This window comes from Paraburkholderia sp. BL21I4N1 (genome assembly GCF_002973525.1).
Lineage (GTDB): Bacteria > Pseudomonadota > Gammaproteobacteria > Burkholderiales > Burkholderiaceae > Paraburkholderia.
The window spans coordinates 171,375-212,654 of record NZ_PVEN01000013.1 but is presented as its reverse complement, the minus strand read 5'-3'; the positions used below and the strand labels follow the sequence as shown (position 1 = coordinate 212,654).

The following is a 41,280-nucleotide window of genomic DNA, read 5'->3' as shown; positions in this document are numbered from 1 at the left end:
CTTTCGCTTTGCGGCAGATCCCGAAAGATCCGCCTCGCGTCTCGCATCAAGCGCCCACACTTATCGGCTGTTAATTTTTAAAGATCGATTACGCACTCACTACCGGAGCCGCACCCGCGTCGTCAACCTCACAACTACCGGCACTGCTTCGTTCTGCGTCGCTGCATCTGCAGCAGAGAAACGAGATTATGAAGAACGACTGACGTGTCGTCAACCCCCTTGCGTGAATTTTCTTTTGACGATGCCCACATCGACGCCAGAAACATCCTCCCTCCATATAGAGCAGAGGGAACCGATCGCGTCGTGTGCGGACGAACAGGTTCCTCTATAGTGAGGAGCTTGTAATCGACCAATCCGCACATACCTTGGTGTATCGACCTCAACACGCCCCACCGCGTGTGACCGGCGGGCTGCGAACGGACCTGTTGACACCGTGCATGACAATTTCCTGTGCACACAATGAGCGCGAACGCGCAAGCTCAGCTATAATGCGAGCCGCGCGAATTTCGCACATTTCTATCGGCCCGCTTCGAGCGGGCTCATCTTTTTTGCTCCCCAGAGCAACAGCCAAACAACCGCGTTGAGTCACTCAGGTGATGTTGAGCCATGCTCGAAACGCCTGACGGTCGCGTCTTGCGTCTCATAGCGAAGCCTCTAGAGGAGAATACGTGAACCCTTTTGATCGCGAAGATTCGCAACACGAAAACGCCAGCTACACCCCCAAAGCCCCTTCGGGCCGTACGGCCAAGGGCAAGGGCGCCGGCAAAGCGATCCCCGTGGCGGCGGCCGAACTGCCGCCGCAGCAGGCAGAAGAACGTCAGCGCCAGATGCGCGCGCTGATCCAGCTGGGTAAGGAGCAAGGCTACCTGACCCACGCCCAGATCAACGACCACCTGCCCGACAACTTCGCGCAGACGGCGGCGATCGACAGCATCGTCAGCGCGTTCAACGACATGGGCGTGCAGGTCTACGAGCAGGCTCCAGACGCCGAAACACTGCTGCTTAACTCGAACGCGCCCGCCGTGGTGTCGGACGATCAGGCGGACGAGGAAACTGAAGTCGCCCTGTCGACCGTCGACTCCGAGTTCGGCCGTACGACCGACCCGGTGCGTATGTACATGCGCGAAATGGGTGCAACCGAGCTGCTGACCCGCGCCGGCGAAATCGCCATCGCCAAGCGTATCGAAGACGGCCTGCACGAAATGGTGCAGGCGATCGCCGCTTGCCCGCTGGCGATCTCCGCCATTCTCGCGAGCGCCCAGCAGGTCGCGGACGGCGAACTGCGCATCGACGAAATGGTCGACGGTCTGAATGAAGAGACGGTCGCCGCCGAAGAAGAAGCCCCCAGCGCCGAGGCCGCAGCCGACGTCGACACGGACGCGGAAAGCGACGAAGAAGACGACAGCGACGACGTTAGCCCGGCCGATTCGTCCGCAGCGGACGAAGCACGCTTGAAGCAACTCACCAGCGACTGCCTCGAAATCTTCGCCCAGGTCGGCATGCTGTCCGACCAGATGAACGCTTCGCACACGCGCGGCGACGTCAGCTCGAAGGCCTATCTGCGCGCACGCGAAGAGATCCAGCAGCACCTCGCGAAGATCCGCTTCACGGCACGCACCATCGACCGTCTGTGCGGCGACGTGCAGCACCAGGTCGCACAGGTTCGCGCGATCGAACGCAACATACTGCAAATCGTCGTCGCGAAGAGCGGCATGCCGCGCGAGAAGTTCATCGAGTCGTTCGGCGGTCATGAAGCCGATCTCGGCTGGACGGAACGCGCAGCGCGCGGCACCACGTCGTACGGCGCGGCGCTGGAGCGCAATCTGCCGGCCATTCAGTCCGAGCAGCAAAAACTGATCGAAATCGAAGCCACCGTTTCGCTGCCGCTCAAGCATCTGAAAGAAATCAATCGTCAGATGGTTGCGGCCGAGTCGAAGATGCGCAAGGCCAAGAGTGAAATGATCGAGGCGAATCTGCGTCTCGTGATCTCGATCGCGAAGAAGTACGTGAACCGCGGCATGCTGTTCCTCGACCTGATCCAGGAAGGCAACATCGGCCTGATGAAGGCGGTGGACAAGTTCGAATACCGTCGCGGCTGGAAGTTTTCCACGTACGCAACGTGGTGGGTTCGCCAGGCCGTGACGCGTTCGCTCGCCGACCAGGCCCGTACGATTCGCGTGCCGGTGCACATGATCGAAACGATCAACAAGCTCAACCGCATTTCGCGCGAGATCCTGCAGCAGACCGGTCAGGAAGCGCATCCGTCGGTGCTGGCGGAACGCATGGAACTGTCTGAAGAAAAGGTCCGCGGCATTCTGAAGATCGCCAAGCAGCCGGTCTCGATGGAAACGCCGGTCGGCGACGACGGCGATGCCACGCTCGGCGACATGATCGAAGATTCGGCGGCTTCGTCACCGGCCGACGCCGCGATGCAAGCCGACTTGCGCGCCGCCATCGACGACGCGCTCGACTCGCTGTCGCCGCGTGAAGCGAAGGTGCTGCGCATGCGCTACGGCATCAACACGAAGTCGGACCACACCCTCGAAGAAGTCGGCAAGCAGTTCGACGTCACGCGCGAGCGGATTCGTCAGATCGAAAGCAAGGCAATGCGCAAGCTGATGCATCCGAGCCGCGCTGATCGTCTGAAGTCGTTCCTCGACCGTTAAGCTGTCTGTTTTACGCTTGCCGTGCGCCTTGCACGGCAAGCGGCCTCGCCTGCAAGACCCTCTCGCAAGACCCTTCTGCAAGTCCCTGCCGCAAGCCGCTCCTGCATCACCTCCGCAGCACTCTCCGCCTCACAGCTGCAACCTCGCCCCTCCCACCGCCATCCCGCCGCATACCAGCAACACTCGGCCCATCATCACCCGCCACACCGTCGCACCTCACCACCACTCCCGCCCCCAACAGGCACGTGCATTGCGCACCCGCTACACAAGCGTTTCCATAAGGGAGCCATCATGGCCTCGCTCACCCCTCAAAACCCGGCAGTCGCGGGCACCGCCAACACCTCCGCTACCACCCAAGGCGCCGCCATCGTCGGCCTTGGCGTCGGCGACGGTCCCGGTCCGGAAGTCATGGCCGCCTCGACGCTCGACGGCAACAAGGTCATCTCTTCCGACGGCGAACACGTCGGCAAAATCGCGGCCATCATGCTCGACGTACGCGGCGGACGAATCGCTTACGCGGTGTTATCGAGCGGCGGTTTTCTCGGCATGGGCGACACGTTACACGCAATACCGTGGAGCACGCTCACGCTCGACACCGACGACAAATGCTTCGTGCTCGACGCCCCTGCCGAGCGGATCAAAAGCGCGCCGGGTTTCGATAAGGATCACTGGCCGTCGATGGCGGACATGCAATGGGGTGCGACGGTGCACGCCTACTACGACCGCCAACCGTATTGGACGGCGACGCGAGATGTCGTGGAAAACAGGGAAGCGGACTCGAACTTCTGAAGAGGGAAGCACCGGCAACGTCAGCGCGCCGAGCCAACGTCAACCGATCGAAGCGGTCAAAGCAGTCCGAACGGCTCGCGGCAAGGCAAGGCAAAGCAAAGCAAAGCAAAGCAGCCACGACGGCCACCGCTCCATTTGTCCACAGAAATTGTTCGCAAGCCTGTGGACAACCTGAGCATGACTCACGTAACGCATTGATCGCATTGACTTGCACGACCGCGCTCGCAATGGCGCAACAACGCAAAACCAACGAGCCCCGCAATGTCACGGTTTCGCGCACATGTCCCGAACCGCCGCCCATTGCTGCGCCGTCAACGCACTTTCGCCGAGCGGCGAACCTTGGCTGCGTTTCTCACGATCAGCCGTCCGCGGATGATCCGACAGAAACTCAATCGCCGCGCTAGCGCTGCCCTCGCGCTTTTCGGTCAACGCGAAAAAACCTGCCAGCCCGTCGCTGCGCAATCCGCTCGCTTGCAGATAGGCGACGCCGTTCGCATCGGCGAGGCGCTCCATATCGCGGCTATACGACAAGTTGACCAATCGCCCGGCCAGCGACGACACATCCACGAATCCAGGATTGATGCCCAGCGTGGCGCTGATCAACCCGATTCCCGCGCCGCGAAACAGCGCGACCACGGGATCGCGTCGCGCGATATGTCCGGTTTCATGCGCCATCACGCCCGCCAGCTGATCGGCACTGCCAACCCGCTGAATCAGCCCCTGCATGATGACCATGCGCCCGCCGGGCAACGTCAGCGCATTCGCCGTTTTGCTGTCGATCACCACCAGCCGCACCGGTTGCGCGATGCCCGCCGCGCGCGCCAGCCGCGCTTCGAGCTGCTCGAGCACGCGTTGTCCCTCAGCGCCGACGCACACCCGATGCTTGCCGACCACGACCGTTTCCACCATCTCGCCGAGCTGGTTTTCGGCACTACGCGGCATCAGTGCCGCGCCGACCGCCGGCAATGTCGTAACCAGCGCAAACGCCACCGCCAGTGTCGCTACGCCGACCATCGCCCAGCCCAAATACTGCCGACGCCGCTTACGCGGCGTCGTGACCTGTGCGGCAATCTGAGGCGGCAAAGCGTCGATGCCGGTCGACACGCGACCCAACTCACCCTTGCACGACAACGCGACTCTGCCGTCCGGATCCGGCTCGCCGACGATCAGCCGCGCACGCGGCCAGACCGCCAGCTCACCAGCGACACCGTCGATCGACAGAAACGTGCCGCTCCAACGCAGCGTCGCGCTATACGCCGCCGCGCTGCGCCCATCGAAATAGCGCGTCTCAACGGAGCGCGCCGCGTCGGAGCCCGTCGCCATCATTCCGCGCTCAGAACGCGCCGCCATGGTCGAGCAGGTTCAACATGCCTTCGCCGGTACGCGGCGGCGCCTGATCGTTTTGACCGAGTGTCTGCGGGTCGAGTTGGCCCGAGACCTGAACCGTATCCGCCACCAGGCGCATCACGCGATGCAGCACGATAGGCAGCCCCAACCCAAGCGTAAAGACGACGATCGCCAGATTGCCCAGCATCATGCCGAGCAAACGCTTCCCGGTCATGGTGCTGCCGAAACGCAGTTGCGAGCCGAGCGTGGTATTGCCCATCACATGGCGTGTCACGAGCGCCAGATAGGCGCACTGAATCAATAGCGCGCCGACGATGAACAACACATAAAACAGAAACACCGAGCCGAACGCCGCGGCCGCGCCGGGGTCGCCCGCCTTCAGCGGCGCATGACCGAACGGCAGCAGCAACATGAAGCTCTTGAAGAAAATCATGACGAGCACGGCAAACAGCGCGACCACGCCTACGAACGTCCCGACGAACGCGCCATACAGCGCGCCGGCGCGACCCTGGAAATGGAATTGCTGACTGCCGAAGCTGCTCGCGTTAATGCGGCGCTCGGCGAGTCGCATGGACACCCAAGGCAACAACTGCCACAGCGTGACGATGCACAGCAGACCGTACAGCAGCGCATAGCCACCGTAGACCAGCGACGAACCCGTCATGCCGCCGCGAATCCCGCACCACTGCGTGCGACTCAGACGGTAACGCTGCGCGCTGAAATAGGCACCCGCCGCGACCACCGCGATCAGGATGTAGAAGGCGATCATCGGCAACGCGGCCAGCAAGGCACTGCCGGTCAATACGTGCAAAATCGCGCTGAGAACGCCCGCGCCGACAACCGCGCCGATCAGAATCGCGATCGCCAGCAGAAAACCTTTGAACAGCTCACCACCGGTTCCGGTGTATTCAAACCGTTCGCCTTGAAACTGCATTCTCGACCAGATATACCGGCGGGTATTAGTGGTCGCCCAAAAACGATAAATCCCCAAGGTGATGATCTGCAGCAGCAGATTTTTGATGAAAATGCCGTACAGCTCCCCAATCTTGCCGTCGTAGGTCAATAGCGGCTGCTTCTGGTCGAGTGAATTCATTTCTGCTTCCCCCTTCTGATTTATTGACGTTTTGATGACCCGCGAACGCACGGATCTGGCGGACTTACGCTCCTGGTTAACTCCCCCGGCAATGTAAAACCGGCGGAGTCTTAAAGACAATCACACGACACACTTCACGGCAGTACAAACGTCTTCACAAGCGTCAACTCACCGGGTTTGCGCATCGGCACCCGAATCGTTTCGCTCTTTTCGTCGGGCGTATTTTCGTTGGTGATGATGGTGATCTGCGCGACCGTGATATCCGCGCCGCTATTGCCATTGCCGTAGTAATTCACATAAACCAGATAGGTGCCCTTCAACGGCGCGGCCGACGAGTAAATCTCCGGTCCATAGCCGGTCGTCACATCCACGTCGAGCGAGCCGCCGTTCGGCGCCACGCGGTCGCCGTACCAGGTATGCACGCCATCGGGCGATACGATGTGCAGGTCCAGATCGGTGCCGTCGGTGTCCCACGCGAGCAGCACGCGCAGCTTCGGCTGGGTCTTGCCGCTGTATGCGTCGTAGAACTGCACGCGCTTACGGGTGCCGTCCGGCGCACGCAGCTCGATGCCGTTGCTGCCGGAAGGAAACGCGTAAGGGCGCGAGAACTTGCCGTCCTCTTCCACGCGCTGCGGTAGCGGCGTGCCGTTCACCACCAGCGTGCCGACCGAGGTGCCCTTCTTCTTGGGCGTGTTGCGGATCTGCCCTTCGATCAGCGCGAACTTCGATTGGCCTTCCGGCGTCTGCACCGACACGGCCGGGTAATGCACGTCCTGCGTGTAACGCTCGGTGTCGCCGCTGGTGTTGCGCCAGCCGTTCAACGGCGCGGCAAAGTCGATATCACTCGCACGCGCCACGCTTGCCGCCTGCAAGCCAGCGACGACCAGCACACCACAAGCCGCCTTCATCCACCGCGTCGTTCTGGACGTCATCTTCACCGCTCCCATCCCGCTGTCAAAGTCGCTCGCTTTTCACGAGCATCAGATCGCCGATTTTGCGCAGCGGCACGATCATCGTTTCACGCCGTTCGTTCGGCGTATTTTCATTGAATACCAGTGTCAGCGTCGCCGTGATCACGTCGCGATCGTGCGCGGCGGCGTCGAAGTTATAGCCGGTCGAATCGAAGTTGCCCCAGTAATTCAAGAAGAACAGCCACGTGCCGTGTTCCGGCGCCGCCGACGAAAAAATCCCCGGCCCCGCGCCGTCCACCGAATCGACGTCGAAGCCGCTGCCGTCGTCGAGTGTCGGGTTGGCGAAGAACGCGTGCAGACCATCGGGCGTGATCACGTGCAGATCGACCTGGGCATGCGGATCGTCCCACGTGACGATCGCGCGCAATTTCGCCTGCGGCTTGCTGTGGTCGGCTTCGTAAAACTGCATGCGCTGGTGCTGTTTGCCGTCGGCGGAAATCAGCTCGATGCTGTTCGAGCCCGCGCCGAACGCCCACGGACGCGCGAACGCGCCCTCGTCGTCGGTATAGAGCGGCGTCGGGTTGCCGTTGACGACCAGCGTAGGCGGTTTGCGCGCGTGCTTGTCGATGTGCTTCAGGCGCCCTTCGATCAGCGTGCGGTAGCGCTGCGCGCCACGATCGACCGGCGGCCGCGGATACGCGGCGACGAAATGCTCGCCTTCGTTCGTCAGCCCGCTATGCCGCCAGCCGCCGAAAGCGCCGGTGAGATCGGCGATGGCGCCACCGGTATCGGCTGCACGCGCCTCAGTCATCGTGGCAGCCAGCACCACGGCCGAAGCCGACGCGAACGAAACCGCAAACGAAACCGCGAGCGCCAGCGCGGCGCGTATCCGAACGCGACTCGGCGGAACCGGCCGGCCGCACAAACATGAAAGCGAACGTGAAGCGAAGTTCATTGGATCGGATTGTCGGTACGAATCAGCATGCGCGCGGTGCGTTCGACGAACTCTTCGTCGACGCCGCGCGGATGATGCTGAAACGCGAGGTGAATATATTCATGCGTCAGCGCGATGCGATCTTCTTCGGTCTGTAGCCGATAGATGTAGATGCGATTGCGCTGCGCATCCTCATAGGGCCGCCCTTCGCGCACCTCGCACACAGCCGGCAGATCGGGCGTCTCGTAGCCGGCCGCGCCGTCCAGACGCCGCGCCCACAGTTGCGCGTTGCGTCGCAGCCAGTCCTGCGCGCCGGCCACCGCGACGCAGTCGCCGGACAACGGGCTCAGGAACGACGTCAGCGTCGCTTGCGGCCAGGTGCGAGCGAGAATCGCGTCGAACGTCTGGCCGCTTTGCGCGGACGCCTTCGCCGCGAGCCAGCTCATCTGCCCCGGTGCGGCTTTGTCGTGGTGATACTGCACCGGCACACCGGTCAGCACCAGCGCGTCGGTCAGATCCGCGGCGCGGCGCGCGGCGGCGGTCGGTGCACGCGGCAGGACGCGCTGCGTACTGCTGCTGTCGTCGATCCGGTAACAGCCGTGATCGTGATTGCCGTGCTGCACGGCGTAGGTGCGCGCCGCCACCGCCAGCGCCTTGGCCGCCTCCGGCTGGCTCGTGTCGCCTTCCCGCTCGACCACACGCGCCACGTAGTCGTTCATACCGAAACGACCGACTATTTGCGGCGCGCCGCCCGCATCGCGATCGAGCCGCAACTCGCCGCGGCTCGTCACCCGCACCCAATTGCCGTTGACGAAACCGACGCGGAAATCGCCGCGCAAAGGCCCATCCGGCGCCGCAGCCGGGCCACTGTCGCCGAGTACTTCGCGAATCGGATAGCGGCTGAAAAAATCGACCAGCACGCACGCGCCGTCGTCGGGAATGGCGACTTGCGTCAGCAGCGGCGCGATGCGCGGCGCGGCGGCCGCGAGCACGCGCGGACTACCGCCCTGGCCGCCGAGCCACACCGGCGTGCCGTCGGCCAGCCAGCCCGCTGCCCCGCCGATCGACGCACCCGGCCGCGCCGGATCCGGCATGGTCCATGTTTTGGCGCGCAGCACGCTGCCGTAAAGCGCCACCGTGCCTTCGCCGCGTCCGCTGGTTAGCACCGACACCAGCGTGCTCGACGCCGCCTCACGCGGCCGGGCGGGCACCGCTTGCAACGCGACGAGCAGATCGCCTACCGGCACGCGGCGAGCCGGCGTCATTGCGTGAAGATCGCGCAGCCAGGCGGGTGCGTGAGCGGCGCTCCAATACTTGCGCCAGTCGGCGGAATCGAGTTGCAGGCGCGCCGGCTCGAAGAACAGTCCGCACGATTGCATCAGAGCATGTTCACGGTCGATATGACCGCCCGTCATGCAGCAATACACTTCCTCGCGATCGCCACCGTTGCAGGTGTAATCCGGCGTGGCGATGTTGCGATCGACCAGATACGCGTAGACGAACAACTTCCACACGCTGCCGAGCGGCGTTTCCAGCGTGGCCGGCAGCGCTTGCGCGGCTTGCGGCGCAAGACCGGTTGCCGGGCCGTCGGTGCTGGCCTGCCAGAGTTGGCTCCGGCCGTCGCGCAGCCAGGCGAAGCGCAGCAACGGCGCCTGAGACGCCACCTGAGATGCCACTGACATCGCAGCGGCCGACGCCGGCGCAGCGGCATACGTCACCGCGCCGACGACGAGCGCAACCCGCAGCGCAGTCACCAGACGATCACGGGTAGGCCGAAGCGTGCGGAGCATGATGGACTCGCTTACTCGATGCGCAGCGTATTCACGCGATCGCTCTTGCCGCCTTCGAACGCCTTCGCGTCCGGCTGATACATGCGGAAGTAGCGCGCGGGGGGCAACGTGAACGTACCCGGCAACGCGAAACGCACCAGTTGCCGCAACGTAACCGGACGGTCGAGCAAGGGCACCGGCTGGTGATACGCCAGTTCGCCCATCTCGTACGACGCGGCGCGCGCAAACGGCTGCGGACCGCTCACGCCTTCCTTCTCGCCCGGCAGACCGTCGATCGACACGCCCCAGCTAGTCGCTTCGACATCGCCACCCGGCGGCAGCGGCACGTCCAGCAAACCATAGTGGTAAGCATTGCCCGAGCGCGGCGTGAGCGTGACTTCGTCGACATACAGCGCGTTGCTGTCGATCGCGTCGCCCGACTTGACGCGCTTCGCGGTGAACGTCGCGCGGCCCAACTGGCTCTCGGCGCTTTCGCCCTTCTTCGGATCGGTCTTCACGTCCAGCGGTTCGAGCTTGTAGAAATGACGCTCGATCGTGATGTTCAGACGGCTGTCCTCGCTTGTGTGACTGCGGAACGAGACCAGCGCGTTGACGTCGGTTCGCGGCGCGCCAGCGTCGAGCGTGGTCGGCAGACTCGCGCCGCTCCACTTCCACAGCGGCGTGCCGGTCGGCGTGGTGGCCCGTGTCCAGCCCGCTCCTTGCAGCGACGGCAGCGTACCCACCGGCGCGTCGGCGCCGAGCCCCTTGCGCAACCACAACAACGTCAGCGCACGGTCGAGCGTCGGGTAATCGGCGCTGCTCTTCGCGAGCAAGGCCGACGTGTCCACCGCCGCACCGCTATCGCCACCGGTCATTACCAGCAGGCTTTGCACTAGCGGCGCCGGATCGTTCGTCAACGCGGTACGCGCGGCGTTCGCGGCGGTGTCGAAACCGTCCGGCAGTTGCGCGTTCGTGCCGCGCGCCATCGTGGCGATCAGCAGCATCGCCATTTGCTTGCCGCGCGGCGAATCGGCTTGCGCGAAGACGATCGAGTCCGATGCGCCATACGCCGGGTCTTTGTCTGCCGCAGCCGGCGCATTGGCGCTCGCCGCGGCATCGCTCAACAAATCAGACGCGACGCCCGAAACCGGCGTAGCGACCGGCAAGCCCATCTGCTGCATGAACCACAACGCCAGCGCGCGGTGCAACAGCGGTTCTTTCGCGCCGGCATCGCGATACACGTCCATGGCGTGCTGCCAGTTGTCGGCGGGCAAGCTGATGCCGAGGCTGCGGCTCGCGAGCCAGTCCGCGTAATACGCGTAGGCCGTGATCAGCGCGCTGCCGCCGGTGGTATCGCCCCACCAGCCGAACGTGCCACCGACACCCGCCAGCATCGCCAGACGCTGCCGCTGATTGCGCAGCAGCGCTTCGAGCCCTTGCGTGGAACTCGCGTTATCGCCGTGGCCGATCGCATCATGCGCGAGCGCTAGCGGAATCAAGCGGCTTGACGTCTGTTCGGCGCATCCGTACGGATAGTTGATCAGATCGTCGGCGACGCGCATGAACTGGCTGGCCGCGCTGCCGATAAAACGCACGCTAACGTCCTGCGCGTCTTGCGGCAAATTGAGCGGCTTGTTCGAGCCGTCCAGCGCGACCGTGTTCTGATGCAGATCGAGCCAGCCGCTGGCGTCGAGATGAATCGTGGTCTGCAAGCGGTCCACGTCTTTCCCGTCACGGCGCAAGCTCGCGTTGATCACGCCGGCCTTCAGCGCGCCGCTCGGCAAGCGCAGATAGTTCGCGCCGCGTTTGAGCGTGACCTTCTGATTCAGCGAGAGACCGCCGCCGTCCACCAGCCACTGCGCATCCATGTCCGCGTCGGTCTGGTTGAAGGCGATCATGTCGACGGTCGGCTGATCGTTCAGGCGGAAATGCGACGGCCCGCTCCACTTCAGATACAGCGCCTTGTCCGAACGCACGTACGCGGTGCGCTGCCCGACCATGCCGTCCGGCGCCGCCGCGCGCACCGTGATGCGCCAGCGCGCGAGCGAGTCCGGCATCTTGAAGGTCATCGTGGCGTGACCGTTCGCGTCGGTTTTCAGGTTGCCTTCCCACGCGGCCGTGTCCTGATCGTCGCGACGCGGCCGTTCGAGCACCTTCACGCCGCGCTCGTTGTAGTTCGCGCGTTGCGGGCCGCCCGGCGCGCCCTTCAGCGGCGCACGCGCGAGGTCGTACGTAATGAACGACAGACTCGACGAGGTTCGCCCGTTATTGCGGCGCGGGTGATAGAAAAAGTCGACGATATTCGGCGCGATTTCCGGCTGCAACACGTAGACCATTTCATCGACCACGCTCACCGTCAGGTTCGCCGCCTCCGGCTTGCTGCTCAACGTGCTGTCGAAATTCAGCGTGACCGTGTCGCCCGGGCCATACACCGGCTTGTCGCTCTTCACGTTCAGCTCGATCTGCGGCTGCGCGACGACAATGCCCGCGTTCTGGAACACGTACTCGCCTGCATGGACGTACAGCACGGAAAACGTCATGTTCGGCGCGAACTCCGCGCCGACCTTGATGCGCGCCTTCCATTGCGACGGCGCGACACGTTGCAGTTGCAACCAGTCGCCGCCCGCCGACAGCAGCGCGCGATGTTCGACGTTGTCGCGTTCGAGCGTCAGCAGCGCGTCGTCGACCGGCATCGGGAACGTGATGAGCGCTTCGGCGGTGTCGCCGATCTTGTACCGGTCGCGGTCGAACACGATTTCGACGCTGCCCGGAATCGCTTTCAAGCCGTCGCCCGCGACCCAATGGCTGGCGGCGGCGAGCAGATTGCCCTGGTCGTCTTTGACGGACAGCATGTACGAACCCGGTTCGTCGAACTGCACCGGGAACGACAATTTGCCGCCCGCGGCGGTGCCCTTCAGCGCACCTTCGCCATGCGTCTGCGATTCGAGGCGCGTCCATTCCCATTTGGCCGGCGCATGCGACGCGGGGTCGAGCGCTCCGAGCGCCTGCAGGTCGAAGTTGACGGCTTCCTTAGGCTGCGAGAACGACTTCACGGTCGTCAACCGATACGGCGTCGCGCCGCGCGCGATCAGCACTTCGCGCGTTACGCGCACCTTGTAGGCTGCGCCGTCCTGAGCGAACAGCGTCAACGCGTAGCGGCTCGGTTCCTTCGCCGCCGGCAGCGTGAGACTCGCGTTGCCGTCGCTATCCGTCGTCAACTCCTGCTGTTCGAGCTTGACCGGAAAGAGGCCCGCGTACCGCAGTTCGCCGTCGACGATCGTGACCTTCTGCGCGCGCAACGTAACCGATATCTTGCTGTCGCGCACCGGCTTGCCGTCCGGATAGCGCAACTGGATCTTGCCCTTCAATGGCTCGCCGGTCGCGTAGTCGGCCTTGTCCATCGATAGGTTGACGTCGAAATGCGGCTTCACATATTCGGCGACACGGAACGCGCTGCCGTAGACGTCGCCGTTGTAATCGAAGCGCAGCGTGTAGCCGCCGGCGGTGGCGTCGGCGGGCAGCGTGAAGGCGGTGTCCGCGCCGGTGTCGGACGCGAAATGCACCTTGCTGGTCGCGACCGGCGCACCGTTCGGATCGAGCACGTCGAGCTTGATGTCGGCTTCGGCGGGCGCGGTGGATTGCGTCGCGTTCTGGAACGTGCGGCCGATAAACTTCACATGTACCGGATCGCCGGGTCGGTACATCGGCCGGTCGGTCACGGCGTAGATCTTCGTGTTGTAGATCTCGCTGTCGTAATAGAAATTCTCGGAGACGAACACGCCGCCCTGCGGATCGGCGCCGAGCACGTAACTGCGCTCGGGGCTCACGTGTTGCAACATCAGCGCGCCGTCGTTGCCGGTCGTACCGCTTTGCAAAACGCCCACGCCATCGGTCCAGCTCACGTCCGTATTCGCGACCGGCTTGCCGTTGTCGCGCCGCGTGGTCCACACCAGCATGCCGCTCGACGCCGCTTTAACGACCGCCACCGTGTCCGACACGAACAGCAGCGTATGTGCGCGATAGTTGCCGATCACGGCCTCGACGATATACAGCCCCGGCGGCAGCTTGCCGACCGGAATCATCACGTTGCCCGAACTGGCTTCGATAAAGTTGCTGCTACTGCCCTCCAGATTCACGCCCTTGGGCGACTCGATCACTTTCGCGTCCCAGATCGGATAACGGAAACGCGCGACGATGTCATAGCCCTTCAGCGGCGCGAATTGCGCGTTCGGCTCGAACTGCGTTGCCTTGCCGGTCTGCTCGCCGAGCTTGAATTGCGGTGCCGCTTCGGTCGCCTTGCTGCGCGTCGCGAACGACAACACCCGCTGCCATGCGCGGCGCGCTTCGGTGAACCAGCGGTCCCACAGATACGCGAGCGTATTCGCGAGCCCTTCGCCCTGATAATTCGGCGCGACATTCACACGATGCAGATTCTTTTGCGCCTTCAGAAAGTCCAGCGGCTTCGCGACGCGATACACGACGATGTCCGCGCCGCCGTATGCCTGCAGCGCGTCCTTGTACTCGCGGCCGGGCGCTTCCAGGCGCACCTGCGCCAGTTGATCGCTGCCGAAGCTCGCGTCCGAGAGCAGGAAGAACGGCTGGCCGTCGACTTTCTGCGAACTGAAGTTGCTGGTCGGCGCGGCACGCAGGGTTGGATTCGCGGCGATGTTGTTATCGGCGGCGCCGGCTGCCGACGCGCTGTCGTCGGCATAAGCGGACGGTGCGAGCGCCAAGGTCATGGCGGCAAGCAGTGCGGCCAGCGTGACGGCCGCGCGATTGCGCGCACGATTCAACCAACCAGTCGATGGCATGACGGAGTTCATTCGGTTCATGGTGTCAAAAAGTCCAAACGAAACACGCCAACGAAATTCGGATTGCCGTCGAGCGGCTGCCAGCGGGAATCTTTCCATTGCATCAGGTCGGAAACGGCGACGGCGCGCAAACCGGGATCGGTCGGCGTGACGGTGCCTGTGTGATAAGCGATGTAGCGATCCAGCCATATCATCAGATGCTGGTCGTCGCCCTGGTCGAAGAACAACAGATCGCCGGGCAGCGCCTGGTTGACGTCCTTCGAGACAAAACGGCTGTTGCGTTGAATCAGTGCGATCGCCGACGCGTACGCGCCGGTCGAACCGTCGAGTTGCGTCCAGCGATTCGCGAGCGTGCGCTGCGACGCGGAGAGTTGCAGCTCGGGCGGCATGCTGCCGGTGTCCGCCAGACTGGTCATGCCGTTGGCGCGCAGCCAGCGGGTGTCGTGCGATTTAAGCGTCTCGCCGACCGCGAAGCGCACAAGGCCCGCGCAGTCGCGTTGCGTCCAGCGTGGCGTCGGGCCGCGCCGCATCTGCTGATCGACGATCCGCACGAACCACGCGCGAAATGCAGCGGATTGTTGCGGCGAGAGCGCGTCGGGATCGGGCGAGGCGGTGGTACCGGTGAGCGCGTGCGCGTAGGGCGCGAGGCTCGCCAGCACGAATGTGGCAGCCGCGCGCGCCAGCCACGCGCGACGCGGCACCGAGCACGCCGCGGGCGCCACGAAGGCGCGCGACGTTGCGCAATCAGGCGCGTGGTTGGCCAACGCCGCGCCAAGGGCACGAACTGAGCGCACTTAATCGCCCTCGGTGCCAGGCTGGTCCGCCGGCGCATCCGTTGCGCTCGTGTCCGTCCCTGCGCCGCCCTTCGCTCGATCGAACCACCATTCGACCGGCACCCAGCCTGTCGAACCCGGCAGATTTTGCGGCAGGCTCAAAGAAACCGGCGGGTAATGCGCGAGCGCATGCAGCTTCGGCACGAGATGTGTCCGCGACGCATTGCGGAACACCGCTTCCTGATCGGCCGGCAACGCGGCGCCGGCTTCGCGCTCGATCAAAGCCGCGGCGGACGAAGGCGTCAGCGTCAGAATCGTGCGCGGCAAGCGCTGCGGCGCGAGCGTGTCGGCGAGCGCCGGATAGCGCTTGTCGAGCACCGCGAGCGTGTCGTCGACGAGACGGCTGTCAGGCGAGAAGATCAGATAGCCATGCGCGAGCGCGAGCGTCACCGGGAAATAGCGTTCCGCCGACAACTGCGCCGCGAACGACGCCTTGCTCGTCAACGCCGTCCCCGCGTTCGCGCTCACCGGACGTTGCCACACGGTGACGTCGGCGCCCTGGTCGTGCGTGGTGACCGGCAGGCGGCGATAGCCCGAATCGCTGCTGGCCGCTTGGGCCGCCTTCGCTTCATACGCGCCGATCACGTTGCCGAAGGTCTTGCCGAGCGCGGTCTTCAACGCGGCGATGCTGGCCGCGTCCTGCGTCTTCACACGCGCGACGAACACCGGGGCCACCAACGTCGACTTCGCGTACCAGCACACCGCCGCCGGGCCGGCAAGTTGATCGCCGATCGCGGCCGCGTTGTCCTCGCCGCCGTCCGCGACCTTGCCCAACAGACCCGACGCTTCCTTCCAGTCCGCCGGCAAACTGGTACACGCCGCGGCATTGGCCGGCAGCGCGCGCCACAAGTCGGTGCTGTTCCACTGCTGCGGCAGTTTGCCCGGCTCGATCAGCGCCGAGGTTTGCCAGCTCGCGGCCGCATTGCCGTTCGGTGAGAAATCGAAACGCAGCGCGTCGATGCCCGAGAAAAACGCCTGATAACCGAACGACAGATAATTCGCCGACACCACCAGCCGGTGGCCCTTCGGCGCGTCGCCCGGGGCGTCGAGGCGGTACGCGCTCGCCGCGTCGTCGCGGCCCGACGACAGCATCTCCGACACCGCGTCGCCGCGCTCGCCGAGCACGCCGCCCTTCTGATCGAGCAGCACGCCGGGCGCGGACATCACCACGAGGCGATCGTCTTTGGTCGCGAACAGCAGCGTGCGGCCCAAGGCCAGTTTCAATGCGTAGACCGGCACGTCGCCGGAGAGCTTGGCGACCTGGCTCAACTGCGCGTCGCTCGCGGCGACGTTCGCGTAGCCTTGCAGCAGCTTGGCGAGCCCGTTGCGATGCATCGACATCATCCAGTAGCCGAGGCGGCCGTCGGGCGAGCGCCACAACAGCACGTGCGCGGGCTCGTCGAACACGCGGCGGATCAGTTCGTCGCGCCAATCCAGTTGATGCTCGAACGCGAGACGCCGCAGCGCGCCTTCGGCGGACAGCCGCGTGTTATTCGATTCGTAATAGTCGACGAAGTCTTGTGTCAGCACGTCATGCAACAACGGCACCCGCAGCATGTCGCGCGGCAAGCGTGACAATGCTTCGCTGTCGATCACCGCGTCGGGATGGTGAATGTCGAGAACGACTTCGCTATTTTCGGCCCCAGTGGTTTTGCGATGCCCGAATGGACGCCACACCGCCTGAATGATCACGCCGGCCACGACCAGAAGACCGACCACCAGGATTGCAATTTTTTTGCGCGACATCTTCATCTGATTTCTTCTGGTTCGATGCGACGGTATTAACTTGGATGTCCGGCGAATTAAGCCAACCGAATCAATCGCCGAAGGCAGCGATCATAACCGATATTTTTTACAGAAAACCAGTGATGCTTTGTGCATCTTTCTTTTTAACAGTTTGCCACGTTTCCGTAGTTTGACGGAAAGGCACGTGCAATTCATTTTGATATTCGAAGGCGCATAGATGCGCGGTGAAGGAATCGGTTTTCATCCTATATCGCAGAGATTTAGGTCCCACATAAAAAAAACCCGGCTTCGCATACGCTGCTCGCCGGGTTATTTCAAGTATTGACCTTACCGCTTATCTGTGAATACCGCGTTCGCCGCTGTCAAACACGATCGAGCGCCTGCTTCATTCTTTGCACACCGGTTTCGACATCGGAAACGCCGGGCGCGGCAAATGACAGGCGCAGCGCGGCCTGATCGATATTGTCTTTATAGAACGCGACGCCCGGCACGAACATCACGTTCCGTTCGATACAGGCATGCAGATAATCCGTCGCATTCTGGCCGCTCTTTAATCGCGCCCACACGAACATGCCGCCGGCGGGACGATGAAAGGCGATGTGTTCCGCCAGATGCGTGTCCAGCGCATGGCAGAGTGCGCGGCATTTGCCGGCATAAGCCTCGACGATTCGCGGCAGATGACGTTCCAGCGCGCCCTGCGCCAGATAATCCGCGGCAATGGCCTGGGTCCACGGCGAGCTGCATAGATCGACGGTTTGTTTGGCCACCACGCAGCGTCGCAAAATCTCCGCGTGCGCGATCATCCAACCCACGCGCAAACCCGGCGCGACGATTTTCGACAGGCTGGAAAAATGGACCACCCAGTCGCGTGAGCCCGGCACCTGAGCACTCAAGGCCAGCAGCGAAGGCAAGGCGGCGCCGCTGAAACGCAGATCGCCATAGGGGTCGTCCTCGACGATCAGGAAGCGATAGCGCGCCGCGAGTTTCAGCAGTGCCGTGCGGCGCTCGAGCGATAAGGTCGCGCCGGTCGGATTGGCGAAGGTCGGCACCGTGTATAGCAGCTTCGGCGCGCGGCGCAGCGTGCCGGCTTCGAGTAGCGTGGCGAGTGCGGCGACGTCGAGGCCGTCGTGATCGACGGGCACCGTCACCACATCGGCCTCTTGCAGCTTCAACGCCTGCAAGGTCGCCGGATAGGCGGGCTGTTCGACCAGCACGACGTCGCCCGGCGCGACCATCACGCGCAGCAACAGATCGAAGCCTTGCTGCGAACCGGTCGTGACGAGCAGGTCTTGCGGCGCGCACGGCGTGCCGCGACGCGTCATCAAGCGGGCAAGTTCTTCCTTGAGAACCGGCAGGCCGTCGGTCGGGCCGTATTGCAGACACAGCGTCGGCTGTTGCGACGCGCGCGCCGCTGCGGCGTCGAGCCCTTCACGATCGAACAGATCAGCGGCCGGATAGCCGCCGGCAAACGAGATCATGCCGGGCTGCGCCAGATACTTGAACAGCTCGCGGATCGGCGAACCGCTGGGTGCTTCGAATGCGGGAGTGAATGCGAACATGGTGACGGGCCGTTGGTGGGCTGGCTAATTTGCCGGCTCGTTTGCCGACGCAGCCGCAGAGAAAGGAACGGCGTCGATTGTGGCCGCCGTCAGAATGCGCGGCAAACGAGTTCTACGCACCATGTGTTGCGGTTTTTGCATCAACTCGCCGCCGCATTACCCTGCGTCGCTGATGCATGGCGTTACACCACGTTCTTTTCCACAATCGGCCGGTTTTCCAGCACCCGCGTGAAGCTCAGCGAACCTAGATCGAGCGACGTATAACGACCATGCAAAATCAGTTCGCTAATGCCGCGCCCCGTGGCCGGACCTTGTTGCAAGCCGTGACCGCTGAATCCATTGGCGAAAATGCAGTTATCGACGTCGGGGTGATAGCCAATAATCGCGTTCTGATCGAGCACGTTGTATTCGTAGTAACCGGACCAGCAATTCTGCACACGCAGGGCTTCGAATTGCGGCACGCGGTGCGCGAGCGTCGGCCAGATGACTTCGTCGAATAGTGCGTGATCGACTTCGTCGAGCGGCAAATCGTCCGGATCGTTTTCCGGCGAAGGCGACGTACCGCAAATAAACGATTTGCCTTCGGGCCGAAAATACACGCCGCTCGGATCGATCAGCAGCGGACACCGCTCCAGTCGTCGCGGCGACGTAACGTTGAAAATACTGCGCCGGCGCGCGTACACCGGAATGTCGATACCGACCATCTCCGCCACGCGCCGCGACCATGCACCTGCGGCGTTCACGACCACGTCGCACGGATACGTTTCGCCGTTTGCGGTTTGCACTTGCGTGACACGTTTGCCATCACGATGAATCGCGGTGACGTCGGCGGCTACGTAGCGCGCGCCGAGCGCCTGGGCTTTTTTGCGCAGCGCCTGCACGAGACCGTAACCGTCGAACCAGCCCTCGCCGCTTTCGCCATAGGCACCGGCCACGAGGTCTTCCGTATTGAGCCACGGAAAGCGCGCTTGCAATTCGATCCGGTCGAGCAGACTGATGTCGGCGCCGAGACTTTTTTGCAGCGCGTGGTTTTCACGCAGCGTCGTCTCGCCGGCCGGCGTCGCGAGAAAAAGATAACCGCCTTCGTGGAGATCAATAGACGGTTTCGCGCCGTCGATCTCGAGCCGCTCGCCGATAGAGCGCAGAAACTCGATGCCGAACAGCGACATCTGAATGGAAAGCGGTGTGGAGAATTGCTGACGGATCGACGCCGCGGATAATGCCGACGAAGAGCGCGCGTAAGTCGGATCGCGTTCGATCACCGTCACGCTGACTGTCGGATCGGACAGTCGCAAGAAATACGCAATCGAGCTGCCGATTACCCCACCGCCGACGATGACGACTTTGGAACTCACGCCTTACTCCACGAGTAACGTGGCCGCTCTGCAACGCCGGGCGGCGCAAACGGATTGCTGAAGAGGTAGTACGAAAACAAAGCGGCAGCGGCGCGCGAATGCGCCGCTGCTTTCACCGACTGCGCTCGGTATTAACGAATCGGAATCAGTCGATATTGAAATCGATGCCCTGCGCGAGCGGCAATGCCGACGAGTAGTTCACCGTGTTGGTCGCGCGGCGCATATAGGCCTTCCACGAGTCCGAACCCGATTCGCGGCCGCCGCCGGTTTCCTTCTCGCCGCCGAACGCGCCGCCGATTTCCGCGCCGCTCGGTCCGATATTGACGTTGGCGATGCCGCAGTCGCTGCCCGCGTCGGACAGGAAACGTTCCGCTTCGCGCAGGTCGGTCGTGAACACGCACGACGACAAGCCATGCACGGCCGCGTTATTCGCTTCGACCGCATCCGCGAAATCGGAGTAGCGCAGCACGTACAAAATTGGCGCGAAGGTTTCCTTCAGCACCACCGACGTTTGCGACGGCATCTCGACGATCGCCGGACGCACGTAGTAGCCGCCTTCGTAACCCTTCACCTCGACGCGCTCGCCGCCGAACACCTTGCCGCCTTCAGCCGTGGCCTGCTGCAACGCTTCCTGCATGCGCGCGAACGACTGCTTGTCGATCAGCGGCCCCATCAGCGTGCCCTTTTCGAGCGGATTGCCGAGCGGCACCTTGCTGTATAGCTGCTTCAACCGTTCGATGGTTTTGTCGTACACGCTGTCGTGCACAAACAGACGGCGCAGCGACGTGCAACGCTGCCCTGCCGTGCCCACCGCCGAGAACAGAATGCCCCGCATGGCGAGTTCGTGATCCGCCGTTTGCGTGACGATGCCCGCGTTGTTGCCGCCGAGTTCGAGCAGCGAGCGGCCGAAGCGCTTGGCCACTTCCACGCCGACCGTGCGGCCCATCTCCGTGCTGCCCGTCGCGCTCACGATCGACGCACGCGGATCGGCCACCAGCTTCGCGCCGACGTCGCGGCCGCCGTTGATCAAGGCTGTCAGGCCGGCCGGCGCGTCGCCGAATTCCTGCAGCGCTTCGAGCAGAATCTGATTGACGGCGAGTGCCGTGAGCGGCGTCTTTTCCGACGGCTTCCAGATCACCGCGTTGCCGCAGACCAGCGCGAGCGCCGCATTCCACGACCACACGGCGGCCGGGAAATTGAACGCCGAGATCACCACGCAGGTGCCCATGGGATGCCACGTTTCCGCCATGCGATGCCCCGGACGCTCCGACGCAATCGTCAGGCCGTACAACTGACGCGACAGACCGACCGCGAAATCGCAGATGTCGATCATTTCCTGCACTTCGCCCATGCCCTCTTGCAGGATCTTGCCGGTTTCGAGCGTGATGATGCTGCCGAGCGCCTGCTTCTTTTCGCGCAGACGGTTGCCGAGCAAACGCACCAGTTCGCCGCGACGCGGCGCCGGCACGTTGCGCCAGGCGGTGTAGGCCACTTGCGCCTGGGCGAGGGCCGTGTCGACTTCCGCCACCGTGTTGCTGGCCACGCGGCCAATGAGCTCGCCGGTAATCGGCGAATGAACCGCGATGTCGCCGGCTTGCGCCGCTTGGGCAATGCCGAGGTCGGCGAGGATGGTGGAAGCGTCCATGAGAATCCCTTTAATTTCCGATGCGAAACAAGAGTAAGTTCGGAAACTATACACGCGGGTTTTTATGGCGGCAAGCGGATTTGCCCGGCGCGGATCGTGGGAAACCCCGGCCGGGCTTGCCAGATATGAATGACGCGCATAATTCGCGGACCGCTTGCTGGGCGGGCGGTGAGCGCGCGGACGGGGGCGCCTGCGCTTTGGACAAGCACTGGCGCCGTCACATTCGTTTCTTATTGGAAATGTGCGTGTGGCTCAGGCGAGCGCGGCCATTGCGCGCATGAGCAGGTAGCCTTCGTGGTCTTTGGCCCACAGTTCGACCGTCTTGCCGTCGGCGGCAAGCTTGCCGCATACCGTCAAGGGCTGGCCGGAGAAAGCCGGGCGCAGCGCCTTGAAAGCGAAGCTTTGCAACGCCGAGTCCGCGTCCGGCAGTTCGCGGCGCACCAGATCGACCAGCAAAGTCGCAATCAAAGGCCCATGCACGATCAGGCCGGGATAAGCTTCCGCCCCCGTCACATACGGATAGTCGTAGTGAATGCGGTGGCCGTTGAAGGTCAGCGCCGAGTAGCGGAACAGCAGGACCGCGTCGGCGTCGATCGTGCGGCTCCATGTTTCGCCTTCCGGCGCGCGCGCCGCTTGCGGCGGACGCGCGCCCGCCTCGGGCGCGTCGCGATAGACGATGTCGTGTTCCTCCTCCAGCTTCAGTTCGCCACCGGCTTCGATTGTGTGCTGCACCGTGACGAACACGAGCCGGCCCGAACGGCCCGTCTTGTCTTCGATATTGGCGATGGTCGACGTGCGCGTGGCGCGCTCCCCTACTTTGAGCGGCGCATGAAAAGTCAGACGCCCGCCGGCCCACATGCGACGCTGTAACGGCACCGGCGGCAGAAATCCGCCGCGCTCGGGGTGACCGTCCGGTCCGACCTTTGAAATCGGCGCGGCTTCCAGAAAGTAGAGCCAATGCCACAGCGGCGGCACGGCGATGCCGCTCTCCTCGCGATCGAGCGTGGCAGCCATCGCCTTGAGCGGAAACGCGGTGATGTCGTCTTTGACGACGATTTCCTTGAACAGCCAGTCGTCGAGTTTCTGTGAGGAGTCGGGCATGCGATGAGTCTCCGTGTTGCCGCTTTGGCGCTGAACGAGGGTCCTACTATGAACGATGCGAGCGGGTCGGGCAAAGCCGGGCGGGAAATGAAAGAGCAAGAGCCGGGATGTGTGGCCGATGGTGCGTGCTTACACTGCGTCACCGTCACCGCTCGAAAATTGCGGATGGAGATAGCTGATGAATACGATTGTGAGAGAGGCGCGCTCGTCTGATCTGACATTGCAGTTGGAATCGGATCGCGCCGAGACGCTGGCGCAGCGCGTCGACGCGGTCGACTGGTTCGGAGTGGAAGAAGAACTGAACGGCCACGGCTGCGCGATGTTGCGCAATCTGCTCAGCGCGGACGAATGCAATGCGCTGAGCGCACTTTATTCGCACGACAAGTTGTATCGCAGCCGTGTCGTGATGGCTCGGCACGGTTTCGGCCGGGGTGAATACAAGTACTTTGCGTATCCGTTGCCGTCGCTGATCGCCGATCTGCGCGGCGAGCTTTATCCGCGTCTCGCGCCGGTGGCGAATCGCTGGAACGAGGCGATGGGGATCGACGTCCGCTATCCGGCCGGGCACGCGGCGTTTATCGAGCGCTGCCACGCTGCCGGCCAGACGCGTCCGACGCCGTTGATTCTTCAGTACGCGCCGGACGACTACAACTGCCTGCATCAGGATCTCTACGGCGAGCACGTCTTTCCGCTCCAGGCGGCGATTCTGCTGTCCGAGCCGGGCATGGACTTTACCGGCGGCGAATTCGTGATGACGGAGCAGCGTCCGCGGATGCAGTCGCGCGCGGAAGTCGTACCGCTGCGTAAGGGCGATGCGGTGGTTTTTGCGGTACATCACCGGCCGGTGCAGGGCACACGTGGGCCGTACCGGGTGAATCTGCGGCATGGCGTGAGCCGCTTGCGCTCGGGCCAACGGCATACGCTCGGCGTCATTTTCCACGACGCCACCTGACGCGACGCGGTGCTGCGCTGCCGCAAAAATTCGACAAGCGTCATTTTGTCCAGGTATCATCCGGGAAAACCCGAACCCACCGGATGCGCCGCGCTACCCTTTGCAGCGTGTTTCGGTGTGCCTGTTCGAGTGTTATCGCCCGTCGTCGGACGGGACTGTTGGCCGGTGATCCCGGCATGACAGCCTGGTTCGGCGATACGTAGGTGGCGGGCTCCGTGCCCGCCCTGTCGCAATCGGCCACAAGCCGAAGGCGGCCATTTAGCCTGGATATCATCGATCATGATTGCTGCCGCGTTTTCGCGCGTCGCCGACCGTCTGCTAGCCGCGGACCCGGGACTCGTCCGCCTCCATAACGCGCTGCGCGTTGCGCTTGCCTGCCTGCTGACCGGCGTGGCAAGCATCGCGTGGACCGTGTCTCATCAGCAACCCATCACCCTCGCCGCGCCCGGCATCCTCTTCGCGATGGTCGCGCCGCTGTTCGTGCGCGACGCGCGACGGTCCGCGTGGTTTGGCACGCTCTTCTGTCTCTATCTATGCTCGTGCGTGTGTTTCGCCGCGGCGAGCGTATTGAGCCGCTATCCGCTCGCCGGCGATGCGGGTTTTCTCGTCGTGATGTTCGTCGGCATGCTGTGCCAGGCGTGCGGTCCGCGCGCGCTGGGTTGCGCGATGCTGGGCGTCGTGTGCTTTTACCTGGGGTTGTATCTGCATCCTTCGATGCAGCACCTCGTGGTGTCACTGTTGTTGTCAGCGTTCGGTCCGGTGATGGTGACGGTGGTTGGCCGTGTGCTGGTGCCGACGCGAGTCTCGGCAAGTTTCCGATTGGCCGTGCATACGGTCACGTTGCGTGCGACGCGTTTGCTGCATGCGCCGGGAGCGGCGAATCTTTCGTCGTTGAATGAAGCGGCGCTGTCGCTCGAAGAGCAACTGGCGCTGCTGAATCCGCCGGATGCCGAGACGATCCGCGAACGGATCGTCGAAGTAGAAGTCGCGGCGGGGCAGCATGCGTTTGCTGCGGGGCCGGCTTCGGGTTCGGTTGTAACGCTGGCGAGGGTGGAGGCTTTACGGCATGCGATTGGGCGGCTAAGGGAGATGGCGTGGCGCGATCGCACAGGAAGTGAGGCGGCGTTGTTGGCTTCAGGCGATAGCGTTGTTGTTGATGTTCGCGTCGTCAATTCCGCGACGCAGCGTTTCGCCGATTTGCGCGCGAAGTTCTGCTGGCTGCCCGCCACGCGAGCCACGACCGCCGCGTTTCTCGCGATGCTGATCGGCCACTCGCTGTCTCCCGAGCGATGGTTCTGGGCGGTGATTACGACGTTCGTGGTGTTCCTCGGCACACGATCGCGCGCCGATACCGTCTATCGCGGCGCGCAGCGGCTCGTCGGGACGCTGGCCGGTGCGTTGGTCAGCGTGCTGCTGGTTGCGCCGTTGCACGGCTCGCCCGCGTTGCTGGTGACGGCGATGGTGGTGTGCGTTTTCGGCTGGGCCTACTTCATTCTGAATGCGTACGCGCCAGGGGTGTTTTTTATCACCGTGCTCGTCGGGTTGGTTTATGGCGAGTTGGGCTTCGCGATGGGGCCGTTGGCCGAGCTGCGGATCGAAGAGGTGCTGGTGGGGTGTCTCGTGTCGTTCGCGGTCGCGATGTTGATGATGCCGCTTGCGGCGACGCGGCATGTGGAAGCGAGACGCGGGGCGGTGCTTGCGGCTTTGCGGGAGGTCGTGCGGGTGGCGGGTTATTCGCGGGCCCATGGTCACGGTGCTGCGGATGGGGCTGCGGAAGCGACGTCGGATGCGACTTCGGCGATGCGCAAACTCGATCGTAGTTGGCATGATCTTCGGATTGCGTTGAAACCGCTGCAGACTCAACGCGTTGTGGTGTGGAATCCGGATGTTGAGCTGGCTACCGGTTCGCTGCTTTGCTGCCTGCATTGGGCGCGGGTGTTGAGTGATTCGTCGCGACGCGATGATGCGGTGTCAGCCAGTGCTGCGCTCAATGCGGCAGAAGTCGGCGCAGCACATGTGGAATCGATCGTGGCGCGGCTGGATTCGTTGATTGCGCGGTACAGCGGTGCAGGTTCTGCGTTGGGCGGACTGGAAAAGCGTGAAGCGTCGGCTGCAGCGCTCGATGTCGATCCGGATGCGGCGCCGGCGCTGGCTCAACTCGACGGTGCCGTCGCGCAGTTGTTCGATCGGCTGACGCAGCCAGCCTCGCAGACGCGGCGGATATTCAATTGGGCGTTTAGAAGTCGGAGCGTTTAAAGACGGATGGCTGGCGTTGTAGTTCTGCAAGAAAGTTGTCCACAGAAAATGTTTGCAAGGCTGTGGATAACGCTCCGGCAACACGGGCAAGTTGTTGACGGGATTGGGTTTCGTGGGCGAGGTGCGGGGGCGGGCTAGGGGTTGTGGGGTGAGTGCTCGGTGAGGTCATGTATTGCTTGCCCCCAAGAGAAGGTGCGGCATCGCGCACCTTCTATACCCAGGTGATCCTATAGCGGAGACGGCTTGACGACAATCTGCAGCGTTGCCCAGTCTGGTCCTTGCAAATACCCGTCTGCCCAACGCAGAAACTCAAGTTCCAACAGTCGATTTCCGGGGTCCGCAAACAACAGCACACAAACCGCTGCGCCATCCGCATCGGTTAACCGCCCTTCAAAGGGGAAAGTGTGCTGCCCGACATGGGCGGGCCGTACGTAGCCGTCAAGATAAAAATGTACCAACGATCCGTCTTCAAGTTGCGACTCCGCCCGGGCGCATGCCAGATCAGACAACAGCCTCTCACCGTCCGCAGGTTCGAGTCGGGACGCAATTTGACGAATAAAGGCTGTTTCGCCTTCAGTTAGCTGACGAAGCATCAATGCACCACAAAAATAGTTCCGACACTCACCTGTCCGTCCGTTTGTAGATACGCTCTGAACTCAACTGGAAGTCCATCTACCGTAATCTGCCTGATTGTATTCGTGTTGGGAAGCATGTCTGACCTGATTGCATTAATTTCGTCTGCGACTTGCGCTTCCGCATGGTCAAGATCAAGACCATCTCGAACTGCCCGCTTTATATAGTGATCCCGTTTAAAAACGACATTTGCACCATTGCCACCGGTTGGTTTGCATTGCTTGGCTCCGGTAGCCTGTCCGATGCCATTCTTGCTGGCCCACATTGGGTCACGGGCAAGCTGGAATACCAGCCATGCAAAGCGAGCACCAGCATATATCGCACATTCCGGACATACCGGCACCAAGCCGGACTCCAAGGTAGCCCGCAACCCTTTAAACATACCCGAAAGATTAGGCGCAGGAGATGCGGGCACCACCCCCGACTCGATATTATCAAGCCATCTGTCAAGCTCATCGTCACTAATTGGTAAATCGGGCCCGAGATTCGTTGATACCGTGCCTGTGTGTGAAGCTAGCTTTCCATCTGCCGCGTAACTGTAATCGACCTTAAGAGCGCGTTTAATGTTTCCATTGATGGGGTTTGCATCTTCAAAGTACCGAAACCCGATCAGTCGACCGCGAGCATCATACTGGGGATTTGCGGTCCAAAAGGAATTGCTGAATTGAATCACTCGATGCGCTGAATCCCGGAGAGCGATCATGAGAACGTTGCCGGACTTTCGTTCAATGATCGATCGCAGGTTTCCGGTCGTGTCCTGCGTTATTCCCCATTCACCGGTCAGCCTGCCGTCATCGAACATCTGAGCAAAAGTCAGGCGATTTAACGAGTCGTACACCAACCCGTACGTTCTCGTCGGCCCCTCAGCCAGTGTGGCGCCGAATCCATCTACTCCGGTTCTATCGGAGGTCTGTCTTTCGCTGATCCCGGTTGGGTTGCCATTCGCGTCGTAGACATATGCGCGCAACCACCTTGGTGAGGCGACCATGTACGGGCGCAGACTGACGGAGTCGGAATAACTAACCGTGGTTATTGCCGTGCCACCCGAACTGGTAATCGATGTTGTCTGAATAGGACGGTTATTATCGTCGTACGTGTACTGGATGTTTTTCCCATATGGCGTGACATCGCTAGTCAGATTGCCGGCAGCGTCCCACCTCATGCTGTAACCTGCATCGCTTCCTGTCGCGCGTAACATTCCCCCGAACGGGGCATAGGTCACGGTCGTAGTACGCTGATTGTTGACAATGGTCGATGTGTTAACGCCATAGGCGAACGCCACATTCTGTTGTGAATTTGGATGTGTTGCTGCGGTAGCACGCCCCATCGAGTCGTATGACCAGGTCGCAATGCGTGTCCCTGTTTCGTCAATCAAGCCGGTCAGCGCGCCGGTGAACCTTGTGTCTTCATAAGCGTACCGGCGGACATTTCCGTCAGGCCATGTAACAGATACAAGATTGTTGTTTCCGTCGTAGCTGTATCGCGTAACGTTTCCTGCTGGGTCTGTGACTTGCGATACGCGCCACTTCGCATCGTAGCTCAAACTAATGGTTAAATCGTTGTACGGGTTCGATCCAGTTGCATGATAGGTAACCGCTACAAGCAATCCCGATGCTGGTGCGATGGAGCCAGGAGTATTCGTATCGCTATAAGTGAGTGTTGCCAATCGCCCATCGCGCTCGGCAACAGACAACAGAACTCCTTGGGCGGAATAGGCCTCACGCGCACCGTTGGTTAAGTCTTCCAATGTCCACGATGACGAGCCTTGGGTCAGCATCAAGGGGGTTCCATTCGTAGCGCGCCAACCTCGTGAAACCTTATTAAAGACGATCGGATTACCATCTTCCCGGTAAGCCGTCACGCGCGCAGGTACACCATTCACGTTCGCAAGATTTAACTGACGCTGCCAGTTGTGAACCCAAAGCGATCCGAAACCGGAATCCGCCCGCATAACCGGGCGAGAACGATAGGTCCTGCCAAATACGAGGGGTCGGTCATCGCCGCTGTGAAAGTCCACCTCGCTGACCGTCGTCGCACCTGAGCTTGCGTAGACCGGGTCAGCTACAGAACAACTATTGTCCGCGCTGTTGTCGTCTGGCGGCATTCCACACCATCTTGCGATTCGGGCCGGCTCATTAACGCAGTAGTGGTTTGATAGATTGATTGGAGTATTACCCCAAGCTTTTGCAAAGCAGGTTGACGTTCCCTGTATAGCCCCTGATCTCACATAAAGCGGGGCACAGACCCCGTCGCCGCTTTCGGCATTAGCGCCAAACGCGATCATCAAGAGGAAAAAAGCGATAAGCAATCGAGCAACCATACTCCCCGAACCTTCGCCAAATCGATAGCGTTCCATCGTCATCCTTATTGGTTGTACTTGTATGAAGCACAAGCACGCTATAAGGAACTCAGCGACGAGAGACTCTGAAATTTCTCATCCTTGTATTTCTATTTTCCTCAACTACAGCGCACATCTATCAGCGCCTACATCGCGCGTAGGAAATCAGGAAAAGGCAAGTCATCCGGCCAATAAGAGCCCACCGCAATCCGCCGACATTGGCAAACGAAAAGCCCCAAACGCAAAAAAGCGAGGCCGCCGCGCACCGTCATCCCGACCGTGCCCAACGCCTCGCTTTTAAAACTTATCCCCAGATTTTGTTCAGAAGCCTGTGGATAACCTTCCTACAACCGCCGCAACTCCTTGATCGCACTACCTTCTCAAGCGTTGCGCACGGCACGCCACCAACCGGAAGGACTAAACCGCCGCACGCCCAATCGGCCGCACAAACGCGCTACGTTCGACCAGCGCGCCGAACAGCAGCCCGATCGTCGTCCACATAATGACCTGCATCCCGATCGCGGCAACGCGGAACTTCCACAACAGCACGGCCGGGAAAGCCGCCGGCACTTCGTTGATCACCGGCATGGAAAGCTGCACCGCGGCAATAATCACGACGAACACCACGCCCGCCACGATCGAGCCATTCCACGCGCCGAGTTGCACGGCCAACCGACGCCGCACCTTCAACGAAAACACCATCGCCGCCAGCGAAATCGCAATCATCAGGAAGAACAGCCCAGTCCGCGCGCCGATCGTTTCAGGATCGCCAACCGAAGGCGGATTCGCCGGGTACTTGATATTCGGCACGATCACAATCGTAATGAACGCGCCGAGCGCGAGCCATGCAGACAGCGCCCGCGCGCTCACCACGCCGACACGCCCGTAAGCGAACGCGAACACCAGCGAAAACAAGCCGCCGATTGCGGCGCCATACGTCACCACGCCGGTCAACAAACCCAGGCCCGCCTGCGTCTCGCGGCTGACGATTTCCGGCTCAGGGGCTTCGCCCTTCGCGGCATCGGCTTTTTCTTCAAAGGAAATCGCTTGATCGACTTGCGGCTCGCCTACCACTTTGGCGAAGCTGAACGTGAGTAACCCCGCGGCGATGCCTGCGAGCATGCCGCGAACCAACAATTTACCGACCATGTTCTACGCTCCGTTAGTGGCAGGGAAAGCCGAGCAGATGGCGGCCGTCGTGCACGAACTCATGCACGTACATGCCGGGCACCAGCGAGGTGGCCCCTTCTTCCGCACCAACGAAGTAAATAGCGAGCAGCAACAGCAAACCGCCGAAGATGATCCACGGCATCAATTCGCGCAATGGGATCGGCGTGGGCTGAGCAACAGCCGGATTGCCGGATTTGAGAACAGCTTCAGTCATGGTGGACATCTCCTGGGGTAACGCGCCCCGATAGTCGATTGCAGAGGAAGTACGCGAAGCTCAGGTCTGGCTTTTGGCAAGAGAGGCCAATTACAGTGGCGCGACCGCGCCGGGCTTTCACCGGCTTCCGAGCATTCGCAATGCCGCTATTCTACGCGTTAAACTCCGGCCTTCGGCAACGCAAGGCTCGCGCGCGAATGCATGGCTTCGATCCGGGCGCCAATTGCAAGGAAACCCAGCAGTATGGAAATTCGGCTATTACTGATTAGCCACGCCTCGACCGCCGCGATGCGTGCAGGCCGCTTTCCCGCCGCCGACTCACTTGCTCCACTCGACCCACGCGGCCTTGCTGAAATCCAGGCCGCGCGTTCCTCTCTGTCGACCCCCGATCATGCAACCGTCCTGGTCAGCCCCGCCGCCTGCGCGCGCGAAACGGCCCAAGCCTTGGGCCTGACGGCGATAGTCGACGCGCATTTGGCGGACATGCACTACGGCAACTGGCATGGCCGGCGCCTCGCCGATCTCATGATCGAAGCACCGGAAAAACTCGCCGCATGGACCCGCGAGCCAGACGCGACGGCGCCCGGCGGCGAGTCGTTCAGTCAACTCGTGACGCGGACAGGGGAATGGTTGGAAGCGCTAAGTGAACAGACGAACCACGTATCCCAGACCAACGAGATACACAACGTGGTCGCCGTCACGCACGCGCCGGTGCTGCGGGCCGCGATCGTATCCGTGCTTGGCGCTGCGCCCGCGGTGTTTCCACGCATCGAGATCGCGCCGCTTTCGGTGATTGAACTTCGATACTCGCGACGTGGCTGGAGTTGGTGGCCAGCCACGTCGCGCTAACCGTCGAGCGTCAGCTCAACGGAAACGCGCCATCTACCCGAGCCAATCACTTGCCCGACACAACGAGCCGCAACTTGTTCGAGCCCGTCGGCGCAAGCGTGATTTCCGTACGTTTGCCCGGCGCACCAACATAAAAATGCTGACGTGCAGGCGAATTCTGATCATGCGTCGCCTCCGGCAAACAGGACGCGACGTCGGCCGCGACGGCTTGCAGCGCATCCGCATTCGAGCCCGCGTCGTGGTGCGGCGTCCACATGCATTGATAGCTGCCGTGGCCGGCGGAACATTGGGCGTCGTCGCCGTAGGGTTGCGCGACACCTTTGCCGTCGTCAGGCGTCAGCGAGGACAGGCCGCCCGGCGCGGCCGCCACGATGCGTTTGAGCGCTGCGCAGGGGCTGGGGGCATCGTCGGCATAAGCGTTACCGCACGGCAAAACGACTGCAACCCATGCCGAAAAAGAGGCAGCGGCAAGCGTGGCGGAGAATAGTCGGGTCCTGGTCATGTCGGCGCGATCCTTCGAGGAGTGGGAGCACTAACGCGATCAGGAGTAGCACGGCGCATGCCTATCCGGGTCGGCTCGAAACCGCATCACGCTCCGTCACCGAACAACGCCGCGCGCCCTTGCGGCGATGCAAAAATCCCCTTGGCGTCATGCCCGACACCGTCGATCACGAACGTGCGATGCGTCGCCAGCCCCTGTGGATGACGCAACGCCATATACCGCGCGTAAGCGAGTCCACGCCCCAAGCGATGTTCCCCTTGCGTCAACGCCGCGCAAGACCGGTCGAGCGCAGGATGCCGCGGATCGCAATCCGCGCCGCCTAGCAGCACGGTGACGTCACGCTGCGCATACCGCGCTTCGAGAAGCGCCGCGGCATCGCCGTCGTCACCCAGCCCGCCCTCACCCATTGCATACGCGGGCAGAGCCTCGAGCCCATACTTCCAGCGATTAAACGACGGGCACAGCGCCGCATCGAACGTCGCGAATTCCCCCGACGCCCCCGGCCGCATTGCATCGAAATAGACATACGACGAAGGATTCGCCACCACATAACGCAGCGCGATACCGCGCGCCGTCAGCGGCGCATCGCCGCGCGCGACCACCGCGTAGCGCTGCACGACCTGCCCACCGCCCGAATGCCCCGCGATTACCACCTCGGTCAGCGACGCGAACTGCTCGCGCGAAGCGAGCGTGTCCAGAATCGCGTCGAGCACATCGAACGAACTGAGCGGCGCCGGTCCGACGGCGTTGTCGCCGCCCATCCAGCCGGTCCACTCCCAATGCAACGTGGAAGGCGGCACATCATGCGCTTCCACGTCGGCACTGGCGAGAAACTGCGGCACGATCAGCAGGGTATCGTCTGCGCTGCCGCCGGCCAGTTCGCAGGCGCTTTGCGCCAGATCGAAGTAGGTATCGCCGTTGCGCAAACGTCCGTGAATCAGAATCACCGCGCGCCGCACGGCGCGCGTCGGCGCAAGCCAGTCGCCGTTCGTGAAGACCGGCACCGTGCCGCTGCCGGCCGGCGTCGTGACGTTCAGATGGCGGCTAGCCACCGCCGCGACCGGGCGTTCATTCGGCGCGCGTTCGTCGTCCGTGTTCAAAGGCTGGGTCATGCAATAAGCTCGTGGTTAATCTAATGAGTGGCGGGCCTCGCCGCCACGCCGCCGTGCGCTCGCCCGGCACGCGTGAAATACACCATCGCCAGCGACACGAAACCGGCAAAAATCAGGTAAAACGCCGGCGTGAGACTGCTGCCCGTGACGCGCGTCAAACCGGTAATAGTCAGCGGCGCCATGCCGCCGAACAGCGTCACCGCAATGTTGTACGACAGCGCCACACCCGCCGAGCGGCTACGCACCGGGAAAAGCGTCGCGAGCATCCCCGGATGCGCGCCGGACATTGCCGCGAGAAACACCGTGGCGACCATCTGCGCAATGAACAGATGCCCAGGCGTCGGATTGGTCACGACGAAGTGATAGAGCGGATACACGCACACCATCCACGCGATCACGATCGGATAGAACAGGCGGTAAGCGCCGTAACGATCGGCGAGCTTGCCCGACAACGGAAACAGAAACAGATTCAACGCTCCCGACACGAACGCACCCAGCAACGCCGTAGACAGCGGCAAATGCAATTGCCGCTCGACATACACCGACAGATACGAGTGCCACACATAATTCGTCGCCGCCCCGACGATAATCACGCCCATCGCGCAGATCGCCGCATCGCCGTTGTCGCGGAAGAACTGTCGGATCGTGACGCGCGGCGGCTTCTCCTGATGCTCGAGCAGCCGCTCGAACTCGGGCGACTCCGCCACGCGATGGCGGATATAAAAGCCGAACGGACCGGCCAGCGCGCCGAACAGAAACGGCAGACGCCAACCCCACGCCACCAGTTGTTCATGCGTCAACTGCGTGGTCAGCAGATAGCCGACGCCGGACGACAGCAGCAACGCGAACGCCTGCGCCGACATGTTGAAGCTGCCATAGAACATCTTCTTGTGCGGCGGCGCGTACTCGACCAGCATCGCGGATGCCGTCGCGAACTGCCCGCCCACCGAGAGCCCTTGAAGCAAGCGCGCCAGCACGACGAGCAGCGGCGCCGCGATACCGATCCGCGCATAGCTCGGCGTGAGCCCCATCAGCAGCGTGCTGGCGGCCATCGAAATGATCAGCAGCGAGAGCGCCTTGCGACGTCCCGCCCGGTCCGCGTATACGCCGAGCAGAATGCCGCCGATCGGCCGCACGATAAAACCGACGGCGAACGTGGCGAGCGTCAGCATGATCGACACGAAGCCGCTGCCACCGGGAAAGAACACTTGCGCGATGATCTTCGCGAAGTAACCGTAGATCAGAAAGTCGAACCATTCGAGGCCGTTGCCGAGCACGGACGCGAAGATCGCGCGCCGCACCATGGCCGGGCTCAGCACGCTCGAAGGATCGGCACTGGACAGCGCGTCGTCGCGCCGATCGAAGGCTGCCTCGTTCATGGCTCGCACCCCTCGGTTCCGAACATGGCCGACAACGCGCACACCGACGTCAGCATCCGCGCGCCGTCGTGACCGACACCCGGCACGATATGAAAGCGCTGATTCAAACCCTGCGGATGACGCGACTGCATATACGCGTAATACGCCATCGCGCGCGCCACGCGCTGCGGTCCTTGCGCTTCCGCCGCGCAGGATCTGTCGAGCGCGCTTTGCTGGGGATCGTCGTCCGCGCCGCCGACGAGATAGTCGATCCGGCGCGCCGCGTAGCCCGCTTCGAGTTGCGCGGGGGAGCGGTCGTCGAGATACGGCGGGCGGTTGTCCATGCCGTACTTCCATTGATTGAAGTCGGGGCATTGCGCGGCGTCGAACGGTGCGGCGACACCTTGGGCGTTGGGCCTCGATGCGTCGAAGTAAGCGTAGGTGGACGGACTCGCCACCACGTATCGCACGTCGATGCCTTCGCCAGTCAGTGCGGCAATGTTGCGTCCGGCGACCGCGTAGCGCTGCACCACCTGGCCGCCGCCCGAATGGCCGGCGAACACCACGTGCCGCAGATTCGGGAACAGCTTGCGATCGGCGAGTCGCGCGACGATCGCGTCCAGTACTTCGTACGAACCGATCGGCAGCGGCGCGCGTGCCGCTTCGCCGCCCATCCAGGCGTCGCCGGTCCAGCGCAGCATGTCGGCGGGTTCGTCATGCACACGTAGATCGAGGTTGGCGAGGAATTGCGGCGCGATCAGCAGCGTGGCGTCGGGATCGGCATGCGCGGCGTCGCGGGCATTCTGCGCGGTGCGGTAGTACACGTCGGCGTTACGCAGCTTGCCGTGGATCACGATCACCGCCCGTGTCACCTGGGGCTGCGCGACGTTCCAGTCCTTCGACAGATACAGCGGAAATTCGGCATGCCCTTGCGGCGTGTCGATCGTGAACCGCGTGTCGGAGATCACCGCGACCGGCCTCAAATGTGCCTTGTACGCGTGAACCGCCAACGCCGGTTGCGCGAACGCCGTCAAAACGGTCACGCCTGCTGCAGCGCATAGTGTCGCGGCGCGTCGTGAGAGAGAAAAGGTCATGCCGCTAGCTCCTGATTACCGTGCGCTGTCTTGAGACTTGAACGCGGCGCATCGTCGAATCCGTCGTTGAAAAGCCCGATCGCTCAAAACCGGTGGCGGATACCGAGCGTCACGCCGGTCTGATTCGGACCGAATGCGGTGTCGCTCGTCAAACCGACCTGCGTGTATTTGTCGTTGGCGTAGCGCGTGGATGCGGCGTAGGCGACGGTTGCGTACACATCGGTTCGCTTCGACAGAATATAGTCCGCACCCAGCACGCTCATCAACGAGTTCGACACGTTGGCCGCCTTGTTGCTCTGGTAATACTCGGCGACCGTCACGCGAAACTGTGGCGCAATCAGATAGCGCAGACCGCCGAACCATAATGCCGACGACACGGTCGCGCCCTTGGTCGGGTTGTACAGATAGTGCTCGTAGCCGCCCATCACCGTGAAATCGCCGACCTGTTCACGCGCCGACGCACTCCAGTTGCGCGATTTGGTCCACATGCCGGTGGAATTGATCGCGCCGTTGCGGTAGTCGTAGGCGAGCGCCGCCGCGAAACTGCCGCTATCGTAGTCGAGCGCGCCGCCGTACGCGGCACTGCTCTGAAACGAATCCGCCGTGCCGCCGAAGCTGTACACCCCCGTGGCCGTCAAACCGCCGAAGTGGCCCACGTACTTGACCGAATTGTTCACGCGGGCCTTGAACGAAAAGCTGTCCACGGAGCCGGTGGTGGGCATCCACGTGTACTGCTGGCCGAAAACCATCGGGTCATATTTGATCAACGTGTCGTACATCGCCGTGTACTGCAAACCCGCCGACAAAGCGCCGTAGGCGTCGTTCGCGACACCCACCGCCGCAGTGCGATTGAACAGCACGCCTGCGGTCGCATTGGTGCCGTCGTTACCGTTGAATCCGGCCTCGAGAATAAAGAACGCCTTGTTGCCGCCGCCGAGATCTTCCGTGCCGCGAAAACCGAAGCGCGAATTGCTCAGACCGCCGGAATTCTCCCGCACTAGCGATCCGCCACTAGCACCCGCATGGTTGAGGAATTCGAGGTTGGTGTCGATCAGGCCGTACAACGTAACCGAGGCCTGCGCCTGCGCGCCCGCGCAACCCATCATGGCCAGGGCAGCCACCGCATATTGTTTTTTCACTGACGTCTCCGGTCGATTTTGTTTTATGTCGCAACGTGATCCGCCTGCTCGCCCGGGGCGGCACAGGCATCGGTCGATGCGATGAACGAGATCGTAGGATTGGCCGTGGTAAATGTAAAATACCTGTTTTACGCATCGTCCATATATATTAAATATGGCATGGGGTGGCGTGCACCGCGCGCCCGGGAGACGGAACATCATGGAACTGCGTCATCTGCGCTACTTTCTGGCGGTCGCCGAAGAAGGCCAATTCACGCGCGCCGCTGAACGGCTGGCCATGCAGCAGCCGCCGCTATCGCAACAGATTCGCGCGCTGGAAGAAGAGATCGGCTTCGAGCTGTTCGTTCGCATGCCGCGCGGCGTGACGTTGACACCGGCGGGCCAGGCGTTTGCGGAAGACTCGCAACGTCTGTTGCACGAGCTTCAGCAGTCGGTGGAGAAAGCCAACCGGATTGCGCGCGGCGAACTCGGCACGATTTCGATCGGGCTGACCAGCTCGGCCGCGTTTCATCCGTTCACGACCGAGGCGATCCGCGCGTTCCGGGCGGTATGTCCGGAGGTGGCCGTGGAACTGGCCGAGCTCAACGCGGCGGAAATCATCGAGCGTCTGGCCGCAGGTCAGATCCAGGCCGCGTTTCTCCGCAAACCGGTCGACGCGCGCGAAGGCGTGGCGTTCGACCTGCTGCTCGACGAGCCGATGGTCGTGGTATTGCCGGCCGGGCACCCCCTGCTCAAAGGCGCGGGCAAGAAGCGTCCCCAGGTGTCGTTGAAAGCGCTGGCACAGGAGGACTTCATCCTGGTCCGGCGGCCAGGCGCGCCCGGCATGTATGCCGACATCCTCGCCGCTTGCCGGCAGGCCGGCTTCGTGCCGCGAATCGCGCGCGAAGTGCCGCGCATGGTGTCCGGCATCAACCTCGTCGCGGCCGGTTTGGGCGTGACGCTGGTGCCCGCGTCGATGCAACGTTACGACCAGGTCGGCACCGTGTATTGCACGCTCGCCAACCCTTCCAGGCTGAGTGCGCCCTTGCATCTGGCCTACCCCGCGGCGCTGCAGAACAGCGCGGCGACGCGCTTCATTCAGTTGGTGACGGCACGCGCGCACGAGTAGGTCATGGTGACTCGCGCGGGGCAAGCCCTTGGCCATGCGGATAGGCACATTAATTGCAGCCTCGCCGTACCGGCCGGGCAATTGCAATTGCCGGTCATTCAATGACGCGAACCACACGCCATGTCAAACCAACTCGCCGCCAATCAGAAGGGCCGCCTTTCTTCCGGGATCGAAGGCATCGACGACATCCTCGGAGGCGGTCTCACGCCTCACCGCATGTACCTCGTGGAGGGCGCGCCCGGTACAGGTAAAACTACCCTGGCGTTGCAATTCTTACTTGAGGGTGTCGAAGAAGGACAGGTCGGCCTGTACATCACCCTGTCCGAAACCCGCGACGAGTTGATCTCGGTCGCCGCAAGCCATGGCTGGGACATCAGCCGGTTTACGATCCTCGAACTGCTCTCCGACGAAGGCCTCGATCCGCAGTACGAGCAGACCGTGCTGCACCCGGCCGAAGTCGAACTTGGCGAGACCGTGCGCAGCGTGATCCAGCAGGTCGATGAACTCAAACCCGCGCGCATCGTGCTCGACAGCCTTTCGGAATTACGTCTGCTATCGCAGAACCCGCTGCGCTACCGGCGGCAAATTCTCGCGCTCAAACGCTATTTCGCCACCCGCGAATGCACGGTGCTGCTGCTCGACGACAACGCGACCGATCCCGGCGACGTGCAACTGCACAGCATCGCGCACGGCGTGGTCACACTCGACAACCTCGTGCACGACTACGGCGGCAACCGCCGGCGCATGCGCATCGCCAAGATGCGCGGCATCAAGTTCCGCGAGGGCTACCACGACTTCACGCTCGACACGGGCGGCATTAGCGTGTATCCGCGGCTGGTTGCCGCCGAGCACCACACGGACTTCCTCACCGACGTGCTCAGTACCGGCACGCCGGGCCTCGACGCGCTGCTCGGCGGCGGCCTGATTCCCGGCACCAACGCGCTGATGATAGGCCCTTCGGGCGTGGGCAAAACCACCACCGTGGTGTCGTGTCTGATCGCGGCGTTGGAGCGGGGTGAACGTTGCGTCTACTACGTGTTCGACGAAACGCTCACCACGCTGATCGTTCGCTGCGCGACGCTCGGCATGTACCTCGCGCCGCACGTGGAAAGCGGCCTGCTGACATTGCGCCAGATCGATCCGGCGGAAATCTCGCCGGGCGAGTTCGCGAGCGACGTGCGCAACTCGGTGGAGAACAAAGGCGTCAAATACGTCGCCATCGACAGCTTGAACGCCTATTTGCAGGCCATGCCCGGCGAACGCTATCTGCTGCTGCAAATGCACGAGCTGCTCGGCTATCTGAACCAGCAGGGCGTCGTCACGATGCTGGTGCTGGGGCAGCACGGCATCATCGGCGAAGTGCAAAGCGATATCGACATCAGCTACCTCAGCGACGTGGTCGTGCTGTTCCGCTATTTCGAACACCACGGCGAAGTGCTGACCGCGGTGACCGCCGTGAAGAGCCGCGCCAATGCGCACGAACGCTCGATCCGTCAATTCCGGCTCAGTTCCAACGGTGTGGAAGTGGGCGATGCGCTGCGCGACTTCGAGGGGGTGCTGTCCGGCCTGCCGTCGTACCGCGGCGGCACCGCGCTGCTCGGCGCCACGCCCCACGTCATCGACACGTCGAGGTAGTCAGGTCATGGAGCAACGCGTCCTTATCCTGGCGCCGTTCGGCCGCGACGCCGATGTGATTGCCGAAGTACTGGCAAAAGATCAACGCGTCTGCGTCGCCTACCGCAGCGCGGAGGCGCTGACCGAAGCACTGGACGCCGGCGCGGGCAGCGCGTTGATTGCCGAAGAGGCGCTGACGGATCACCATGCATCGCGTTTATTCGACTGGCTCAAGCAGCAACCCGCCTGGTCCGATTTCCCTTTTATCCTGCTGGCCGCGTCGCGGGTCGGACACCGGTCCGCGCGCGGATTGGAAGTGCTTGAGCAGCTTGGCAACGTGGTGGTGCTCGAACGTCCGCTGAATTCGGAAACGCTGCGGCGCGCGGTGGCGTCGTCGCTGCGGGCGCGGGGCCGCCAGTACGAATCGCGCCGCCATCTGGCCGAACGGATCGAGGCACAGAACGCGTTGGTGCAGTTGAACGATTCGCTGGAAAGCCGGATCGCCGAACGCACGCACGAACTCGCCTCCGCCAACAACCGGCTGATGACGGAGATCCACGAGCGCGCCAAGGTGCAGGCAGTGCTCGTGCAGTCGCAGAAGATGGAAGCGCTCGGGCAACTCACCGGCGGCATTGCGCACGACTTCAACAATCTGCTGAACGTCATCATGGTCAACGCGGAACTGATCGCGCGGGTCAGCAGCGACGAACGCATTCGCGGCATGGCGGCCACCGTCAAACGCGCGACCGAACGCGGCGCGAAACTGACCGGCCAGTTGCTGACTTTTTCGCGCAACAGCAATCTCGATCTAAAAGCCGTGGACGTGGTCGCGTTGCTGCAAGGCATGCGCGACATCATCACGGTCTCGCTCGGCTCCAGCATCCGTTACACCAACGAGATTGAAGGCGAGGAGATGTGGACCGAGGCCGACGCGAATCAACTCGAACTGGCCATTCTCAATCTCGCGATCAACGCGCGCGACGCGATGCCTGGCGGCGGTCAGCTCGACATTCGCGTCAAACAACGCACCGCGCCCGATGAAACCCTCGCGAACGGCCGTTACGTGGTGCTCGAAGTGATCGACACCGGTTCGGGCGTGCCCGCCGACGTGGTCTCGCGTGTGTTCGATCCGTTCTTCACCACCAAGCCGATCGGCAAAGGCACCGGCCTCGGCTTGAGTCAGGTCTACGGTATCGCGAGGCAGGCAGGCGGCACCGCGCGCCTGTTCAGCGAGGAAGGTGCGGGGACGACCGTGGAGATCTGGCTACCGTTGCGCGAGCGCGTGGCGCCGCAAAACGAAGCGGCTTCCGACGTCGAAGCAAATGCTGTCGGCGAAAAACGCGTGTTAGTGGTGGAAGACGACGGTGAAGTCCGCGCCATGCTGGTCGAGTCGCTGCGGATGCTCGGCTACACCGTGACCGAAGCCGCGGACGGCCGCACGGGATTGAATCGTCTGGCGGACGACAAGCCGGACCTGCTGATGGTCGACTTCGCGATGCCGGGCATGAACGGCATCGACGTGATCGCGGAGGCGCGCAAGATGCGCGAGGACTTGCCGGTGATTCTCGCGACCGGTTACGCGGATGTGGATATTTCCGGGCTGGCGGTGAAACGTTGCACGATTTTGCGCAAGCCGTTTCAACTGGACGATCTGGCGCGCACGGTGCGGCTCGGGCTGGCTGCGTGATTCGCCTGGAGCACGCTGCCGCCCTGCTTCAACTCACCGCACGCAGTTACGCCCCGCGCTTTTAGCCTCGTAAAGCGCCTGGTCCGCGGCATGCAACAACGCTTGCAGCGTGGCGCGCGATTCGCTGAGCGTCACGCAACCGAGACTCACGGTCACCCGCACCTCGCCCACCACCGTGTCGACCCGCGCCGCCTCCACCGCCGCGCGTAAGCGTTCCGCCACCTGCGCCGCCTGTTGCGCGTCGGCACCACTCAGCATCAGCACGAACTCCTCGCCGCCGAAGCGGGCGAACAGGTCCTGCGGACGCAGCAATTGCGTCGCTTCGCTGACGATGCGCTTGAGCACTTCGTCGCCGGCCAGATGCCCGGCCGTGTCGTTGATCCGCTTGAAGTGATCGGCATCCAGCATGACCAGCGACAACGCGTCGCCGTCGCGCTTCGCGCGCGCGATTTCCGCTTCGGCCGTTTCGAAGAAATGCGCGCGGCTCGACGCGCCCGTCAGGTGATCCGTGGTGAGCAGGCGCTTGAGATTGTCGGCGGTGACCTTGCGTTCGGTGATATCGCGCAGCACGACCGTGTAGCCGGAAAACTCGCCGTTTTCCTCACGCGAGACCGCCACCAGAATTTGCCCCCAGTAGCGCTCGCCGCGTTGCGTCTCGCACCAGCATTCTTCGACATGCCAGCCCTGGCCACGCG

30 protein-coding genes and 1 riboswitch (1 of these 31 cut by a window edge) are annotated in these 41,280 nt (G+C 62.7%); of the genes, 8 read left to right on the top strand and 22 right to left on the bottom strand.

The window, feature by feature from the left end:
- The first annotated feature begins 668 nt into the window (after window positions 1-668).
- Both rpoD and B0G83_RS27810 read left to right on the top strand, forming a co-directional pair.
- Window positions 669-2,666, top strand: a complete 1,998-nt coding sequence (rpoD, locus tag B0G83_RS27815; RefSeq protein ID WP_105510588.1) for an RNA polymerase sigma factor RpoD — start codon at window positions 669-671, stop codon at window positions 2,664-2,666.
- A gap of 291 nt (window positions 2,667-2,957) precedes the next feature.
- Window positions 2,958-3,455 carry a PRC-barrel domain-containing protein gene (locus B0G83_RS27810; RefSeq protein WP_105510587.1) on the top strand — a complete coding sequence of 166 codons (498 nt, stop codon included), beginning with the start codon at window positions 2,958-2,960 and terminating at the stop codon, window positions 3,453-3,455.
- Between the two features lie 264 nt (window positions 3,456-3,719).
- On the opposite strand, the gene B0G83_RS27805 is transcribed toward B0G83_RS27810, so the two are convergent.
- The 12 genes from B0G83_RS27805 to B0G83_RS27750 form a co-directional block, all read right to left on the bottom strand.
- Window positions 3,720-4,781: a M48 family metallopeptidase gene (locus tag B0G83_RS27805; protein WP_181157103.1), complete on the bottom strand. Its 1,062-nt coding sequence runs from the start codon at window positions 4,779-4,781 to the stop codon at window positions 3,720-3,722.
- A 7-nt stretch (window positions 4,782-4,788) separates the two neighbouring features.
- Complete coding sequence (locus tag B0G83_RS27800) at window positions 4,789-5,895, bottom strand: YjgN family protein (protein WP_105510585.1); 1,107 nt, start codon at window positions 5,893-5,895, stop codon at window positions 4,789-4,791.
- Window positions 5,896-6,029: 134 nt separating this feature from the next.
- Window positions 6,030-6,827 (bottom strand): YfaP family protein, encoded by a 798-nt coding sequence (locus B0G83_RS27795; RefSeq protein WP_105510608.1) that lies wholly within the window; start codon window positions 6,825-6,827, stop codon window positions 6,030-6,032.
- 22 nt (window positions 6,828-6,849) lie between these two features.
- Complete coding sequence (locus B0G83_RS27790) at window positions 6,850-7,617, bottom strand: YfaP family protein (RefSeq protein ID WP_105510607.1); 768 nt, start codon at window positions 7,615-7,617, stop codon at window positions 6,850-6,852.
- 140 nt (window positions 7,618-7,757) lie between these two features.
- The gene (locus tag B0G83_RS27785) at window positions 7,758-9,530 is read right to left on the bottom strand and encodes a DUF2300 domain-containing protein (protein WP_105510584.1); all 1,773 of its coding nucleotides are present in this window, start codon (window positions 9,528-9,530) and stop codon (window positions 7,758-7,760) included.
- Window positions 9,531-9,541: 11 nt separating this feature from the next.
- Window positions 9,542-14,341: an alpha-2-macroglobulin gene (locus tag B0G83_RS27780; protein ID WP_105510583.1), complete on the bottom strand. Its 4,800-nt coding sequence runs from the start codon at window positions 14,339-14,341 to the stop codon at window positions 9,542-9,544.
- Complete coding sequence (locus tag B0G83_RS27775) at window positions 14,338-15,042, bottom strand: DUF1175 family protein (protein ID WP_105510606.1); 705 nt, start codon at window positions 15,040-15,042, stop codon at window positions 14,338-14,340. Before B0G83_RS27775 ends, B0G83_RS27780 begins: the two co-directional genes overlap by 4 nt.
- A gap of 72 nt (window positions 15,043-15,114) precedes the next feature.
- Window positions 15,115-16,905, bottom strand: coding sequence for a DUF2138 domain-containing protein (locus B0G83_RS27770; RefSeq protein ID WP_105510582.1), 1,791 nt, complete (start codon window positions 16,903-16,905; stop codon window positions 15,115-15,117).
- Between the two features lie 356 nt (window positions 16,906-17,261).
- Complete coding sequence (locus B0G83_RS27765) at window positions 17,262-18,458, bottom strand: PLP-dependent aminotransferase family protein (protein ID WP_105510581.1); 1,197 nt, start codon at window positions 18,456-18,458, stop codon at window positions 17,262-17,264.
- A 182-nt stretch (window positions 18,459-18,640) separates the two neighbouring features.
- Window positions 18,641-19,813, bottom strand: coding sequence for an FAD-binding oxidoreductase (locus tag B0G83_RS27760; protein ID WP_105510580.1), 1,173 nt, complete (start codon window positions 19,811-19,813; stop codon window positions 18,641-18,643).
- A 145-nt stretch (window positions 19,814-19,958) separates the two neighbouring features.
- On the bottom strand, window positions 19,959-21,458 hold the full coding sequence (locus B0G83_RS27755) for an aldehyde dehydrogenase family protein (RefSeq protein WP_105510579.1): 1,500 nt from the start codon (window positions 21,456-21,458) through the stop codon (window positions 19,959-19,961).
- Window positions 21,459-21,710: 252 nt separating this feature from the next.
- Window positions 21,711-22,559: a MaoC family dehydratase N-terminal domain-containing protein gene (locus tag B0G83_RS27750; protein ID WP_105510578.1), complete on the bottom strand. Its 849-nt coding sequence runs from the start codon at window positions 22,557-22,559 to the stop codon at window positions 21,711-21,713.
- Window positions 22,560-22,737: 178 nt separating this feature from the next.
- On the opposite strand from B0G83_RS27750, the gene B0G83_RS27745 reads away from it, so the two are divergent.
- Together B0G83_RS27745 and B0G83_RS27740 are read left to right on the top strand one after the other, a co-directional pair.
- Entirely contained in the window at window positions 22,738-23,511 is a 774-nt protein-coding gene (locus B0G83_RS27745) for a 2OG-Fe(II) oxygenase (RefSeq protein ID WP_105510577.1), read from the top strand.
- A gap of 279 nt (window positions 23,512-23,790) precedes the next feature.
- Window positions 23,791-25,767, top strand: a complete 1,977-nt coding sequence (locus tag B0G83_RS27740) for an FUSC family protein (RefSeq protein WP_105510576.1) — start codon at window positions 23,791-23,793, stop codon at window positions 25,765-25,767.
- Window positions 25,768-25,994: 227 nt separating this feature from the next.
- Here the strand turns inward: B0G83_RS27740 and B0G83_RS27735 are convergent, their stop codons facing one another.
- From B0G83_RS27735 to B0G83_RS27720, 4 genes are all read right to left on the bottom strand, one after another.
- A complete protein-coding gene (locus B0G83_RS27735; protein ID WP_105510575.1) occupies window positions 25,995-26,360 on the bottom strand; it encodes a DUF6984 family protein in 366 nt (121 codons plus the stop codon).
- Entirely contained in the window at window positions 26,360-28,756 is a 2,397-nt protein-coding gene (locus B0G83_RS27730; RefSeq protein ID WP_181157101.1) for a DUF6531 domain-containing protein, read from the bottom strand. The genes B0G83_RS27735 and B0G83_RS27730 overlap by 1 nt, the downstream gene beginning before the upstream one ends.
- 399 nt (window positions 28,757-29,155) lie before the next feature.
- Entirely contained in the window at window positions 29,156-29,887 is a 732-nt protein-coding gene (locus tag B0G83_RS27725) for a CbtA family protein (protein WP_105510573.1), read from the bottom strand.
- A gap of 13 nt (window positions 29,888-29,900) precedes the next feature.
- Window positions 29,901-30,122 carry a CbtB-domain containing protein gene (locus B0G83_RS27720; protein WP_105510605.1) on the bottom strand — a complete coding sequence of 74 codons (222 nt, stop codon included), beginning with the start codon at window positions 30,120-30,122 and terminating at the stop codon, window positions 29,901-29,903.
- Window positions 30,123-30,186: 64 nt separating this feature from the next.
- Window positions 30,187-30,251, bottom strand: a riboswitch (cobalamin riboswitch).
- A gap of 114 nt (window positions 30,252-30,365) precedes the next feature.
- On the opposite strand from B0G83_RS27720, the gene B0G83_RS27715 reads away from it, so the two are divergent.
- Window positions 30,366-30,971: a histidine phosphatase family protein gene (locus B0G83_RS27715; protein WP_105510572.1), complete on the top strand. Its 606-nt coding sequence runs from the start codon at window positions 30,366-30,368 to the stop codon at window positions 30,969-30,971.
- Window positions 30,972-31,017: 46 nt separating this feature from the next.
- Here B0G83_RS27715 and B0G83_RS27710 read toward each other — a convergent pair whose 3' ends face one another.
- The 5 genes from B0G83_RS27710 to B0G83_RS27690 form a co-directional block, all read right to left on the bottom strand.
- Complete coding sequence (locus B0G83_RS27710) at window positions 31,018-31,473, bottom strand: hypothetical protein (RefSeq protein ID WP_105510571.1); 456 nt, start codon at window positions 31,471-31,473, stop codon at window positions 31,018-31,020.
- Between the two features lie 86 nt (window positions 31,474-31,559).
- A complete protein-coding gene (locus B0G83_RS27705) occupies window positions 31,560-32,585 on the bottom strand; it encodes a hypothetical protein (protein ID WP_105510570.1) in 1,026 nt (341 codons plus the stop codon).
- Window positions 32,586-32,605: 20 nt separating this feature from the next.
- Window positions 32,606-33,964: an MFS transporter gene (locus B0G83_RS27700; RefSeq protein WP_105510569.1), complete on the bottom strand. Its 1,359-nt coding sequence runs from the start codon at window positions 33,962-33,964 to the stop codon at window positions 32,606-32,608.
- Entirely contained in the window at window positions 33,961-35,037 is a 1,077-nt protein-coding gene (locus tag B0G83_RS27695) for a hypothetical protein (protein ID WP_105510568.1), read from the bottom strand. The genes B0G83_RS27700 and B0G83_RS27695 overlap by 4 nt, the downstream gene beginning before the upstream one ends.
- A gap of 83 nt (window positions 35,038-35,120) precedes the next feature.
- Window positions 35,121-36,176 carry a porin gene (locus tag B0G83_RS27690; RefSeq protein WP_105510567.1) on the bottom strand — a complete coding sequence of 352 codons (1,056 nt, stop codon included), beginning with the start codon at window positions 36,174-36,176 and terminating at the stop codon, window positions 35,121-35,123.
- 199 nt (window positions 36,177-36,375) lie between these two features.
- On the opposite strand from B0G83_RS27690, the gene B0G83_RS27685 reads away from it, so the two are divergent.
- The 3 genes from B0G83_RS27685 (at window position 36,376) to B0G83_RS27675 (ending at window position 40,585) form a co-directional block, all read left to right on the top strand.
- A complete protein-coding gene (locus B0G83_RS27685) occupies window positions 36,376-37,284 on the top strand; it encodes a LysR family transcriptional regulator (protein ID WP_105510604.1) in 909 nt (302 codons plus the stop codon).
- Between the two features lie 120 nt (window positions 37,285-37,404).
- Window positions 37,405-38,919, top strand: a complete 1,515-nt coding sequence (locus tag B0G83_RS27680; RefSeq protein ID WP_105510566.1) for an ATPase domain-containing protein — start codon at window positions 37,405-37,407, stop codon at window positions 38,917-38,919.
- Between the two features lie 7 nt (window positions 38,920-38,926).
- Complete coding sequence (locus B0G83_RS27675; protein WP_105510565.1) at window positions 38,927-40,585, top strand: ATP-binding protein; 1,659 nt, start codon at window positions 38,927-38,929, stop codon at window positions 40,583-40,585.
- A gap of 33 nt (window positions 40,586-40,618) precedes the next feature.
- Here B0G83_RS27675 and B0G83_RS27670 read toward each other — a convergent pair whose 3' ends face one another.
- Window positions 40,619-41,280 carry the 3' portion of a sensor domain-containing diguanylate cyclase gene (locus B0G83_RS27670; RefSeq protein ID WP_105510564.1) on the bottom strand. Its footprint extends 616 nt past the window's final position, so the window shows 662 of its 1,278 coding nt (coding positions 617-1,278); the start codon falls outside the window, past its right edge; the stop codon is at window positions 40,619-40,621.

Bases quoted from the DNA above. Each gene is read 5' to 3' on its own strand.
- B0G83_RS27675 (WP_105510565.1), top strand. From the start codon at position 38,927: ATGGAGCAACGCGTCCTTATCCTGGCGCCGTTCGGCCGCGACGCCGAT.
- B0G83_RS27805 (WP_181157103.1), bottom strand. From the start codon at position 4,781: ATGATGGCGACGGGCTCCGACGCGGCGCGCTCCGTTGAGACGCGCTAT.
- B0G83_RS27765 (WP_105510581.1), bottom strand. From the start codon at position 18,458: ATGTTCGCATTCACTCCCGCATTCGAAGCACCCAGCGGTTCGCCGATC.
- B0G83_RS27780 (WP_105510583.1), bottom strand. From the start codon at position 14,341: ATGAACCGAATGAACTCCGTCATGCCATCGACTGGTTGGTTGAATCGT.
- B0G83_RS27740 (WP_105510576.1), top strand. From the start codon at position 23,791: ATGATTGCTGCCGCGTTTTCGCGCGTCGCCGACCGTCTGCTAGCCGCG.
- B0G83_RS27785 (WP_105510584.1), bottom strand. From the start codon at position 9,530: ATGCTCCGCACGCTTCGGCCTACCCGTGATCGTCTGGTGACTGCGCTG.
- B0G83_RS27770 (WP_105510582.1), bottom strand. From the start codon at position 16,905: ATGAAGATGTCGCGCAAAAAAATTGCAATCCTGGTGGTCGGTCTTCTG.
- B0G83_RS27725 (WP_105510573.1), bottom strand. From the start codon at position 29,887: ATGGTCGGTAAATTGTTGGTTCGCGGCATGCTCGCAGGCATCGCCGCG.
- B0G83_RS27745 (WP_105510577.1), top strand. From the start codon at position 22,738: ATGAATACGATTGTGAGAGAGGCGCGCTCGTCTGATCTGACATTGCAG.
- B0G83_RS27735 (WP_105510575.1), bottom strand. From the start codon at position 26,360: ATGCTTCGTCAGCTAACTGAAGGCGAAACAGCCTTTATTCGTCAAATT.
- B0G83_RS27750 (WP_105510578.1), bottom strand. From the start codon at position 22,559: ATGCCCGACTCCTCACAGAAACTCGACGACTGGCTGTTCAAGGAAATC.
- B0G83_RS27700 (WP_105510569.1), bottom strand. From the start codon at position 33,964: ATGAACGAGGCAGCCTTCGATCGGCGCGACGACGCGCTGTCCAGTGCC.
- B0G83_RS27800 (WP_105510585.1), bottom strand. From the start codon at position 5,895: ATGAATTCACTCGACCAGAAGCAGCCGCTATTGACCTACGACGGCAAG.
- B0G83_RS27720 (WP_105510605.1), bottom strand. From the start codon at position 30,122: ATGACTGAAGCTGTTCTCAAATCCGGCAATCCGGCTGTTGCTCAGCCC.
- B0G83_RS27790 (WP_105510607.1), bottom strand. From the start codon at position 7,617: ATGACTGAGGCGCGTGCAGCCGATACCGGTGGCGCCATCGCCGATCTC.
- B0G83_RS27730 (WP_181157101.1), bottom strand. From the start codon at position 28,756: ATGGAACGCTATCGATTTGGCGAAGGTTCGGGGAGTATGGTTGCTCGA.
- B0G83_RS27680 (WP_105510566.1), top strand. From the start codon at position 37,405: ATGTCAAACCAACTCGCCGCCAATCAGAAGGGCCGCCTTTCTTCCGGG.
- B0G83_RS27685 (WP_105510604.1), top strand. From the start codon at position 36,376: ATGGAACTGCGTCATCTGCGCTACTTTCTGGCGGTCGCCGAAGAAGGC.
- B0G83_RS27795 (WP_105510608.1), bottom strand. From the start codon at position 6,827: ATGACGTCCAGAACGACGCGGTGGATGAAGGCGGCTTGTGGTGTGCTG.
- B0G83_RS27810 (WP_105510587.1), top strand. From the start codon at position 2,958: ATGGCCTCGCTCACCCCTCAAAACCCGGCAGTCGCGGGCACCGCCAAC.
- B0G83_RS27755 (WP_105510579.1), bottom strand. From the start codon at position 21,458: ATGGACGCTTCCACCATCCTCGCCGACCTCGGCATTGCCCAAGCGGCG.
- B0G83_RS27715 (WP_105510572.1), top strand. From the start codon at position 30,366: ATGGAAATTCGGCTATTACTGATTAGCCACGCCTCGACCGCCGCGATG.
- B0G83_RS27695 (WP_105510568.1), bottom strand. From the start codon at position 35,037: ATGACCTTTTCTCTCTCACGACGCGCCGCGACACTATGCGCTGCAGCA.
- B0G83_RS27710 (WP_105510571.1), bottom strand. From the start codon at position 31,473: ATGACCAGGACCCGACTATTCTCCGCCACGCTTGCCGCTGCCTCTTTT.
- B0G83_RS27705 (WP_105510570.1), bottom strand. From the start codon at position 32,585: ATGACCCAGCCTTTGAACACGGACGACGAACGCGCGCCGAATGAACGC.